At 58.1% G+C, this 57,671-nt stretch carries 53 protein-coding genes (1 of these 53 running past the window's edge); all 53 read left to right on the plus strand.

Annotated elements, in window-relative coordinates; genetic code table 11:
• The first annotated feature begins 61 nt into the window (after positions 1 to 61).
• A complete protein-coding gene (locus VL688_10260; protein HTL48426.1) occupies positions 62 to 1,327 on the plus strand; it encodes a glycosyltransferase family 9 protein in 1,266 nt (421 codons plus the stop codon).
• Positions 1,311 to 2,471, plus strand: coding sequence for a glycoside hydrolase family 99-like domain-containing protein (locus VL688_10265; protein ID HTL48427.1), 1,161 nt, complete (start codon positions 1,311 to 1,313; stop codon positions 2,469 to 2,471). Before VL688_10260 ends, VL688_10265 begins: the two co-directional genes overlap by 17 nt.
• Entirely contained in the window at positions 2,455 to 3,492 is a 1,038-nt protein-coding gene (locus VL688_10270; protein HTL48428.1) for a hypothetical protein, read from the plus strand. The genes VL688_10265 and VL688_10270 overlap by 17 nt, the downstream gene beginning before the upstream one ends.
• Entirely contained in the window at positions 3,485 to 4,450 is a 966-nt protein-coding gene (locus VL688_10275; GenBank protein ID HTL48429.1) for a glycosyltransferase family A protein, read from the plus strand. The genes VL688_10270 and VL688_10275 overlap by 8 nt, the downstream gene beginning before the upstream one ends.
• Before the next feature lie 95 nt (positions 4,451 to 4,545).
• Complete coding sequence (locus VL688_10280; GenBank protein HTL48430.1) at positions 4,546 to 4,701, plus strand: hypothetical protein; 156 nt, start codon at positions 4,546 to 4,548, stop codon at positions 4,699 to 4,701.
• A 12-nt stretch (positions 4,702 to 4,713) separates the two neighbouring features.
• On the plus strand, positions 4,714 to 5,694 hold the full coding sequence (locus VL688_10285) for a glycosyltransferase (GenBank protein HTL48431.1): 981 nt from the start codon (positions 4,714 to 4,716) through the stop codon (positions 5,692 to 5,694).
• A 42-nt stretch (positions 5,695 to 5,736) separates the two neighbouring features.
• Positions 5,737 to 6,750 (plus strand): glycosyltransferase, encoded by a 1,014-nt coding sequence (locus VL688_10290; protein ID HTL48432.1) that lies wholly within the window; start codon positions 5,737 to 5,739, stop codon positions 6,748 to 6,750.
• A gap of 7 nt (positions 6,751 to 6,757) precedes the next feature.
• Complete coding sequence (locus tag VL688_10295) at positions 6,758 to 7,702, plus strand: glycosyltransferase (protein ID HTL48433.1); 945 nt, start codon at positions 6,758 to 6,760, stop codon at positions 7,700 to 7,702.
• Positions 7,703 to 7,771: 69 nt separating this feature from the next.
• Positions 7,772 to 8,782 carry a glycosyltransferase gene (locus tag VL688_10300; GenBank protein ID HTL48434.1) on the plus strand — a complete coding sequence of 337 codons (1,011 nt, stop codon included), beginning with the start codon at positions 7,772 to 7,774 and terminating at the stop codon, positions 8,780 to 8,782.
• Entirely contained in the window at positions 8,779 to 11,136 is a 2,358-nt protein-coding gene (locus VL688_10305; GenBank protein HTL48435.1) for a glycosyltransferase family 4 protein, read from the plus strand. The genes VL688_10300 and VL688_10305 overlap by 4 nt, the downstream gene beginning before the upstream one ends.
• Complete coding sequence (locus VL688_10310; GenBank protein HTL48436.1) at positions 11,136 to 12,710, plus strand: O-antigen ligase family protein; 1,575 nt, start codon at positions 11,136 to 11,138, stop codon at positions 12,708 to 12,710. Before VL688_10305 ends, VL688_10310 begins: the two co-directional genes overlap by 1 nt.
• Positions 12,707 to 13,840: a glycosyltransferase gene (locus VL688_10315; GenBank protein ID HTL48437.1), complete on the plus strand. Its 1,134-nt coding sequence runs from the start codon at positions 12,707 to 12,709 to the stop codon at positions 13,838 to 13,840. Before VL688_10310 ends, VL688_10315 begins: the two co-directional genes overlap by 4 nt.
• Complete coding sequence (locus VL688_10320) at positions 13,837 to 15,039, plus strand: glycosyltransferase family 4 protein (GenBank protein ID HTL48438.1); 1,203 nt, start codon at positions 13,837 to 13,839, stop codon at positions 15,037 to 15,039. The genes VL688_10315 and VL688_10320 overlap by 4 nt, the downstream gene beginning before the upstream one ends.
• Positions 15,036 to 15,803 (plus strand): polysaccharide deacetylase family protein, encoded by a 768-nt coding sequence (locus tag VL688_10325; protein HTL48439.1) that lies wholly within the window; start codon positions 15,036 to 15,038, stop codon positions 15,801 to 15,803. Before VL688_10320 ends, VL688_10325 begins: the two co-directional genes overlap by 4 nt.
• A gap of 17 nt (positions 15,804 to 15,820) precedes the next feature.
• Positions 15,821 to 17,254: a hypothetical protein gene (locus tag VL688_10330; protein HTL48440.1), complete on the plus strand. Its 1,434-nt coding sequence runs from the start codon at positions 15,821 to 15,823 to the stop codon at positions 17,252 to 17,254.
• Positions 17,251 to 18,417, plus strand: coding sequence for a glycosyltransferase (locus VL688_10335; protein ID HTL48441.1), 1,167 nt, complete (start codon positions 17,251 to 17,253; stop codon positions 18,415 to 18,417). Before VL688_10330 ends, VL688_10335 begins: the two co-directional genes overlap by 4 nt.
• Positions 18,402 to 18,938: a serine O-acetyltransferase gene (locus VL688_10340; GenBank protein ID HTL48442.1), complete on the plus strand. Its 537-nt coding sequence runs from the start codon at positions 18,402 to 18,404 to the stop codon at positions 18,936 to 18,938. The genes VL688_10335 and VL688_10340 overlap by 16 nt, the downstream gene beginning before the upstream one ends.
• A gap of 2 nt (positions 18,939 to 18,940) precedes the next feature.
• Positions 18,941 to 20,419 (plus strand): O-antigen ligase family protein, encoded by a 1,479-nt coding sequence (locus VL688_10345; protein ID HTL48443.1) that lies wholly within the window; start codon positions 18,941 to 18,943, stop codon positions 20,417 to 20,419.
• 1 nt (position 20,420) lies between these two features.
• A complete protein-coding gene (locus VL688_10350) occupies positions 20,421 to 21,161 on the plus strand; it encodes a hypothetical protein (GenBank protein HTL48444.1) in 741 nt (246 codons plus the stop codon).
• A gap of 1 nt (position 21,162) precedes the next feature.
• Positions 21,163 to 24,612: a hypothetical protein gene (locus VL688_10355; protein HTL48445.1), complete on the plus strand. Its 3,450-nt coding sequence runs from the start codon at positions 21,163 to 21,165 to the stop codon at positions 24,610 to 24,612.
• Positions 24,609 to 25,520 carry a metallophosphoesterase gene (locus tag VL688_10360; protein ID HTL48446.1) on the plus strand — a complete coding sequence of 304 codons (912 nt, stop codon included), beginning with the start codon at positions 24,609 to 24,611 and terminating at the stop codon, positions 25,518 to 25,520. Before VL688_10355 ends, VL688_10360 begins: the two co-directional genes overlap by 4 nt.
• A gap of 2 nt (positions 25,521 to 25,522) precedes the next feature.
• Positions 25,523 to 26,314 carry a polysaccharide deacetylase family protein gene (locus VL688_10365; GenBank protein HTL48447.1) on the plus strand — a complete coding sequence of 264 codons (792 nt, stop codon included), beginning with the start codon at positions 25,523 to 25,525 and terminating at the stop codon, positions 26,312 to 26,314.
• Positions 26,311 to 27,447 carry a glycosyltransferase family 2 protein gene (locus tag VL688_10370; protein HTL48448.1) on the plus strand — a complete coding sequence of 379 codons (1,137 nt, stop codon included), beginning with the start codon at positions 26,311 to 26,313 and terminating at the stop codon, positions 27,445 to 27,447. The genes VL688_10365 and VL688_10370 overlap by 4 nt, the downstream gene beginning before the upstream one ends.
• A gap of 142 nt (positions 27,448 to 27,589) precedes the next feature.
• The gene (locus VL688_10375; GenBank protein ID HTL48449.1) at positions 27,590 to 28,435 is read left to right on the plus strand and encodes an exosortase/archaeosortase family protein; all 846 of its coding nucleotides are present in this window, start codon (positions 27,590 to 27,592) and stop codon (positions 28,433 to 28,435) included.
• On the plus strand, positions 28,428 to 29,057 hold the full coding sequence (locus tag VL688_10380; protein ID HTL48450.1) for an EpsI family protein: 630 nt from the start codon (positions 28,428 to 28,430) through the stop codon (positions 29,055 to 29,057). Before VL688_10375 ends, VL688_10380 begins: the two co-directional genes overlap by 8 nt.
• 403 nt (positions 29,058 to 29,460) lie before the next feature.
• Entirely contained in the window at positions 29,461 to 30,192 is a 732-nt protein-coding gene (locus VL688_10385) for a sugar transferase (GenBank protein HTL48451.1), read from the plus strand.
• Between the two features lie 62 nt (positions 30,193 to 30,254).
• Positions 30,255 to 30,959, plus strand: a complete 705-nt coding sequence (locus tag VL688_10390; protein ID HTL48452.1) for a PEP-CTERM sorting domain-containing protein — start codon at positions 30,255 to 30,257, stop codon at positions 30,957 to 30,959.
• Between the two features lie 203 nt (positions 30,960 to 31,162).
• Positions 31,163 to 31,906 carry a hypothetical protein gene (locus VL688_10395; GenBank protein ID HTL48453.1) on the plus strand — a complete coding sequence of 248 codons (744 nt, stop codon included), beginning with the start codon at positions 31,163 to 31,165 and terminating at the stop codon, positions 31,904 to 31,906.
• Entirely contained in the window at positions 31,903 to 32,619 is a 717-nt protein-coding gene (locus VL688_10400; protein HTL48454.1) for a PEP-CTERM sorting domain-containing protein, read from the plus strand. The genes VL688_10395 and VL688_10400 overlap by 4 nt, the downstream gene beginning before the upstream one ends.
• A gap of 12 nt (positions 32,620 to 32,631) precedes the next feature.
• Entirely contained in the window at positions 32,632 to 34,041 is a 1,410-nt protein-coding gene (locus VL688_10405) for a tetratricopeptide repeat protein (protein ID HTL48455.1), read from the plus strand.
• A 288-nt stretch (positions 34,042 to 34,329) separates the two neighbouring features.
• Complete coding sequence (locus VL688_10410) at positions 34,330 to 35,589, plus strand: ATP-binding protein (protein ID HTL48456.1); 1,260 nt, start codon at positions 34,330 to 34,332, stop codon at positions 35,587 to 35,589.
• 6 nt (positions 35,590 to 35,595) lie between these two features.
• Complete coding sequence (locus VL688_10415) at positions 35,596 to 36,960, plus strand: sigma-54 dependent transcriptional regulator (GenBank protein HTL48457.1); 1,365 nt, start codon at positions 35,596 to 35,598, stop codon at positions 36,958 to 36,960.
• Between the two features lie 124 nt (positions 36,961 to 37,084).
• The gene (locus VL688_10420) at positions 37,085 to 38,287 is read left to right on the plus strand and encodes a phosphoglycerate kinase (protein ID HTL48458.1); all 1,203 of its coding nucleotides are present in this window, start codon (positions 37,085 to 37,087) and stop codon (positions 38,285 to 38,287) included.
• 10 nt (positions 38,288 to 38,297) lie between these two features.
• On the plus strand, positions 38,298 to 39,080 hold the full coding sequence (gene tpiA / locus VL688_10425; GenBank protein ID HTL48459.1) for a triose-phosphate isomerase: 783 nt from the start codon (positions 38,298 to 38,300) through the stop codon (positions 39,078 to 39,080).
• Positions 39,077 to 39,547 carry a preprotein translocase subunit SecG gene (secG, locus tag VL688_10430; GenBank protein HTL48460.1) on the plus strand — a complete coding sequence of 157 codons (471 nt, stop codon included), beginning with the start codon at positions 39,077 to 39,079 and terminating at the stop codon, positions 39,545 to 39,547. Before tpiA ends, secG begins: the two co-directional genes overlap by 4 nt.
• A 39-nt stretch (positions 39,548 to 39,586) precedes the next feature.
• The gene (gene recG, locus VL688_10435; protein ID HTL48461.1) at positions 39,587 to 41,644 is read left to right on the plus strand and encodes an ATP-dependent DNA helicase RecG; all 2,058 of its coding nucleotides are present in this window, start codon (positions 39,587 to 39,589) and stop codon (positions 41,642 to 41,644) included.
• A 68-nt stretch (positions 41,645 to 41,712) separates the two neighbouring features.
• Positions 41,713 to 42,309 (plus strand): 16S rRNA (guanine(966)-N(2))-methyltransferase RsmD, encoded by a 597-nt coding sequence (gene rsmD / locus VL688_10440; protein HTL48462.1) that lies wholly within the window; start codon positions 41,713 to 41,715, stop codon positions 42,307 to 42,309.
• Positions 42,272 to 42,760, plus strand: coding sequence for a pantetheine-phosphate adenylyltransferase (gene coaD / locus VL688_10445; protein ID HTL48463.1), 489 nt, complete (start codon positions 42,272 to 42,274; stop codon positions 42,758 to 42,760). The genes rsmD and coaD overlap by 38 nt, the downstream gene beginning before the upstream one ends.
• Before the next feature lie 27 nt (positions 42,761 to 42,787).
• Positions 42,788 to 43,261, plus strand: coding sequence for a hypothetical protein (locus VL688_10450; GenBank protein ID HTL48464.1), 474 nt, complete (start codon positions 42,788 to 42,790; stop codon positions 43,259 to 43,261).
• A gap of 4 nt (positions 43,262 to 43,265) precedes the next feature.
• Positions 43,266 to 43,469 carry a 50S ribosomal protein L32 gene (gene rpmF, locus VL688_10455; protein HTL48465.1) on the plus strand — a complete coding sequence of 68 codons (204 nt, stop codon included), beginning with the start codon at positions 43,266 to 43,268 and terminating at the stop codon, positions 43,467 to 43,469.
• 39 nt (positions 43,470 to 43,508) lie between these two features.
• Positions 43,509 to 44,561: a phosphate acyltransferase PlsX gene (gene plsX, locus VL688_10460; protein ID HTL48466.1), complete on the plus strand. Its 1,053-nt coding sequence runs from the start codon at positions 43,509 to 43,511 to the stop codon at positions 44,559 to 44,561.
• Positions 44,561 to 45,550 (plus strand): beta-ketoacyl-ACP synthase III, encoded by a 990-nt coding sequence (locus VL688_10465; protein ID HTL48467.1) that lies wholly within the window; start codon positions 44,561 to 44,563, stop codon positions 45,548 to 45,550. The genes plsX and VL688_10465 overlap by 1 nt, the downstream gene beginning before the upstream one ends.
• A gap of 8 nt (positions 45,551 to 45,558) precedes the next feature.
• A complete protein-coding gene (gene fabD, locus VL688_10470; protein ID HTL48468.1) occupies positions 45,559 to 46,515 on the plus strand; it encodes an ACP S-malonyltransferase in 957 nt (318 codons plus the stop codon).
• 17 nt (positions 46,516 to 46,532) lie between these two features.
• Positions 46,533 to 47,282, plus strand: coding sequence for a 3-oxoacyl-[acyl-carrier-protein] reductase (gene fabG, locus VL688_10475; protein HTL48469.1), 750 nt, complete (start codon positions 46,533 to 46,535; stop codon positions 47,280 to 47,282).
• Positions 47,283 to 47,317: 35 nt separating this feature from the next.
• Positions 47,318 to 47,557 (plus strand): acyl carrier protein, encoded by a 240-nt coding sequence (locus VL688_10480; GenBank protein HTL48470.1) that lies wholly within the window; start codon positions 47,318 to 47,320, stop codon positions 47,555 to 47,557.
• Positions 47,558 to 47,604: 47 nt separating this feature from the next.
• Positions 47,605 to 48,852, plus strand: a complete 1,248-nt coding sequence (gene fabF, locus VL688_10485; protein HTL48471.1) for a beta-ketoacyl-ACP synthase II — start codon at positions 47,605 to 47,607, stop codon at positions 48,850 to 48,852.
• Positions 48,853 to 48,913: 61 nt separating this feature from the next.
• The gene (gene smc, locus VL688_10490) at positions 48,914 to 52,552 is read left to right on the plus strand and encodes a chromosome segregation protein SMC (protein HTL48472.1); all 3,639 of its coding nucleotides are present in this window, start codon (positions 48,914 to 48,916) and stop codon (positions 52,550 to 52,552) included.
• Positions 52,549 to 53,097 (plus strand): CDP-alcohol phosphatidyltransferase family protein, encoded by a 549-nt coding sequence (locus tag VL688_10495; protein ID HTL48473.1) that lies wholly within the window; start codon positions 52,549 to 52,551, stop codon positions 53,095 to 53,097. The genes smc and VL688_10495 overlap by 4 nt, the downstream gene beginning before the upstream one ends.
• 1 nt (position 53,098) lies before the next feature.
• Positions 53,099 to 53,710, plus strand: a complete 612-nt coding sequence (gene plsY, locus VL688_10500; GenBank protein HTL48474.1) for a glycerol-3-phosphate 1-O-acyltransferase PlsY — start codon at positions 53,099 to 53,101, stop codon at positions 53,708 to 53,710.
• Between the two features lie 131 nt (positions 53,711 to 53,841).
• Positions 53,842 to 54,126 (plus strand): transcriptional coactivator p15/PC4 family protein, encoded by a 285-nt coding sequence (locus VL688_10505; protein ID HTL48475.1) that lies wholly within the window; start codon positions 53,842 to 53,844, stop codon positions 54,124 to 54,126.
• 175 nt (positions 54,127 to 54,301) lie between these two features.
• Entirely contained in the window at positions 54,302 to 55,327 is a 1,026-nt protein-coding gene (gene recA / locus VL688_10510; GenBank protein ID HTL48476.1) for a recombinase RecA, read from the plus strand.
• A gap of 51 nt (positions 55,328 to 55,378) precedes the next feature.
• Entirely contained in the window at positions 55,379 to 55,873 is a 495-nt protein-coding gene (locus tag VL688_10515; protein ID HTL48477.1) for a regulatory protein RecX, read from the plus strand.
• Positions 55,863 to 57,671, plus strand: the 5' portion of a protein-coding gene (gene alaS, locus VL688_10520; protein HTL48478.1) for an alanine--tRNA ligase. The gene runs 804 nt beyond the window's last position; the window shows 1,809 of its 2,613 coding nt (coding positions 1-1,809); it begins with the start codon at positions 55,863 to 55,865; its stop codon lies beyond the right edge, outside the window. Before VL688_10515 ends, alaS begins: the two co-directional genes overlap by 11 nt.

The raw sequence follows: 57,671 nt of genomic DNA on the forward strand, positions 1-57,671 counted from the left end.
TTTGCTGCGAAAGCCCAAAATCTTATCCATAAGAGCATAAAGAAATAGGCGGAAAGACATCATGATCCTGTCCCTGTTCGGAAAAAAAATCGATATTCGGAAAAAAGACGTGCTGGCCGCTGCTCTGGCCGCCGCACATGCCCTTTTGTTTCCTTTATTCTGCCTGGCGCTCCTGGCGGCGGCGCTTTTGCGCAAAAGGCCGGCGGCAAATCCTGTCCGCCGGGCAATCGTTTTCAATCTCGGCGGGATCGGAGACCATGTTTTTTCGCTGCCGCTGCTTGCCGAAGTCAAACGCGAATATCCGAAGGCCAGGATCGACCTCCTCACGACGACGCGCGGCGTCGCCGAATGGAATAAATCCATATCCCGGACTTACTATTTGAAAAACGGCTTTAATGTCGTCCGCCTGCTGCGCTACGGGCATCTGCCTTTGTTCTCAGTGTTTGTCATGGACCCCTGGCTTTGTTTCCGCCTCCTCAGCCGCCATTATGACTTGGCGTTGATTCTGGGGCCCGGGAAATTGAATGCCGACTATGCGGCCAAGCTCTTTTACCTCGCGGGCGCGCGCAAACGTTACGGCTCCTTTTTTTGCGACAAGGCCGTGTGGCGTTATCTTTCATGCCCGTCCGCGCCCGAAGCTCCGTTGAATTTGCGGATTCTTTACGTGCGCGTGCTGCCGCACAAACAAACCACGGCTATCATCGACGAGCGGTGGAAGGCCTTGGCGCTGGTCGAGCCCGCGCCCAGCGTCGACATGCAATCGGTCAGAGGCTTGAAAGTCGTCATCCATCCCGGCGGCAAGGCCGGCGTAAACTTGAGGCAATGGGACCCGCTCAAATACGCTGAAGTGGCCGGGCGGCTTGTGTTCGAGAAGAGCGCCGCGGTTTTTTTGACCGGCGGCCCGGATGAAGCGGCGCTTTGCGAGCAGATCCGCGCGGCGGCGCCTGAGTCGATCACGAATCTCGCGGGCAAGCTGACGCTGCCCCAGTTGATGGGCGTGCTTTCCCAGGCGGACCTCGTCATTGCGAACGATACGGGGCCGCTCCATTTGGCCGGGCTGGCGAAAGCTAACCGGATTGTCGCGGTATACGGCCCCACGAATCCGGATCTCCTGGCTCCGCTCTGGAACTGCCACATCGTGCGCCCTTCGGTGGAGTGCGCGCCTTGCCTCGGCGCCATCGGGGGGGACCCGAAAGATTTTTGCAAACACAGCGTGCTGTTCGAATGCATTCTTTCCATTCAGGTCGATCAGGTTTGGGCGGCCGTCGAACATGCGCTGGAAGAATTAAGCGACAAGACGAGGAAAATGTATGTCGGAAAAGATTAAACTCAGGCCCGTGGCTTTTTATCTGCCGCAATTCCATCCCATTCCGGAAAACGACGAATGGTGGGGGAAAGGCTTTACGGAATGGACAAACGTGACCAAGGCGAAGCCTTTGTTTCCGGGCCATTACCAGCCGCATCTTCCCGCGGACCTCGGTTTTTACGACCTGAGGCTGGCCGACGCGCGCGAGGCGCAGGCGCGGCTGGCGTCGTCGTACGGCATCCAGGGCTTCTGTTATTACCATTACTGGTTCAACGGCCGCCGCGTCCTCGAACGGCCTTTTGACGAAGTCCTGTCCATGGGCAAGCCGGATTTTCCTTTCATGCTGTGCTGGGCCAATGAGAACTGGACGCGTAACTGGGACGGCGACAACAAGAAAATCCTGCTCCAGCAGGTTTATTCCGAAGAAGACGACCGCCGCCACATGCAGTGGCTGGCCTACGCATTCCGCGACAAGCGCTACATCCGCGTGGATGGCAAGCCTGTCTTCCTGATCTACCGCGCGGCCAACATGCCCAATCCCGCGAAAACCGCCGAGGTGTGGCGCGACGAGGCGCGGCGCCAGGGCATCGGCGAAATTTATCTCTGCCGCGTGGAAAGCTTCGCGGACGAACGGAAGAGTCCGGCCGAGATCGGCTTTGACGCGGGCGTCGAATTCCAGCCCGCCTACGGCGAATTGGGTTTGCCGCTGCAGCGCAGCAAGCGCTGGAAATTTCTGCGCAAGCTCCGCCTCGCGGACCGCGTCTACGACGAGCAGATCATCTTCGATTACCAGGCCGTGGCCGAGAAGATGCTTGCCCGGCCTTTGCCGGCGTACAAGCGCTTTCCCGGCGTCACGCCGTCGTGGGACAACTCCGCGCGCCGCAAAAAACACGCGGTCATCCTGAAAGACGCTTCGCCCGCGCTTTACGAAAAATGGCTGAAAGGCGCGGCCGAGCGCTTTACGCCGCCGAGCGCGGAAGAAAATTTTATTTTCATCAATGCCTGGAACGAATGGGCCGAGGGCAATCACCTCGAGCCCTGCCGCAAATGGGGCCATGCGTATCTGGAAGCCACGCGCCGCGCGCTTTCAGAAAAGAGCCAAACTCAGCCGCTTGCCTCAAATCCTCCGGCCGAAGGGAAGATCGCACTTGAAACCCGATCCTAAAATACCGGTTATTTTCTGCCTCGACGGAGAGCCTGATCCGCGCAAAACGACTCCGGGAAATCCCATTCCCTGGGTGGGTTTCGAACGGGCCGTGCCTTTCTTCGAAGACCTGCGTTCGCGGCTGACCGCGCTATCCGGAAGGCCGGCGCGTTATTCGTGGTTCTTTCGCCTCGATCCGCAGATCAAGGACACTTATGGAACCGCGCAATGGCCGCTCGAGCAGTATGCCGCCGCGATCGAAGAATTTCTGGCGGCCGGCGACGAGATCGGCGTGCACCCGCATGCTTTCAAATGGAATGAGGCGGACAAGGCCTGGACCGGGCATTACGGGGACCAGGAATGGGTGGATTATTGCGTCCGCATGTGCTTCGAAGCCTATGAGGACTTTTTCGGAAAGACCTGCCGGCTCATCCGCTTTGGCGACCGCTGGCTTAACAATGAGTCGCTGCGTTTCGCGGAAAAAATGGGCGCGCAGTACGATTTGACCCCGGAGCCGGGGTACCCGCGCCAGCCCGCGTCGCTCATGATGAAAATCGTGGGGGAAAAATTCACCGATGATCTCCCGGATTTCAGGACCGTCCCGCACGAACCGTACCGTCCTTCGGCCGCGGATTTCAGCGTCGCGGATCCGGTCAAGACCGACGGCCTTTGGATTATTCCTCTCACCACGGGCATGATTTCGCCCAAGGGGGGAAGGCTCGAGCGCCTTTATGCCCGGATGTTCCGGCCCGCGCATCTGCGGCCGTGGAACGCGACGCTCAACCTGAACCAGAGGCCGGATCATTTCCGGATCATGCTTTATCAATGGCTCGAGACCGCGCGTTACCTAGCTCCGGTCATGCGATCTGATATTTTCACGGTACGCGCCCATGCCGAAAATCTGAAAGCGAACCTCGAGACACTGCTTTCGCATCCGAAGGCCGCGGATTTCGTTTTTACTACGCCGCAGGAGGCGATGTGCGCCCTCGGATACAAGAACCGGCGCAAGGTCCCGCGCGGCGGAGAAAGGGCCTATGCCTAAGGTCAGCGTCATCATTCCCGCTTACAGCAGGCCCGAATCCCTGCGCCGTGCCGCGCTCAGCGTCCTGGCGCAGACCTTTTCAGACCTGGAACTTCTCATCGTCCACAACGGCCCTCATGAGGGCCCGCGCGACGTTGCCAAAGAACTGGAAACCGAGGACAAGCGCGTCCGGTATCATTTCGTAAAAAAAGCCGATGCCGTCACGGCGCGCAACATGGGCGTCGATCTGGCCGCCGGCGATTACATCGCCTTCCTGGACGACGACGACGAATGGCTTCCGGAAAAATTGGAAAAGCAGCTCGCGGTCTTCGAAGAACTTCCGTCCGTGGGCATGGTGTACGTCCGGGCCATCCGGGTTTTTACCGACGGCCGCCGCGAGATCGACCGGGAGCCGGAACAGCCTTTCGTGAGTTACAAGCAGCTGGTGCTGGAAGGATGCATCCTGCGCACGCTTTCGGGAGTTTTGCTGCGCAAAAATGATTTCCACGACATCGGTCCGTTCGACAAGCGGTTCCTCATCACGAACGATTACGACTTTTACCTGCGTTTTGTCAAAAAATTTCCCATCTACTATTTGAAGGACGCGCTCGTGCTTTATGCGTGCCATCCCGGCAACTTGTCAGGCATCCCGCACCTGCGTTTTCGCGAGTCGGTGCGAACGCTTCGCGCGGACAAGCGCAATGTCAATCGTCACGGGCGCCGGCTGCTCGACCGCGGCATTGCCAGCTATGGGAGGCGCTTTTACGCGGAAGCCGTGAACGCGTCCGATGAAGGCGATCACCGGATGGCGGCCTATTATTATTGGAAGTCGATTCGCTACATGCCTTGGGTGGGCCTCAGCATCACCTGGGCGCGTTATTCCAATCCCGTCTATAAATTCCTGCAGCCGTACGCGGCGGTCGGCCTTTCGGTTTTCAAAGCCATGATCCGCAAACGTCCCGAGAAAGTGGAGCTCTAACATGGACAAGTTGAAGGCTTGGGTTGGCGCCGGACTTGTCGTTAATTATGGGAAGCCGCGGGTTTATCCCCGAAGCAAAACAGCGGGGGTAGGCCGTGGGCGCTGAAGAGAAGCGGCCCCGCAAGCGTTTTGAGCCGGGCCGCCATTTGGACGATCCCGCGCTCGCCGGAAAATTGGCGGTGTTCATCGCGGTGTTCGTGATCGTGGGCCTTGTTCTTCTTTATTTCCGCCTGCATGGGGATAATTTTTAGTCAGGAGCGGCGTTGAAGTCTTTAAGCCTTATTCTTTGTACATACAATCGCGCGGAAAGTCTGCGCGAGACCCTGGAAACCCTCAGGGCCCAGGAAATTCCCGGGACTGTTGCGGTTGAAGTCGTGATCGTCAATAATAACTCCAAGGACAATACCGCGGAGGTCGCGCAAAAGTTCACGGCGAGTCCCGGGCTTTTCAAGGCAAAGTACGTGTTCGAGGCCAAACAGGGCCTTTCGCACGCGCGCAACAGCGGCATCGAAGCCTCGACGGGCGAGGTGCTTGCCTTTCTGGACGACGACGTGCTCGTGGACCCGCTTTGGGTCAAAGGCATTTGCTCGTGCTTCCAGGAAACCGACTGCGACGCCATGGGCGGCAGGATCGAGATGAAGTGGATGTGCGCCAGGCCGGACTGGCTGACCGACGACCTCAAGGCGCCGCTTATCAGCCAGGACCTGGGACCCGTGCGCAAGGCGTGGAAGGCGGGGGACCGGACGTACCTGGGCGCGAACATGGCCTTCCGGCGCCGTGTTTTCGAGAAGTGCGGGAATTTCCGCGTGGATCTCGGCCGCAAGGGGAACAGCCTGATCGGCGGCGAAGACCGGGAATTTTTCGAGCGGATCGCGGCGGCGGGGTTTAAAATCCTGTACGATCCCGCGGCCGTCGTGCATCACCGCGTCGAGCCCGAGCGGCTCACGCGCGATTTTTTCAGGAAATGGTACCGGGACATCGGCCGCACGTTCGGCCATACCGCGGCGTGGCGCTGGCATCATGCTTTCACGATCGCGCCGGCCTGGATCTGGAAAGAAGTGCTGGGAGCGCTGGCGCGTTTTACGAAGGTGCGCCTGACGCCGGGCAGCTCGGACATCGACCGTTTCCGGTCCGAGATCTGGCTGCTGCATCACGGCGGCGCGTTCAAAGAGCGCTTCGTGCACTGGCTCCCGTTCGGGACCGGAAAAAAGCTTTGCCCTTTTTACGACGCGGGCAAGAATTAACAGTCTTTAAAAATTTTATCGATTAAAACGGAGGAAGCAAAAATGAACTCGAATCAGAACCCTCTCGTCACGGTGGTCGTGGTGCCGCGCGAGAGTTTTAACATGGCCCACGACTGCGTGCAAAGGATCCTGGACGTCACGACCGTGCCGTTCAAGATGCTGGTGATGGAAGGGCATGCGCCGGAATTCCGCCGCAAGCAGCTCGAGGCCATCGCCGCCAAGCACCCGAACATCAAGATCGTGCCTTCGAACCGCTGGAAATTCCCGCATGAGATGGTCAACGAGTCCATGGCGATGATCGACACCAAGTACGTCCTCTACATCGACAACGACGTCGAGGTCTTCGAAGGCTGCGTGGAAAATCTGGTCAAGACCGCGGAGGAATGCCAGGTCGACTGCGTGCACCCGATTTACCTGACGACAAAGCTCAACGACCCGCGCGGCAACATCATTCACGTGGCCGAGGGCACCATCGTGCGCAAGCAGCAGCCCGACGGCAAGATGTTCCTGGACAGTCTGATGACGTTCTCGGGCACGAAGCTCGAGGAGTATCCTTATAAGGAAGCGCGCCCCAGCGAATATTTCGAATGGCATGCCGTGCTGTTTTCCAAGAAGCTGCTGGACAAGGTCGGCCCTCTGGATGATCTCATGATCTCCGAGCACCTCGACTATACGTTCCGGCTGCAGGAGGCGGGCTTCCGCATCCTCCTGGAACCCAAGTCGGTCGGCGCTTATCAGTATGACCGCATCTGGGATCTACGCGGCGCGGACCGTGACTACATGATCTTCCGCTGGAACCCGAAGGAAGCCGAACGCTCACTGAAGCTCTTCGCGAAAAAATGGAACCTGGAAGAAGGCTCCATTTCCCGGCGCCTTTACTGGTGCAAAGAGCACGTGGGCAAAGTGAAAAGCACCCGTCTGCACGTCCGCATGCTGAACAAGGTGCGGCGCCTGGCGGGCAAACAAAATCTGCCGTGGGTCGAGGGCGAGCGTTTCAAAGGCGAGCTCAAGCCCGACCTTCCGGCCGACCTGAAATATGGCCTCACCTCTTATTAGCGTCGTTGTGCCCTCCTACAACAGGGCACACCTCATCTCGGAAGCGCTGGACAGCGTGTTCGCGCAGACTTTTTCCGACTACGAAGTCATCCTCGTGGACGACGGCTCTACGGACGGCACCGAAGACCTCGTGAAGAAGCGCTACGGCGGCCGGCTGACGTACGTGAAGCAGGAGAACCGGGGCATTTCCGGAGCGCGCAACCGCGGCATCGAATCAAGCCGCGGCAAATACATCGCGTTTCTGGATTCGGACGACAAATGGCTGCCGGAGAAACTTGCCCGGCAGGCCGCTTACATGGAGGCGCATCCGGGCGTCGGCCTTCTCGCCACAAAACTCGTCCGTTACGAAATCGGCGGCCGGCAGGAAGAAACGCGCCAAATCTGTCCGCCGGATTTCCCGCGCGGTTTCCTCGACCTGCTTACCGGAAAAAATTTCGTCCCGACAACGACCACCATGGTGCGCCGCGAATGCCTGGACACGGTCGGTGTCTTTGACCCCGAACTGAAAGTCGCCGAAGACTGGGACCTCTGGCTCAGGATCGCGCGCCGCTACGAGATCTTCTGCCTCGACGAAGTGCTGGCCGAACACCGCGACCACCCGCAGAAAACCACGCAGAACCTTTTCAAGGTCTACGACGGCTACTGGCGCTTTTACGAAAAAATGCTGCGGCTTTATGGAAAAGAAATTCCGGATCTGAAAGGCTACCGCCGCCGCGGCGTTTCCTTCGAATATCTTCTGGGCTGCGAATACCTGCGGCACAGCAAGATGCGCCCCGCGTTCCGTCACATCAAAGGCGCGGTGATGAAAGACTTCGCGGTCGGCATGTATTTCCAAAAGGGGAAGGGCGCGGGCCGGAAGGTCATGGGCTTTTTCAAGCCTTACTTCGCGCTGGTCGTGAGCGTCGTCGGGATCGTGGTCTCGCTCCTTCGCCTGCCGCAAAACCGGCGCTGAGATTCCAAACCGGACAGCAAAGGGAACCAGCATGAAAAAGAAAAAAGTCGCCGTAACCCCGGGAAGGGAATGATCGTGTCCAAACAGCTGGGCGACCTGGAGCCGGAAAAAAAAGACTTCCAGGTTTCCGTCATCATCGCGACGTACAACCGCGCGGATTATCTCGTGGAAACGCTGCTCGACCTCGCGCGGCAGAAGACGCCTCTGGGCCTGAACTTCGAAGTGGTGGTCGCGGACAACGCCTCCAAAGACAGGACGGCGGATGTCGTGCGCGAGCTGGCCAAGGATTTTCCGGTCCCGCTTCATTACCTTCATGAGCCGAAGCAGGGCAAGTCTCACGCTCTTAACGCGGCGCTGCGCGTGGCGCGCGGCGAGTTTTTCCTTTTTACCGACGACGATACCAAACTGCCGCAGGACTGGGTCGCGCAGGTTTACCGTACGTTCGTCGAGTACCATGCCGACGGCGTCGCCGGCCCCGTGCGGCCGCTCTGGACAAAAGAACGGCCGCGCTGGTTGAGCGACAGGATGGCCAAGCAGATGGGCATGGTGGATCATGGCCCTGAGCCGTTTGTCATCAAAGACGAAGCGCTTTCCTTCATCGGCCCCAACAGCGCCTACCGACGCAGCCTTTATCTCGAGATGGGCGGCTACCTGCCCGGAGAAACGGCGGAAGACGTGGAATTTTTCCTTCGCGCCTTCCGTTCGGGCCGCAAGCTCGTGTACCAGCCCGCGGCGGGCGTTCAGCACAAAGTCCAGGAATCCCAGATGACGCGGCGCTACCTGTCGCGCCGCATGTTCCGCCAGGGCCGCGGCAACGCGAGCGGCCTCCAGGAAATGGACAAGAACAGAACGATCTTCCGCATTCCGCTCTGGGTGCCGCGTTATTTCCTGTGGCTGCATGTCGAGGCGCTCGGAAGCCTCCTGAAAGGCGACCGGGAAGAAGCGGAATGGCATTGGCTGCGCCGCCATCTCTACCGCGGCATCATTTATTACTGTTTCCAGGACTGGCTTCACCGCAGGCCTCTGCGCCGCGACCGGCCTCCGGTCGTGCGGGACGCCGCGCCCGGAGCCGCTTCGTGAAGATCGCCATTCTCGCCCCGGAATTTTTTCCCGTGCCGCCGGTCCGCGGCGGAGCCACGGAAACTGTCATCGAAGAAGTCTCGCGCCAGATTCCCGGCGCGCAGGTGTTTGTTCTCGGCATCGCGGACCCGGCCCTTCCGCTCACCGAAACCCGCGGCCTTCGCACCTATCACCGCTACCGGCCCGGCGCTTTCGGCCGGCTGCTGCTTTCGAGCTGGCGCCTGCCGTTCAAACAGAGCAAGTCTTCCCTTTATTACTGGCCCTACGTGCGCTGGGCCGCGCGAAAAATGCGGAGTATCCAGCCCGACGTGATCTGGGTGCATTCGCGCATGCACTTCGTGCCCTGGCTGCGCCGCGCGTTTCCTAAAACCCGCATCGTGCTTTCGCTCCATAACGAAAGCAATTTAAAAGACTATCAGGTCTGGAATTCGAACGCGATCAACGCCTGCGACCGTATCACGGCCTGCAGCGCCTCGCTCGCGGAAACAGCCAAAGCCTCTTACCCGGATCTCGACGGCAAGCTGGCGGTTCTCCATAACGGCGTGGACGTGGAAGCGTTCGCGCCCGGCCCGGATGCCAGGGAAAAGACCGAGGCCCTTCGCCGGAAGCTGAAGATCGGAGACGACCGCGTGATTTTGTTCGCGGGCCGGCTCGTGGAAGAAAAAGGCGTGCATCTTCTCATCGAGGCGTTCCGCGGCCTTTGCGCGCGGCATAAGAACCTGCGCCTGGTCATCGTCGGCAGCAAGACGTTTTCCGATCCGGGGTCCAGCCCGTACATCGAGCGGCTGAAAGAACTGGCCAAGGGCTGCGAGGACAAAATCGTTTTCACCGGCCATGCGGCGCGGGAAGAGATGCCGCATTATTTTCAAATGGCGTCCGCGCTCGCGTTTCCTTCGCTGTGGAAAGAGCCGTTCGGCATGGTCGTGATCGAGGCCATGGCCGCGGGCGCGCCTGTCGTGGCGTTCAACCACGGCGGTCCGGCCGAAATCCTTTCGTCCGATCAGGACGGGATTCTGGTTCCGGTCAAGGAAGGGGAAACGGGTTTGGAAAAGGCCCTGGAGCGTATCCTCGCGAATCCCTCCCTCGGACGTGATCTCGGGAACCGCGCGCGGGAAACCGCGGCCGTTCGTTTTCCGTGGAAAAAGATCGCCCGCGATTTTCTGGATCTGGCGCTGCCGGAGGCGCGGGAAGGTTCCAAGTCCGCCGTGCTCATTGCCGAGTCCGGAAGCGGCTTCGGCGGCACGGCTAAATACCTGGCGCAGCTCGTGCCCCTGATTCCGAAGAAATACTGGGACGTGCATCTGAGCGCCTATGCGCAGGGGCCTTTTCTCGATGCGCTGGAAAAACAAGGATGGAAAATTGAGTACCGGAAATCCTGGCGTTTTCCCGTGCCCATTTCGCAGGACCACGCGTCCGGAGGCGGCGGCCCGTTACTGATGGTGGCCGGGCTTTTGCGCCTGCCTTTTCTCGTGCCTCAAATCTATTGCGATCTGAAGAAAAAGAAGATCCGCGTCATCCATCTCAACAACGAAGTGCTTTCGCATCTGCCTCTTGTCGCCGCGGGCCGGCTCGCGGGCTGTAAAATTCTCTGCCACCTGCACGGATGGCGGCCTTTCACGCGCCTGGAAAAACTCGCGCTGCATGCGATTGACCGTCTGGTCTGCATCTCGAACCCGGGGGCGGCGTTTTTCAGCCGCGAATTAAACGGCCGCGAGGTGGTTCCTGTGCTGAACGGTATGGACGCGGGCGCGGTGCCCGCGGACCTGGAAGTCCGCCGCGCGGCGCAGCGTAAAAAATGGGGGCTCGAGCCTGATCAGACCGCGGCGATTTTGCCCGGCCGCCTTGTCCCGTGGAAAGGGCAGGAAATTCTTCTCGACGCGCTTTCGCAGACCACGCGCATCGTCGGCGTTCTCGCCGGCCACGATCCTTCTCCGGACGGCTATTACCTCAAACACCTGAAAGAACTCGTCCGGCAAAAGGGGCTGGAAAAACGCGTGATCTTCTTGGACTGGCAGGAAGACGTGTGGGCGCTTTACGCGGGCGCGGACATCGTGGTGCATGCGTCCACGCGTCCGGAACCGTTCGGGCTCGTGGTGCTGGAGGCCATGCTGGCCTCGAAGCCCGTTGTCGCAACCCGGGCGGGCGGGGTCCTGGACATGGTGGAAGAGAATGAAACCGGGCTTCTCGTCACGCCCGGAGATGCCGCTGGGCTGGCGGCGGCTCTTTGCCGATATATAACGGATGCCGGCGAGGCCAAAACCATGGCCGTTAAAGGCCGGAAGCGGGCGGAAGCACTCTTCACGATGGAGCGCAACGCCCGGCAGATCTGCGAACTCTATCAGGGACTTTTGTAATGGATCAGGACATAGAAAGCATCCAGTTCAAGCGGAAGAACCGCAACGCGCTCGTGCTGATGGGCATCCTGTCGTTCTGCTTCGGCATGCTGATCACCAAAGAGCTGGCGCTTCCTCCGATCCTGCTTTACGGCGTGGCCGCCATCCTGGGAACCTACCTGCTGGTCCAGGGCATGAATCATCCGGAGTTCATCACATACTTTCTGGTCGTGTACCTTCCTTACAGCAAGGTGCTGGTCGGCGATTTCGGCGGCATCGTGCAGGCCTTCAACCTCACGAACATCCTCATGCTGTTCATCATCATCGTCTGGTTTTCCGGCCGCTACTCGGAGGACGAACCGATCTGGCTGAAGACGCCGCTCAACCTGCCCATCGGCCTTTTCGTCTTTCTGGGCTTCATCGCAGTCGTGCGCGGCACGTCTTACGGCGGCGGCTACCTGCATTACGCCATCATCGAGTTCAAGCGCTGGATCACGCCTATCATGATGTATTACCTCGTGCTCAATACGGTCAAAAAACGGTTCATGATCAAGAACATCGTCATCATCATGATCATGACGACGACCATCGTGGGCCTCATGGCGATTTACGATTACATCAACCTGGGCGACGTGGGCAGCATGGAAAAGGCGCGCATCGGCGGCATCTCCGACCAGTCCAACACGCTGGCCGCGTTCTTCGTTTATTACATGTTCCTGCCGTTAGGATTTTTCCTCATGAACATGCAGAAGAAAAAAGCCTGGTGGCTGCTTCTTCCGTTCCTCATCATGTTCCGCGGCATCATGGTGACGTTTTCCCGCGGCGGCTACGTCGCGTGCGCCGTCGGCCTGTACGCGATCACCTTCGTCCGCAGCCGCGGGCTTTTCGCGCTGCTCATCGTGGCCAGCATCTTTGCCGTCTTCAATCCCTGGATTTTGCCGGGAGGTATTCGAGACCGCATGGCCCAGACCCTGGAACATAAGAGCAGCAGCGCCTCCTCCGGGTCGCTCATGGGCGAGGAAGGGGAGCCCCATCTCGAGGCCAGCGCGCAAAGCCGCCTCGACATCTGGAAGGCCGCGCTGCAGCTCATCAAGGAGAACCCGATTTTTGGCGTGGGGTACGGCCTTTTCCCCATCCGCATCCGGGAGATCTGGAAAGGAGGCATCGAGATTGACGCGCACAACACCTACGTCATTCTCGCCACCGAGCAGGGCATCCCATGCGTGATCATTTTTCTGATCATCGTGTTCATGTCCATCGGGTATTCCTGGCACCTTTTCCTGGCCACACAGGAGCCCTTCACCAAAGCCTTTTCGCTGGGCGTGATCGGCGGGCTTTTCGGCCTGCTTGCCGCCAACATGTTCGGGTCGCGCCTCAACCACGAGGAGGTGGCCAGCTATTTCTGGATCATCCTGGCCCTTGTCATGCGCCTGACCATTCTCGAGAAAAAAGAACCGTATCAGCCGGGTGGAATCACGGAAGAAAAGCCGCGGCGCATCCGCGGCGCGAAGCTCGACTCGGTCTGGTTCGACGACGAGCCTGAGGCCCAGACAGGGGAAGAAGCCCCGCCCACGGAAGGTCCGGAACCGGTATGAGTGAACAGCGGCCGCCCGTCCGGGTGCTTCACGTCATCTGGGCGCTCGACCTCGGAGGCGCCGAGCAAGTGGTGCTGAATCTGGTGCGGCATTTGCACCGCGACCGTTTCGAGCCCGTCGTCTGCTGCCTGAACGGCCGCGGCCGGTTTGCCGGAGGCCTGGAAGAAGAAGGAATCAAAGTGATTGCCCTGCATAAGGCGCCCAGGATCGATTGGGGGCTGGTGCCGAAATTGACGCGCCTCATCCGCGACGAAAAGATCGATCTCGTGCACACGCATCTGTTCACGGCGCACCTGTGGGGAAGAATGGCCGCGCATCGCGCGCATGTGCCTGTCCTCTCGACCGAGCACGGCATGGACGTGTGGCGAAGCGGATGGCATCACCTCCTGGACTCGTTTCTCGTGCGCACGAACAGCCGGATGATTTACGTCTCGGACAAAGTCCGCGACTTCTACGTGCGCCGGGTGAACGGAGCCGCGGCGAAAGCGGTCGTCCTGCACAACGGCATCGACGTGCCTCGGTTTGCCGCCGCGGGGAACCGGGAAACCATGCGCCGCTCTTTGGGGGTCGCGCCTGAGACTCAGGTGCTCGGCATCGTAGGCCGCCTGTCGCCGGAAAAAGCGCATGAGGATTTTCTCAAGCTGGTTCAGACTTTGCTGGGGCAGGGGAAAAACGTCACGGGCCTGATCGTGGGAGACGGAGCACTGAAAGCGCAGCTCATGGAAAAGTCGCGGCTCATGGGGTTGGATAAAAATATTATTTTTACGGGGCTGCGCAAAGACATCCCGGAGCTTTATGCCGCGATGGACGTTTTTGTCCTCTGCTCGCATCGGGAAGGTTTTCCGATGACCGTGCTCGAAGCCATGGCCGCCGGCGTGCCGGTCGTCTGTACGGACGTGGGCGGGATCAAGGAATGCCTCGAGGACGGGAAAGACGGCTTTCTCGTTCCGCCCGGAGACCTGGGCGCGCTGGCCGCGAAGATCGCGCTTTTGATCGACGACAAAGCGCTGCGGGAAAAGATCGTGGCGCGTGCCCGGGAAAAGGTCGCGGCGAATTTCAGCGTGGAAAAAATGGTGGCGGACCACGAGGCGCTCTATGCCGCCGTCTTGAAGGAACGGAACGGCCGATGAAGGGAAAAATCGCTTTTATCGTTTCGCGCTTTCCAAGCTACGACGAGGCTTTCATCCTGCGCGAGATCCACGCGCTTTCGCAGCGCCTGGACACGGTTATTTTTTCTCTGCGCCGCGCCGACCCCAAGCAGGTCGTGCACGACCAGGCCGCGGAGCTGCTGGACCGCACCCTGTATCTGCCTTATTTTTTTTCAGCCGGGCTCTTGGGCGCGAACCTGAAGATGCTCGTGACGCGCCCCGTGAAATATTTCAGGGCGCTGGGCAGTTTGATCGGCCAGAACCTGAAATGCCCGGAGTTTCTGGTCAAAGGGCTGATCTTTTTTCCCAAAGCCGTGATGTTCGCGGATTGGGCGGAAAAGAACGGCGTCACGCACGTGCACGCGTATTGGGCTACGTATCCGGCGTCCGTTGCCCAGGTCGTGAAAGACCTGACGGGCCTCCGGTTCAGCTTCATGGGGCATGCGCATGACATCTACCTGAAGACCACGGGCCTGCCGGAAAAAATCGCGCGCTCGGAATTCGTCAGCACGTGCACGGCGCAGAACAAAGATTACCTTTGCAAGCTGTCGCCGGACGCGTCGCCGGAAAAAGTGCGGATCATCTATCACGGATTGCCGCTCGACCAGTTCGATGCGCCGTGGGAAAAGAAGAATCCGGTTTTCGAGATTTTGTCGGTGGGCACGCTTCATTATTATAAGGGGTTCAATTATTTCCTGGACGCGCTCGCGCTCCTGAAGAAAAAAGGCAGGGCGTTCCATGCCACGATCGTGGGCGGCGGGCCGGAGGAAGAAAGCCTCAAAAAGCAGCTCGTGTCGCTGGGGCTTCAAGAGGAAGTCACGATGACGGGCCCGCTGAAGCAGCGGGATGTGATCCCGTATTATCAGAAATCCGATGTCTCGGTTCTTATGGCGCAGTCGGAATGGCATTGGGGCATCCCGAACGTCTTGATCGAATCGCTGGCTGCCAAGACCGCCGTGATCACGACGCGGTTCGGATCAGTCGAGGAGCTCGTGCGGGACGGCGAAACCGGACAAATTGTCGAAGCCAAGAACGCGGCGGCTTTAGTCGAGGCTTTGGAAAAATACGCGCGGGACCCTGCGCTGCGCCTTGCCCACGTCAGGGCCGGACATGAACGGGTCATGCGGCATTTTGACCTGCGCCGCAACATCGAAGAATATTGCGAAAGGTTTACACGATGAAACGGACGCTCTCGCGCCTGGTGGCGCGCGGCCTTTATCCGTCGCTGAAGCGGCGCGCGGTCCAAAGCCCGGAAGTGCGTATCCTGTGCTATCACGCGATTACCGCGGAGAAGGCGGACTACATGAACGTGTCGCCTGAGAATTTCCGGGATCAAATGAAGGCGCTCGCGGAAGAAGGGTACCGCACCGTGCCGCTGGATTATTTTTTCGGGAGCGGCGGTAAAGTGGAGCGGCCGATCGTCATTACTTTCGATGACGGTTACCGCGACAACTGCACGGACGCCTGGCCCATCATGAAAGAGTTCGGCATGACCGGAACGATTTTCTGCGTGTCGGGAAAGATCGGCGGGGATAAATATCTGGACCGGCAGCAAATCCGCGAAATGGCGGCCGCGGGTTTCCAGTTCGGCTCGCATACCGTGACGCATCCGCGGCTGCATCAGACTCCGAAAGAGCAAAAGAAGGAAGAGCTTTCCGCCTCGAAGGAGGCGCTGCAGGCGATTTTAGGGAAGAAAGTGGACTATTTTTGTTATCCTTATGGGCAGTACGACCAGGATTGCCTGGAGCTGCTCAAGGAATGCGGGTACCGGGGAGCGTGCTCGAATGCCCCCGGCGCCAACGAGCCCGGACGCATCGCGAATCCGTACCTGCTCAAGCGCACGGAAATCGGCGGCTTTGACACGCTCGAAGATTTCAAAATGAAAGTGGCCGGCGCGTTCGACGCGCTCCACGTCCTGCTCCACCGGATGCGGGGCAGGCCCTGAACGAAAAGGAGTTTCAAGTGACGACGCCCAAAAACACGGCTTCCAAAACCAGCAGGCTGCCCCTTTTTTTCATTTTTCTTCCGGTCCTCATCGTGGCCGTGGGCGTGGCCGGCGTTCTGCTCTGGCCGAAAGTGGACGCGAAGTACCCGTGGCTGGGCATGTACGTGCGGGATTCGCTGCATTCGAATCCCGTGGACGCGGTGCAGGGCCCCATCCACGTCATGTTCGCGTTCACGGATCATTTCGAGCCGGACGATCAGCCCACCATGGACCGCTGGACCAAGGCTTACCGCGAGATGGCGGCAGCGTACAAGGACGCGGACGGCCGTCATCCGCAGCACAGCTGGTTCTGGTTTTTCGCGGACGCCAAGCCGGAAGAGCGGCCGAAATTCCTGAACCAGCTTTCCGGGATGGCCTACGAAGGCCTGGGCGAAATCGAGATTCACATGCACCACGACCACAATACGTCCGAACAATTCGTGGAGATGATGAACAAGGCGCTCGAAATGACGCGCGAGCAGGGAAGTCTGATCACGGCCGAGCCGCAGCCGCGCAAGACGTTCGCTTTCATTCACGGCCTGTGGTCCCTGGACAATTCCCGCGGCAAAGGCGCATGCGGCGTGAACAACGAGCTGATTCTTTTGCGCCAGCTGGGCTGCTACGCGGATTTTACCAATCCGTCCTGGGGCCAGATGCACCCGCACATGGTCAACCGCCTGTATTACGCGACCGACGATCCGGCCAAGCCCAAGTCCTACGATTGGGGCCAGGAAGCCGAAGTCGGCAAGCCCGGCGTCGGAGATTTGTTCGAATTCACGGGGCAGAGCGTGGTCCATTGGAAAGGGATCCGGCCCGTCTACGATCACGGCGAGATCGAGGCGTCCGAGCTGCCCACGGAAGAGCGCATCGACTCCTGGATCAAAAAAGGCGTGCACGTGAAGGGGAAGCCCGACTGGATTTTCGTGAAGGTGTTCGCGCACAGCAACCGGGCGCCGGATCATGAAGCCGTGCTCGGAGAGTGGGGACGTCGCATGAACAAATATTTGTCGACCCATTACAACGACGGACAAAAATACGTACTGCATTACGTGACCGCGCGCGAGGCCTACAATATCGCCAAGGCCGCGGAGGCGGGCAAGTCCGGCAATCCGAACGACTACCGCGATTTTCTCATCAAGCCTTATGTGAACCGCTATTTTTATTCGAGCGTGCCTTACGAGGCCATCAGCGTGGACGAAAGCAAGGCCGTGCTCCGGTTCCTTGCTCCCGAAGGCGCGGCCGTGAAGCTGCGCGTGCACGGGCACGGCGTCGCGGTGACAGGCGATGCAGAAGTGACGGGGACGGAATTGAAAACGGATGAAACCGTGGTCAGTCTCACGGTCCGCGGCAGCGGGCTGGTAGGCATCACGTATTCCGGACTCAATACGACGCTGGTGCGCGAGACCGCATGAAACCCGTGATACTCCCGCGCGTGGTCTTCGTGATCGACGATCTCGGCCTGGGCGGCGCGCAGCGCCAGCTCGTCGAGATTTTGAAGCGGTTTCCGCGCGGCAAGTTCGAGGTCAGCGTGATCAGCTTATCGGCGGGGAAAGCGGATTATCACGCCGAACTGGAAAAGGCCGGCATTCCCGTGAGGACCGTGGACCACGCGGGCAAATGGTCTTTCCGGACGCTTTCGTCCGTGCGCGGGGCCTTGCGGTCCCTGGGGCCGGACCTGGTTTACACCTGGCTTTTCACCGCGGAGATGTATGGCCGGGTCGCCGCGGTCCTGGAAAACGTGCCGTGCATCGTCAGCGCCATGCGTAACCCGATCGATGACATGCCGTGGCATTACCGCCTGGTCAGCCAGGTGCTGGCGCTGAAAACGGATAAGATCACCGTGAACGTCAAGGCCATCGAGCCCGGGCTCGTGAACGTGTGGAAAATCCCGGCGGCCAAGATCACCGTGATTTACAACGGCATCGACTTGCGGGAATTTCCGCTGCTCGCCGACAGCCGCGCGGTCCGCGAAGGCATGGGGATTCCCGCGAAAGGCATTGCCGTGGGCATGGTGGCCCGCATGGCGCGTCAAAAAGATCACGCGACGCTTGTGAGCGCGGCCGCGCAGGTCGTGCGCGAGGAGCCGCATGCGATATTCGTGATGGCCGGCGAAGGCCCGCTGCGCCCCTCGATTGAAGCGGAAGTGAAGCGCCGGAACCTTGCCGCGAATTTTCGTTTCCTGGGCGCGCGGCGCGATGCCTGGCAGATCATGAACGGTTTCGACGTCTGCGTTTTGTCCACGCATTTCGAAGGCTGCTCGAATGTGGTCATGGAAGGCATGGCCGCGGCGAAGGCCGTCGTGGCGACGGATGTCGGCGGCAACGCGGAGCTCATCCGCAACGGGGAGACAGGCTACGTGGTGCGGCACGCGGACGCGGATGATTTGGCGGCGCGGCTTTTGGAATTGATCCGGAATCCGGAAAAGGCCGCGGCCATGGGCCGGGCGGCGCGGCGCCGCATTGAAGAAGAATTTACGATCGAGAAAACCGTGGACCAGACCACGCGGCTTTTTGACGGGCTGCTGGCCAAGGCCGGCATCAAACGGGAAACGGGGGCGTCATGTTCGAGTATTTAAGGCAGGATTATCAAAGGGCTTACAACCAGTGCGGCTATGGCGGGAAGGCCCGCAGGACTCTGCATACGTGCACGTCCGCCGGGTTCCAGGCTGTGGCGGCTTATCGCGCGTCGCGCTGGCTCATGCAGAAAAAAATTCCGCTGCTCGGCATGGTGATCCAGCGCGTGGCCGAAGTCTGGACCGGCATTTCGATTCCGCCCGAAGCCTCGATCGGCCCCGGGCTTTTGATCCTGCACTTCGGCGCCATCGTGATCCACGGCGGCGCGGTGATCGGATCGGATTTCACGCTGCATCATGAAGTGACGATCGGCAACCGCGTGAGCGGAGGCCGCGCGCCGCGGATCGGCGACCGCGTGATGGTGGGCGTGGGCGCCAAGGTGCTGGGCGACATCACGATCGGCCACGACGTCCAGATCGGCGCGAACGCCGTGGTGCTCGACGATGTGCCCGACCACGCCGTGGCCGTCGGGATTCCCGCGCGAGTCGTGCGGAGCAAAACCCCGAACAAGGAAAACAGCTGACCATGCCGTTAAAAAAAACGCTCCCGATTTTCGAAGCGGACCTCGGCGCCCTGATCTCGGCAGGCGCTTTGCTGCTTCTGATCTGTTTTCTCCGGGTCAAAGACCTGGTACTTCCCGGCGCCCTGTCCCTGGTGCTCGGTTTTGGCGGAGCGGGTTTTTGCCTTTATAAAAGAAGGCCGGACATTTTTTTGTCCTGCGTGATCGCCTACGTCCCGTTCAGTAAAATCCTCCGCGGCGAGGAAGAGCTGTCGCAATTTACGATCCTTTTCAACGCGGCGCTTGTCGCGGCCGCGGGGCTGCTTTACGTGCTGACGCGTTCCTCCGGGGAAGAACCCGGAGAGCCGGAATCCTTTTCCTTGAAGCCGCAGGCCCGGACCCTCGTGATGGCCCTGCTCGTTTTCCTGGCGTTTCAGCTCGTGTCCATCCTCCATCATCTGCCGTACGGCCCGGATTACCTGCGCCAGGCTTTCGTGCACTGGGTCGGCGGATGGGGAACCCCGGCGCTTCTTTTTCTCATCCTTTGCTTCGCCGTGCGGGACACGCGCGATTTCAAGACCCTGGCCATGGCGGCGGCCGCCGGAGCTTTTGCCGCCGCGCTGCTCGGCCTCCACGAATATTTCGACATCGGGAACGTGGGGGACTTCGACCGCGGGCGCGTGCTCAGCATTGCCCAGGAACCGAACATGAGCGCGTCGTTTTTCTGCTTCGCGGTTTTCCTGTTCGCCGCGTTCATCCTGCAGCATTGGCGCAAGCCCGCCTACTGGGCCTGGCTGATTCCGATCGGAATCGCGCTGCGCGTCATCACCGTCACCTATTCGCGCGGCGCCTATCTCGCACTCGCGGCCGGATGCGCGGCTGTGGCATTTTTCCGCAGCCGCATCCTTTTCCTCGTGATGGCCGGCGCGGCGATTTTCGTGCTTTTGAATCCCTCGCTTTTGCCCGAGACCGTGCGCAGCCGTTTCCAGATGACGTTCGAACATCACGGCGCGGCGGACGTGACGCTCGACCGCAGTTCCGAAGACCGCATCCATGTCTGGCGCGGCGCCCTGCGCGTGATCCAGGCCTATCCCTGGGAAGGCGCGGGCTATGATCTTTTCGAAACGCGCGTGATCCCGTTCTGGGCGGGCACGGTCCGCTTCAACGGGCACAATCTCTTTCTCATGGTGACCGCGGAGCTGGGCGTTCCCGCGCTGCTCGTCTTTCTCTTTTTGCTCAGCCGGTTTTTGGGGGCGGGCATGCGGGCGCTTTCCTCGCCCGATCCCTTTGCAAGGACCGTGGCCCTGGGGTTCGTGTCAGGCGCCGTCGCCTTTGTCGCGGCCAACATGTTCAGCGCGAGCTTTGCCTGGCAGGAAGTCAGCGTTTATTTCTGGCTTGGGGCCGGTCTGGTCACCCGGCTGCAGGGGGATTCTGCGCCCGCGGCGATCCCTCAAAAAAACACCGGGCCGAAGAGCGCATCAGAATTCCTGAAAGAGGAACGCTGACATGGAAAGTTTTCATCACTATTACGTTTCGGTGGTCGAGCGCATCCCGGTTTTGAGGCGCCTGCGCCGGAAATATTCCAATTATAAGATGATCCTCGTCCTGGGCCTTGCGTGTCTGCTTGCCGGCTCCTGGCTCGGCGTCTGGGTGGGCGGCAATGCCGCGTCGCAGGCCGCGGGTCCCGCGCCTTCGGGCTCTCTGTCCGATCGCACGCGCATGTGGATGCGGCGCTCTTTCGCGCCCACGATTCCCGTGGCCGGGCACCAGAAGGACGGAACTTTCGTGCTGGCGAATTTCGAGACCGTGAACGATTTCAAATTGTGGACCGTGGGCGGCGCCATGATTGAAACGTCTACGGACCATCCGTCGGAAGGCGATTACGGCGCGCGCGTCACGTTCTACGGCAAAGAAAAACTTTCCGGCGTTTCCATCGAGGAATATTTTACGAGCCGTTTCGGCTTGAGCGATTGGACGCCTTACGCCGCTTTCCGGTTCTACGCATACAATCCCAACTCCGACACGCTGCGCATGATCGTGCAGGTCAAGGACCGCTGGGGCACTCCTTACAAACAGGAAGTCACGCTGGGTCCGGGCGAAGGGCGTTACATCGAAATGCCGACGCTGCAGATGGCGGCGGTGATCAAACTGCAAAACATCGAACAGCTGACCTTTTTCGTCTGGGAAGCCGCCGGTGAAAGAAAAGTCTACCTCGATCACCTCTACCTTGTTCCGAAGGAAGCCTGACATGGGCGACATGGATGAACTGAAAGGCAAAATCAGGGAAATCTTCCAGATCCTCGGGCGCATGGTGCGCGGCAAGGACGCGGGGAAGCAAGCTGTGCCTTCCGGGACGCCGGAGCATGAAGAAGCGCCGGAATTGGAATCGGATACAGAAGTGGAAGCGGAGACCGGGGAACCCGGGGAGCAGGAGGCGCAAGAGAGTGCCTCCGGGCACCGGATGCGGAAGCGGAGACGGCGGCGCCACACCAAACGCCGCCGCGCGCCGGCCGACCTGATCCTCCAGACGGTTTTGGGCTGCTTTATTTTAGGATTTGCCGCCGGATTCGGGCTGATGCGCGTTACGAGCTGGAGCGGGCAGGAAGCCCAGGGCCTGCAAGGCGGCACGTTTTCGCTCGGGCGCCTTTTACTCGGCAAGACATTTTCTTTTCCGGGACGCCAGGCGGACGGCACCTTCCTCTTTTCGAATTTCGAAAAAAATTCCGATTTCGAGGCGTGGAAAAAAGTCAACGCGGTCATGCTCTCGAGCGGCGACAATCCCGCCGAAGGCGCGCGTGCCGCGCAGATCACGGTGCGCGGCGCGGCCGAAGAATTCGGGGGCGTTTTGCTGGACGACCTGGTCCGCAGCCGGCGAGGCGGTTTTGACTGGTCCCGCTACGGGACCTTTCAGGCCGCGGTTTTTAATCCGGGCGTGGAAGCGATTTCGCTGACCGTCCTCGTTGTGGACAGTACGGGCCGCAGCTTCAAAGAGGACGTGCCCGTCCCCGGCAAAAGCGGCAGGCGCTTTGCGATCCCGATTGCCAAAATCGCGGCGGAATTGAATGCCGCGAAGGTCAATCAGGTTTCGTTTTACGGGCGTCCCAAACACGACATGATTTTTTATCTCGATGACATCCGGCTGGCCGGCGCGGGCATGGCTGCGCCGCCAGTAGGTACGGCGCTGCCTTTGCCCTCGGTGCCGCAGGTTGTGGTGCCCGCCGGCATCAACCCGGTCGATTACGGATTCCAGCTGCGCAAGCCCGCCTGGCTTTTGCCCAACCCGGAGTCGCGCGTGCCCATCGTGCGCATTCCTTTCGCAGTCCGCAATGAAACGCCCGCGCTTTGCTGGCTCTGCCCCGTGGAAGGCTCGGTGCCGCTGCCTATGAGCGAGGTCAAATCCCTGAACAACCTGCGGCTGCGTTCCGCGGGCGAGGAAGACATGCCGTTCCAGCCGCGCGTGCTCGCGCGCTGGCCGGACGGGTCGATCAAATGGGTCGGCCTGTATTTCGAGGCCACGCTGCCGCCGGGGCAGGGCACAGGATTTTTTCTGGATTACAGCTCGGAAATGCAAACCATGGAATTTGGAGGCAATCTCGAGCTCACGGAAGAATCCGGCATGATCTGGGTGAAGACCGGCCCGCTCAAAGTGGGGCTCAGCAAAAAAGAATTCACGCTGTTCGACACGGTTTATTTCGATGCCAATCAGGACCTGGAGTTTTCTCCGGACGAACGCATGGTCCACCGCGCGGTCCTGGAATTGAAAGGGAAGGGCTCTGTGTACCGCGCCGACCGCGACACCCAGGGCTACACCCTCGCAGTCGAGGAGCGCGGCACCAAAAAGGCCGTGATCCGCGGCGAAAGCTGGCTGGTCGACGAAAAAGGCGAACGCTACTGCAAGGTGATCGTCCATTACACGTTTTATCAGGGGAAAAATTTCGTGAAGGTGGAGCATACGCTGATTTATACCGGCTATCCCGCCAACAAATATTATGAAGAATACAAAGATATTGTCCTGCCGCCGAACGAAACGATCGATGCGTTCGGCGTGCGTCTTCCCTACAATTTCATTCCTTCGGGCGAAGAACGTCAGGTGATCGGCCAGTTTCCGGAGGCGCCTCTGGTGCTGAACGGAGCGTCCGCTCTCAACGTGTTCCAAAAGAGCTGGAAAGAAACGCAGGTTACAAGCGCGGGCGCCGCCGCGAATCCGCAGGCCGCGTCCGCGGGCTGGTTCGACGTTTCGAACATGAAGGAAGGCCTTGCCGTGACCGTGCGCGATTTCCGGGAAAATTTTCCCAAGGGTTTTTCCGTGGATCCCGCGGCAAAAACCATCGAGCTGTGGTTGTGGCCGGAAGCCGCGGGACCGCTCGACCTGCAGACCACGGAAAAGGCGCTCGGCCCGGACGATGCCGCGCGCGGCAGCGCCTTCGGCCTGGCCAAGACACACGAAATCCTTTTCCATTTTCACGGCGGCAGCCCCGCGGAAGTGCAGGACAGGGCCGTAAGCTTCGGCAAAAGGCTGATCGCCCGGCCCAATCCGTATTGGCTTGACGCCACGGGCGCGCTGGGGCGGCTTTTTCCCGTGGAGCGGCAGTACGCGAAGCCCGAGCAAATGCTCGAAGGCCTTTTCCATTGGGCGGCTTACTGGCCGCTGGCGGAAGAATGGTACGGCATGCTCAATTTCGGGGACACGCTGACATGGTTCCGCGCGGAAGACGACAGCGGCGTTTATCCACAGCCGGGCTGGCATCCCGTGGGCCGCTGGGGCTGGTACAACTGCGAAGGACCCGGCACGCATTACGGAGCTCTGCTTCAATTCGCCCGCAGTGGGCAGTGGAAATATTTCGAATTCGGCGAGAACCTCGCGCGACACATCATGGACGTGGACACGATCCATTACAACACGATCGCCAGCGACCCGCGCCTGAAGTCGCTGAGCGACGACATGTCCCAGCCCGGATCCATGCACCGCCATAGCGGCGACCATTGGAGCGGCCGGAGCGACGAGGCCAGCCACACGAACGTGGCCGGACTTCTCCTGTATTACTATCTTTCCGGCGATGAGCGCGTGCTGGAAGTCTCCAAAGAGGTCGGCGAGTTTTTCCTGAAAGAAAAATTCACATATACCGGCCATCCCGACATGGCCCCGCAGCGCGCCATGGCCAACGCGCTTTGGGGGAGCGTGATGCTTTATGACGCGACAGGCGACGATCGTTACAAAAAACTGGCGGACAAACTGATCGGGATCTTTTTGAAAGGCCAGCAGCCGGACGGCAGTTTTCTCGAAAATTATAATCCAAAAGACGGAACGTGGAGCGGAGAGAAGCACGAAATGTACATGTCGTGGTATGATGTGTCCGCTTTTATCGCCTACCACCAGCTGACGCAGGACAAGCCGGTGGCGGATATGTTGATCAAGCTCATGAATTACCTGACCCCCAAGGAGTACTCCGGCTCGGCCATCCTGCATGGCATTGCCTACGTTTATTTTCTGACCCACGACCCCAAGTGGGCTGAAGCGGCCGACCACTACGTGGAATTTCTGATGAAAAACCAGCGGCGTTCGACGGACCCGCATCTGGACGGGCTTGTTTTTGAGAAGCCGATTTACCACCGGCCCAATATTTTTCTGTCCACGGTGCCGTACGTGTTCGAAGCGTTCGAAGAAGACATGCAGATGAGGCGGAGCCGGAGGCCATGACCGCGTATGGGCTTGTGAAGGCCGCCTTTATTATTTTTACGGCGGGCGGGCTGGGCTTTGCCGCGCTCACACGCGCGGTCACGGGAAAGATCACCGGACTGGCGAAGCTCGTCCTGGCCGCGGTGCTGGCCGGCATCGTCGTCTTCGTGGATTCCCACCTCATCGAGCCCAACTGGATCAAAGTTGAAAAAGTGGTGATCAAGGACCCCGGCCTTGCGGATGTTGCCGGCGATTTGACGATCGTGCAGATTACCGACATCCATTTGAACCAGGGCGGGCTCAAGTTTCTGCACCGGCAGCTGATTCGCAAAGTCAACCGTCTCAAACCCGACATTTTATTTTTCACGGGCGACGTTATCGATGACCTGACGGAAATCAAGCCCGCGATCGAACTGTTCCGCAGCTTTAAGGTTCGCCTGGGCATTTTTGCGATTCCCGGCGACACGGACCACATTGTCCTGGATTCCGCGGGGATGGTCAGGGAACTGGGGCCTGCGGGCATCCGCTGGCTGATCAATGAAACCCTCCGGCTCGATTTACCCGGCGGTAAATCGCTTTGGCTGACGGGCGTGGATGATGCTTTTTATTTCAAGGACCCTTTCGGTAATGCCGTGCGCGGGCTGCCGCCGGGCGTTCCGAGCATTATCCTTGCGCCCAGCCCGGACATGTTCGACCGCGTGGCGGCTGCGAAAATTCCGCTTTTTCTGACCGGTGACACGCACGGCGGCCAGGTGGGAATCGATTTTCTGATCCGCATGTCGGAATATGCGAATCGGACGCCGTACATGCGCGGCCTGTTTCAGAAAGGCAATACGCGGATGTATGTGAACCGGGGCATCGGGATCAAGGCGCTGCCGATCCGTTTTTTGTGCCGCCCGGAAATTGCTGTAATCCAGCTCCGGAAGTGACGATGAAACCTTTTTTGACCGTCCTCAATTACCATGGCCTGGAATCCCGCGAAGGGGAATACTCATTTCATCATGACGAACGCGCTTACGTCCTTCCGGCGGAAGTTTTTGAACGCCATCTCGACCTGATCCGTTCCGAAGGAGGCCGAGTCCTCTCAAGCCATGAAGCGTTTTCGCCGTCTTTGGCGGAAAAAGCCATACTCCTGACCTTTGATGATGGTCTTTCAAGCCACGCCGCGTACGCGGCCCCGGCGATGAAAGTGCGCGGCATGACCGGAATCTTTTTTGTCTCCGCGGGAAAAGTCGGCCTCTCCGGGTACATGGATTGGCATGAACTGCGGGCTTTGGCCGCGGATGGATTCGAGATCGGAGCGCACGGCTACGATCACGTGCCGCTTCCGCCGCTGGCCGATGGCGCACTCCTTCGCGAAACCGCGGAAGCCAAAAAGAAATTGGAAGACGGGCTGGGCAGTCCGGTGCGGAGTTTTTCCGTGCCGCGCGGCTTTTACAGCGGCCGCGTGGGCCGCTTCGTCCGGCAAGCAGGATATCAAAACATGTTTACCTCGCATTTTGGAGTCAATCCAGTTCCGGTTCAGCCCTTCTACGTCAAGCGGCTGGCGCCGACACGCTTCGATGCGCCGGAAACGCTCGGGCAATGGCTGCGCGCGGATTTCGGATCGCGCCATTTCCGTGAAGAAATCAAAGAAAGGCTGCGCCGCCTGCTGGGCCCCGGCATTTATGATCACGCGGCGCGTCTGAAAGCCGCGGCCCGCGGTCCGGGGGGAGCGGCATGAAGATTTTCTTCTGGCTTTGCTGCGGGCTGGTGGTCTACGCCTATGCCGGTTATCCGCTTCTTTTATGGATCGTCAGCCGCCTCGCCGGCCGCGACGTAAAAAAGGGGAAGCACGACGCGTTCGTCAGCGTCATTCTTTCCGCCTTCAATGAAGAGCGCTGGATCGAGGACAAAATCCGCAATCTGCTGGAAATGGATTATCCGGCCGAAAAAATCGAGATCCTGATCGGCTCCGACGGCGGTTCGGACAAAACCGACGAAATCATTTCCAAATTCTCCGACGCGCGCGTGAAATTTTTCCGCTTTGTCTCCAATTTCGGCAAGCCGCATGTGCTGAACGGACTCATCAACGAAGCGCGCGGCTCCATCCTGGTCTTCACGGACGCGCGGCAGCGTTTCGACAAGCAGGCGATCCGCGAACTCGTGGATAATTTCAACGATCCGGAAGTCGGCGCGGTTTCGGGCGAGCTTTATTTCGAACAGGTCAAAGGCGCGGGCGTCAGCAAGGGCATGGACGCTTACTGGAAGTATGAAAAATTTTTGCGCAAGATGGAGAGCCGCATCGGTTCCACGCTCGGCGCGACCGGCGCCATTTATGCGGTAAGGCGACGGCTGTTTACGCCGCTTCCCATGGACATTCTCGTCGATGATATGTACACGCCGCTGTCGATCGTGGTCAAAGGCTATCGCGTGATTTTCGAATCCAGAGCCAAGGCCTTCGATCTGGTTTCGAGCAAAGGCAAGGAAGAGTTCAAGCGCAAGGTGAGGACGCTGGCCGGAAACTATCAGATCTTTGGGCATTTCTCGGAGCTCTTCGATCCGCGCAAGAGCAGGGTGGCGTGGCAGCTTTTCTCGCACAAATTTTTGAGATTGATGGTGCCGTTCTTCATGATCGGCGCCTTTGCCGGTAATCTGCCCCTGATGGGCGACCCGCTGTACCGCATGCTGTTCGCGGCGCAGGCCCTTTTTTACGGGCTTGCGCTGACGGAGTGGCTTTGGGAGCGTCTCACGTCCCGGAAAGGGATCGGCTACATTCCGTACACGTTCTGCCTGCTGAATTATTCGGCCCTGGCCGCGTCTTTCCGCTTTTTGAAGAAAGACACGAAGGGGATCTGGGAAAAGGCCTATCAATAAGCCCTGTAAGGAGTTACCTTCTAGCACTGTCCAGTGTTTTGCGTCAACGGCGATCATTTTTTTCAGGGCTTTGCAAAATGAGAGTCCCTTGAGTAAGATTTAAAAATTGTTTGCCGGCCTGGACAGTGCACGGCCTGAAACCATGACAACCACGAGCAAAACCTCTTTCAATCTGAACTGGCTTTTCCTGGCGGCCGCGGCAGCGCTGCTTGTCTGGACCTTTACGCCTTCGTTTCTTTGGATGGTGGACCGCTGGAAAGCGCCCGATTCCTATTTCGCGCACGGCTTTCTCATCCCGCTGGTCACCGCGTACTGGATTTGGGAAAAACGCGCCACGCTTGCGGCCACGGAACTGAAGTCCAGCGCCTGGGGTCTTCCGTTTCTCATTGTTGCCGCGCTCATGCAGATTTTCGCCGCGATCATGCGCGTTTATTTTCTGTCGTGCTTTTCGTTCGTGATCTGCCTGTTCGGCATTTCGCTTGCCGCCGCGGGCACGAAATTCACGCGGCAAATCGCGTTTCCTCTTTTCTTTCTTTTCCTCATGGTGCCGCTGCCGCTGCTCGTCGTTTCGGAAACGACGCTCAGGATGAAATTCTTCGTGACAGAACTCGCGACCACGTGCCTGAACGCGATCGGATTCAAGGCGTACCGCAACGGAAGTTATCTGGTCATGCCGAACTCTTTTCTTTTGGTAGGCGATCCGTGCAGCGGACTGCGTTCTTTCCTCGCGTTTCTTTGCCTCGGGTTTGTTTTTGCGTACGGCGGTAAAACGAAGTGGTGGGGGAAAGCGATCCTGATTTTCGCGGGACTGCCGCTGGCGATTTTCTCCAACTTATTGAGGGTTTTTGGGTTGGCGCTGATCGCAGAGATCTACGGCCAGGAAGCCGTGCACGGAAAAATTCACGACGCTTCAGGCTTTGTCGTGTTCGTCATCGCGTTCGCGCTGTTCATGCTGATCCGCCGTCAACTGGAGGCCGCGCGTGCTTAAAAACGGAAAAGCCTTTCTCCTGGTTTTGATTTATCTCGGAGCCTTATCCGCGTTCCGCCTCACGCCGCCCGCGGCATTCAGCATTTCAGCCTCGATGAGCCCGTTCTTCCAGACTTTTCCGAAAGAGATCGGCGCGTGGAAAGGCGAGGACACGCCGCCGGATCAGAGGACGCTCGAAATTCTCGAAACGCGCAACGTGCTGTCGCGGAATTATCAGAACGCGGAAGGCAAGAAGCTTCATCTTTTGCTCGTCAGTTCCGAAAAAGACCGCCGCGTCGCGCATCCTCCGGAAGTCTGCTACCTCGGAGCGAATTTCAACATCGTCGACGACGTGGAATCCAAATTTTCTACTCCTGAAACGGGGACGATCGGCATCCGGCAGTTCCGGGCCGTGAACGAGCGTCATCCCGACGACCAGCAGCAAGTTCTTTATCTTTATAAAATCGGGAATCGTTTCACCACGAATTATTACGCCCAGCAGCTCCAGTTTGCCCTGGACCGGATCTCCCGCAAGGAAACGGAAGTCATGCTTATCCGCCTCGCGGGGGCTGATGCCCAGGACCTCAAGGCCTTTCTCCAGGATCTCCTGCCCTATCTGACCGGGGCTCGCCAGCCCGCCTGACGTTCAAAATAACCGTCGGTTGAATTTTTTTATTTCCCCTACGGATTTCCCCTGACAATTGCTGTAAGATATTTCATTACATTGGGTTATAAATAGTAACATTGGGTGAAAAAGAAGCACACGGAAATATTATCACAACTCTTTTAAATGATTAGAGTTACGATTGAAGGCGGGGAATGTGTTGTTTATTTTGAACAAACGATTCGCAAAAGTAACATAAGCATCTTTTAAAGGGCTTTCGGGCTTTTCTTAAACCCTTTTAAAATATAGGGTTATAACCACTACATCCGGGCCCTCTTTTTTCTTACTTGGCACAGATCGTGCTTAAGACACCATGAAACGTGGACTACGTCCTCATGGCATTCAAATTTATACCAATTCTTGCAAAGGCGGAATTTAAACAATGAACGTCACTTTCCAGGAAATTAAAAACAACCTGATGCGCGACTATATGCTGCGCCGTTACCACAAAATCTCGAAAGGGGAGGTCCCCATCGAGGAAAAGGCCCTGGAAGTTCTGACCCGGTCGTACGTGGAGTTGACCACGTCCTGGCGCATTTTTGTCAAGAGAGCCCTGGATTTGACGGTTTCGATCGTCGGTCTTGCGGTGTGCTCGCCGATCATGCTGTTGATCGCGATCTGGATTAAGCTCGATTCCCGGGGCCCGATTTTTTACAGCCAGGAACGCGTCGGCCAGAAGGGCAAGACCTTCCGCATTTACAAGTTCCGCAGCATGCGTCAGGACGCGGAAATCAAAAGTGGTCCGGTCTGGGCCGTCGAAAACGACCCGCGCGTTACCAAGCTCGGCCACTTTCTCCGCACCACGCACCTGGATGAAATCCCTCAGTTTTTCAACGTCCTCAAAGGCGAGATGAGCCTTGTCGGCCCGCGCCCCGAACGCCCGCATTTCGTCAAGGAACTGCGCGCGCAGATCCCGCATTATGACAAGCGTCATTTTGCGAAGCCTGGCGTGACCGGCCTTGCGCAGATTCGCCAACGTTATGACAGCAGCATTGAGGACGTGAAGAAAAAAGTTCGATATGACGTGTTGTATATCAAAAAGATGTGCCCGCTTCTCGACATCAAAGTGATCGCCCTTACGGCGCTCACCGTGATCTTGAGGACTGGCAGATAACAAACGAAACAATCCTCGCGGGTTTTTCGTTAACTACTAAAGAAAGGAGCAAGAAATAGCATATGAAAAAGACTGCTGGATTACTAGCGATGATCGCCGGCGTGCTCATGATGGGCATGTCGAGCGCTTACGCGGTTCCGGTCATCAATGGCGCCATCGCGCCGGCTACCGAATGGAATAACACGGGATATAACTACTATCTCAATGTTAGCGACGTTAACGAAGCGTTGATTCCCGATCAGTACGACATTAAGAATGTCACGCTGCTTCAGGAAATCGAAGGCTTTGGATTCGGTGATAGCAATGCGGCCAACGATGGTATCTATTTGCTGGTCGAAACTTATGCAGCCCCGTCTTTTGTTGACGAAACTCTGGGGGGACCGAAAGTCACGGTTTTCCTGGATGCCGATTTCAACAATGACGGCATCATCGATTTCTCGATGGAACACACGGCGAATGCTAACGGTACTGGTCAAAAGGTCACCGTTACCTTCAACGTGTTTGGTCCTACGGGAGATCTAGTGACGAATGGGGGTTCGTTTTCGACCGGGAGCGTGATTGAATATTACATTCCTCACGGCCCGTTCAATACCCCGAATGCCCCGTTCCCGATTTCGTTCGTGGGTTATATCACGTACGATAACGGCGGATTGTCTCCGGATGATAACGTCACCGGCGGCCCGCTGGTGTTCGTTCCTGAACCTAGCACGATGCTGCTTTTTGGTGGTGCTCTGCTCGGAATGATCGGGCTGCGTTTTAAAAAGTAATTCTTGAATAGTTTGCTGTAAGTCATATTATAGCTAGCTATTTCGAGGCTCCTAACCCTGGCCCCTTGCAAGAGGGGCCAGGGTTTATTGCGCGAAATCTAGCGGAAAGAGAGTGTGGACTAAGTTTTATTCAAGCCAACGCTATGCTGAAAAAAATCTCCCAACTGCACAGAGAAGCATTGTCCGTCATCGCGAAGAATCCGATGATCATGCTTCTTTTTTTGTTTTTGGCGGTTGCGGAAGCCTTGGCGTTGACGACTTTGTTCCTTGCTCACTCCGCGCCGTTCTCGAAGATTTTTGCGCCCATCATCCGGCGCTTCTGGGGAGACCGGTTTCTTCATTACCCGGATAACTTTCTTCTTCTGCCTAAGCTTTACGGTTATGCCAATGCTGCCATTCTTACCGTCGTCGGCCTCTTAGTCAGCGGTATTACTATTAAATTAATAGAAGCTGCGGTGCTTCATACCGGCGTTTCGACGCTTACCGCGGCGCAATCGTCCTTTCAGAAGTATTTCGGGCTTTTGGCGGTTTGGATCCCGGCTTTTCTCATCATGCGGTACGGCACGAGTTTCCTGATGCCGCATATCCCGCATTCGCTGCCCGCGGAATTTATGGTCATCTTACTCATGTTTGTGGTCATCCAGGCGATCACGGCTTTTTTGTTTACGGCAGTCATGACTTCGAAAAACGGATTTTTCAAGGCACTCGTGGAAGGCTTTGGGACTTTGAAGGAACAGGGAGGCGTTTTGATCGGGGCGATTTTTATCCCGTGCGTCATCGGCGTCGCGCTTTCTTTTCTTAAATCGACGGCGCCGTCTTTTGTAAGGTTTTATCCGGAAAGCGTTCTTTTGATTTTGTATTCCGGCATTTTTATCACGATGGTCATCGACCTCTATGTTACATCGGTCTCGACCATACTCTATCTAAAGGCGAGGAATAAAGTATGAAAAGCATAAAAACCTTTTTGGTTTTATCGTTGTGCTTGACCCTTCCCGCGTGGGGCGTTCATGCCGCGGTGCCCGAGATCCAGGGCGTTATGGCCAATTTCACTCCGGCCAATGTGGCTCCTGAAAATCCCAGCGTCGACTGGCACGATTTCCAGATGACCGTGGATCCGCCGGTTTTGGTGGATTCTAAGCTCATGGAAGCGCTTTTTCCGTCCACGCAGGACTTGGACCTTGAGCACGCGTCCATCGAAGATCTTACGGAAGACGAGATGGAAACGTCGCTTCAGGACCAGCTCATCCTTGGCGAGACCCATGGCTTCTGGTCTCGGACCAAGACGTGGCTTGTCGGTGGCTTGCTTCTGACGGCGCTCATCACGGGGCTTCTGGTCCTGTTTTCGTCCGGCTCCGGCAGCGGTTCCGGCAGTGGTTCCGGTTCCGGCGGCGGCGACAGCAATAACAGCGGCGGACCCGGCGGTGCTGGGGGCGGCGGTGGTGTTGGTGGAGCAGGTGCCGGGGGTGCTGGCGGTTCCGGCGGCACGGGCGGTACGGGGGGTACTGGCGGCGCCGGTGGCGGCGGTGGTGGTGGAAACGGCGGCGGTGTGGGTGCTACGGATTTCAACGGTAATTATCCGAGCAATCCCGAGCCTTCCACGATGTTGCTCCTCGGATTGGGACTGATGCTTTTTACCTTCAAGCGGAAAGCCCAGGCCTAAAAGGATTTTACGATGCGCGTGAGAAATGCCCTTTATTTTCTGGCGTTGAGCGTGGCGCTCAGCGGGTGCAGCAGGAGTTATCTGGCCGAGAAAGAATTTTTCAAGGCCAAGAAAACCCTGGAGAGCATCAAGCTGTCCGCGCCCGTAGAAGCCCTGGAAGAGCCGATTGCCGCGTTTCAACACGTGGTTGATCGTTTTCCCGGCACGCCCAAAGCCATGGAGAGCCTGATTGCCATCTCCAACCTCCGGCTCAAGCAGAAGAAGTACTCGGAGGCGCGGGATGCCATGAAGACCATCGTGGAAGATTACAGCGCCGATAAGGACCGGGTCGCCGAAGCCCGCGACCGTATCGGGCAGATCTACCAGGCTGAAGGGAATTGGGACGCCGCGCAGAAAGCCTACTGGGAAGCCGCGGAGTACAATCCGCTGCACGTGCGCGGGCTATACGCGCCCATCAAGATCCTGCTTCATTACAAGCAGGCGAAAGATGACAAAGGTTTCGAACAGCAGTTTGTCCGCGTGCTCGATCATTACCAGGGCCTGATCAAGCAGCTCGGCCCCATCGATACAGCCGCTCCCGTCAAAAATTATTTGGCCATGGCATACATGGTGAAAGGCGACACGCAGCCTGCCGTGGACACCTGGGAAGCCCTTTACCGCGAGCATCACGAAAACGGCTATGCGCCTATGGCCCTTTTGGCTGCCGCGGAATTGCGCTGGCGTGAAGACAATCTCGCCGAAGCGGAACGTTTGTGGGGGCTGTACTTCAAGGATTACCCGAACCACGGGCTTGCCGGAAAAACCTCGGTGACGATCGGCATGCTCTACCAGGGCAAAAAAGATTTTACAAAAAGCCGCGGCTGGTACAACAAGGCCCTCGAGCAGTATTTCAAAGGCAAGTCGCTCGAGCGGAGCGAAGTTGAGCTGCTCATGGCTAAGTCCTATCAGGACGAGGGGAATTGGGAGCAGGCAGACACGCTCTACAAGCAGCTTGAGCAGGACTATCCGAACACTTCGCCGTCCCTCCAGGTCCCGCTTTTGCGCGCAGAGCACTTCCGTGAAGCCGGGGATACGGAACAATCGAACAAGATCCTGGGTGAAGCGATTCTGGTTTACCAGGGCCTTGAAACCGAGAATCCGGACGAAAACGTCCGTAAAATTGCGACCCGCTTTAAGACGGCTGCATATGCCCAACTCGGAGCCTGGCAGGACATGATCAAAGAAATCGAAGGTCAGATGGCGCAGGAGACTCAGCCGGAAAAAAAGGGGCGCTGGCTTTTCCTCAAGGCGCTGCTTACCGAGAATCGCCTTAAAGACCATGGCGCCGCGATTCAGCTTTACGAAAATTTCCTCAAAGATTATCCCGAACATCCGCTTTCTTCCCGCGCTAAGGCCCAGCTCGACGCCTTGAAGCAAGCCTAAAACCCACGATTCTTTCCTTTCGTTTTCCCGCAAGGCCATCAAATTGTAAAAACGCCTTGCGCGTCCTGCTTTTTCAACAATTTTCCTCTGGGAGGTATGGCTCACCCGTGATCAATTTGGAGCAACAAAGGGCAATAAGGATATTATTATATCGTGTTGAATTAAAATGACTTAGAGAAAATTTTTTTAAACACTTTCTATTGACCCGCCGGGACCTTGTGATATACTTCCGTCATCTTTGGGGCGGCATTTCGACAGCTGTCCAAATTTAAAGACATCCCGGATCTCATGAAATCAAGCTTGTCCCAAAACCCCAGTGCCGGCGCTTCTTCCACCGGCGTTCTCCCGCTCAATCCTGAGCCTCACTTCTTTGCAAGCCCGGACAACTTCATCGAATTCGCGCTGGATTCGGTCCTGGCCCTCGTTCAGGCGCATGCAGGATCGCTCATGCTATGGGACGAAGAAAAGAAGGCCTTGGTTCTGAAGTCCGCCCGCGGGCCTTATTGCGACAGGGTCCGTGACGCGCATATCCGGCTCCGCGAAGGCGTGGCGGGGTGGGTGGGTGACAAGGGCCGCAGCGTCCTGGTTAAAGACATTCACGACGACAGCCAATTCAGCCATTACCGCCGGGCCGGCAATTATGAAACGCATTCCTTCATGTCCATTCCGCTGATCTCTTCGAACAAGCTCGTCGGCGTTATCAACATCACGGAGCGGGCCAATTTTGATGCCTTTACTGAAGATGACATGGTGCGCGCGCGGCTTTTCGCACAGCACATCGCGATTGCTTACGACAACATGCGGCTTGCCAGCCGGTTCCGCGTGGAAAATCAGCGTTTGAGCGAAAAAGTCGTCATCCTCGAGCAGACCCTCGAACGACAGGAGCCGCTGGTCTCGATCGGAAAACTTGCATCGAATCTCGCCCATGAGCTCAACAATCCCTTGGACTCCATACGCCGTTACGTGAATCTGGCGCTCGAGCAGGTGATGGAAGATTCGCTGGCGCGGCAGTACATCATGAAATCCAAGGAAGGCATCCGCCGCGCCATCCAGGTCATCCGCGGGCTTCTTCAGTATTCCCGGCACGCCGCGAAAATGGAATTGCGCGAGTCCGAACTCCATCAGGTGCTGCGCAAAAGCCTCGAAGGCGTTTCCCACGACGATAATTTCGAAGGCGTCCACGTGCGGCTGGAGCTGGCGCCGGAAGAGTGCGTCGTGCCGGACTGCGGCCTCGCTGTTGTTTTTCGGAATCTTTTCAAGAACGCGTACCAGGCCATGAAAGGCCGCGGCACGCTGAAAATCTCGACTTCCATTTTTGATACCACGATTACCGTCAAGATCCAGGATTCGGGCTGCGGCGTTCCGGACGCGGTTAAAACGCGCCTGTTCGAGCCGTTCTTTTCCACCAAGCAGGGAGAAGGAACCGGTATCGGCCTGGCCATTTCCCGCGAGATCGTCGAAAAGTGCGGCGGCAGCATCCAATTCGAAAGCATGCCCGAAATCGGCACGACGTTTATCATTCACTTACCCCTCTTAAGGAGAGCCTAAAATCCCATGCTTAAAAACATCCTGATCATCGAAGACGACGCCCTTGTGCGGGAATCGCTTGCCGAGGTGCTGCGCCGCGAAGGTTACAACGTCGAGGAGGCGGGCGACGGACCCGAGGCTCTGAAGAAAATCGCGCAGAAGAAATTTGCCCTGGCCATGCTGGATCTCCGGCTGCCGTCCACCAACGGCATCAATGTGCTCCAGGCGGCCAGACAAGAAGACCCCGAGCTCGAAGTCATCATGATGACCAGTTTTGGAACCGTCGAAACGGCTGTTGAAGCCATGAAGCTGGGCGCCGTCGATTATCTGACCAAGCCGATCAACGACGACGAATTGAAGCTGGTCGTGTCCCGCGTCATGGACGGTCTGCTCCTCAAGGAAGAAAACACGAGCCTGAAACAGGAGCTCGAAGAAAAGCGTTCTCATTTTCACAACCTGATCGGCGAAGATCCAAAAATGCAGAAGATTTACCAGATTATCCGCGCCATCAGCAATACGGATACGACGGTGCTTCTGCGCGGGGAGAGCGGAACGGGTAAAGGCATGACCGCCATGGCCATCCATTACAGCGATCCCGCGCGTAAGGACAAGCCGTTCGTGGAAGTCAGCTGCGGCGCGATCCCTCGCGAGCTGCTGGAAAGCGAGATCTTCGGGCACATCAAGGGCGCGTTCACCAGCGCCATCCGCGACCGCATCGGCCGTTTCGAAATGGCCAACGGCGGGACGATTTTCCTCGACGAAATCGACGCCTTGCCGCCTTACCTCCAGGTCAAGCTGCTCCGCGTCCTTCAGCAGAAAGTCTTCGAGCGCGTCGGCGACACGAAAACCATCCAGGTCGACGTCCGCATCATCGCGGCCACCAACCGCGATCTCACGGAAGAAATCAAGAAAGGTAATTTTCGTGAAGACCTTTATTACCGCCTGAACGTCATTACGATCGACATTCCGCCCCTGCGTGAACGCCGCGGCGACATTGCGGCGCTGGTGAAGCATTTCATCCAGTTTTATTCGGAAAAGACCAAGCGCAATGTCAGGACCATCAGCAGCGCGGCCATGAAGCTGATCCTCGACTACCCGTGGCCGGGCAACATCCGCGAGCTGGAAAACGTTTTCGAACGCGCGGTCGTCCTGTCCTCCGGGGAAATTTTGGACGTGGACGTGCTTCCGGACTGCCTGACGAGCAAGAGCGAGTCTTTCACGCTGACGAATCAAGAAGTGCTTTCACTCAAAGAAGTTCTCAAAGAGCCCGAAAAGCAGATTATCAAGAAGGCCCTCGAGCAGAGCGGATGGAACCGCAAAAAGGCGGCCAGCCTTTTAAACATCAATCGCACCACGCTCTACAACAAGATGAAGGAATACCAACTCCTTTAGTCTTGAACGGATTCCGGGCCGCGGCTGAAAATACTCATTGGAAAAAAAGCCGTATCCGCTATAATATCCCGTCTTTACGCATCCTCATCCCTGATCACGACTCATAAGCACCAAAGGCCTATTTATGGATAAAATCAAGAGCATTCAAGAGATGGACATTAAGAACAAGCGCGTCCTCATACGCGTCGACTACAACGTCCCCATGGACGAGCAGGGCAAGATCACCGACGACATTCGCGTCTCCAAATCCCTGGATACGATCCATTATTGCACCAAGCAGAATGCCAGGGTCATCCTTATGTCGCATCTGGGCCGGCCCAAAGGCGCTCCGGATGCCAAGTTCAGCCTGAAGCCGGTGGCGCAGCACCTTTCCGGCCTCCTGGGCAAACAAGTCCTCATGCTTCCCGATTGCGTCGGCCCTGAAGTCGAAAGTAAAGTGGCCGCCATGAAGCCGGGCGACGTGGCGATGCTCGAAAACCTGCGCTTCCATAAAGAAGAAGAGAAAAACGATCCTGAATTTTCGCGCAAGCTGGCCGCGCTCGGCGACGTGTACGTGGACGATGCGTTCGGCGCCGCGCACCGGGCCCATGCCTCGGTCGTGGGTGTGACGGAGTTCCTGCCGTCGGCCGCCGGATTCCTGCTGGCGAAGGAAGTGGAATACCTGGGCAAGGCGATCTCCAATCCCGACCGTCCGTTCGTCACGATCCTGGGCGGAGCGAAGGTCTCGGACAAAGTGAAACTCATCTCCAACCTCATCGACAAGGCCGACACGCTGCTGATCGGCGGCGCCATGGCGTACACGTTTTACAAGCTCATGGGCATCAAAATCGGCAATTCGAAGTTCGAGCCGGACGGCGTGCCGTTCGCCGAAGAAGCGCTGAAGAAGGCCAAGCAGAAAAATTTTCCCATGCACTTTCCGAGCGATCGCGTGATTGCTCCTGGCATCGACCGGGCTTCCGAAGCCAAGGTCACCGAGTCTGACATTCCCGACGGCTGGTCGGGTTTTGACATCGGCCCCAAAACGGTCGAGAGCTACAAGCAGATTCTTTCCAAGGCCAAGACCATCGTGTGGAACGGTCCCGTGGGCCTGTTCGAAGTAAAGCCTTTTGACAAGGGCACGCTTGAGCTTGCCAAATTTATCGCGGGCCTGAAAGCCACGAAGATCATCGGCGGCGGAGATACGGCCGCGGCTGTGCGCCAATTCGGCCTGGACGACAAAATGTCCCACGTGTCCACCGGCGGCGGGGCTTCCCTGGAATTTCTCGAAGGCACCGTGCTTCCCGGCATTGCCGTCCTTCAGGAAAAGAAACTGGCCGGAAAACGCTAAAGGAGACGGAATGAAGACGCCTTTCATCGCGGGAAATTGGAAAATGTTCAAGACGGCCAGCGAGGCCTCGACGCTCGTGCAAACCATCAAGGCGGGCGTCTCCAAAGTGGCGGATTGCGATGTCGTGATCTGCCCTCCGTTTACCGCGCTCGGCGCGGTGTCGCCGCTCCTGCGCGACAGCAACATCGAGCTCGGCGGACAGAACATGCACAACGAAGCCGAAGGCGCCTTCACCGGAGAGATTTCTCCGATGATGCTCAAAGACCTCAATTGCCGCTACGTGATTCTCGGCCATTCGGAACGCCGGCAGTTCTTCAAGGAAACCGACGAGCTGATCCGGGAGAAGGTCAAGACGGCGATCAAATACAGCCTGATTCCCATTTTGTGCATCGGCGAAACGCTGGAAGAGCGGGAAGCCCGGCAGTATTTCGAAGTGGTCAAGCGCCAGTTCGAAGAAGCGCTGAAGGGCCTGACCGGCGACGAAGTGTCGCGCATCGTCCTTGCCTACGAGCCTGTATGGGCCATCGGCACCGGCCACACGGCCACGCCCGAACAGGCGGAACAGATGCATTCCTACATCCGCCGCCTTCTCAACGAAAAAGTGGGGCAGGAGATCGGCGCGAAAGTGCCGATACTCTACGGCGGCAGCGTGAAGCCCGACAACATTGGCAAGCTGATGTCCAAGCCCAACGTGGACGGCGCCCTTGTCGGAGGCGCTTCGCTCAAGGCGGAAAGCTTTACTCAAATCATCCAAAATGCGGTGGAAGCCTGCAAGGCAGAGGTAAACCAATGATCGCTGTTCTCGTTACGATTCTTCACGTCATTGTTTGCGCGGTTCTCGTTTTCGTGATCTTGATCCAGGGCGGGCGCGGCCAGGGCCTTGCGAGCGCTTCGTTCGGAAGCGGCAACGTCCAGACGCTTTTCGGCACCAAGGCCGCGGATTTCATGACCAAGGCCACGAGCGTTTCCGCCATCTGCTTCATGATCACCTGCATTTCGCTCGACGTTATCGAAGCGAACAAAAGCCGCAGCCTTCTTGAGACCCGCACGTCGGCGCCGATCGATGTCGACCAGATCAAGCGCGCGCTCGAAAAAGTGAAGGCCGAGGCCAAAAAGAGCGAGGCGAATGCTTTGCCCGCGGTTCCTTCCAGCGCCGCTGTTCCTGCAGCTCCTGCCGTACCGGCAGCTCCCGCAGCGCAGACGGCGCCTGCCGCCAATGCCGCTCCCGCGGAAGCCGCAGCGCCGGCGAGCGCGCAGTAGTTTTGTTGTCCCGCGGGCATCCGCCCGCGAAAAGGCACCATGCAAGAGGCCCCGACGCAAGCCCCGAATCTCCGTTACCTCAAAGGGATCGGTCCCAAAAGGGCCCTGATCCTGGAAAAGCTCGGCGTCTGCACGCTCCGCGACCTCTTCTATTATTTCCCGCGCCGCTACGAAGACCGCAGCCATCTCAGGCCCATCGAAGAAGTCCGGGCGGGCGAGCCCGTGACGCTGAAAGGCACGGTACTTTCCACGCGCCTGAAGCGTTTCCGCGGCATCTCGATCCTGGAAGTCCACCTGGGCGACAAGACAGGCATGATCCCGGCGGTCTGGTTTAATCAGCCGTATCTCCAGGCGCAGTTCGAGGAAGGCCGCGAAGTGATTTTTTTCGGCAAGCCCGACCTGCGTAACGACCGCCTTCAGATGAATTCCCCGGAATTCGAGATCCTGGATCCGGAGGAAGAGGCCGTGCATACCGGCCGCATCACGCCGATCTACCCCTTGACCGAGGGTCTGTACCAGAAAACCCTGCGCGGCGTTTTTCACGAGGCCGTGCAGCAGCACTTGGACGGCCTGATCGCCGAGTACCTGCCGGAAGATTTTCGCGAAACCCGCGGCCTTCTTCCGCTTCCGCAGGCCGTGCGTGAAATGCATTTCCCGTCGTCGCAGGAACTCCTCGACAAGGCGCGGCACAGGATTGTGTTCGACGAATTTTTTGTTTTCCAAGTCCTGCTGTTCCAGAAGCTGGAGCTCATGAAAGCGCGCCATAAAGCGCAGCCGCTTCGTGCCGAACCCGCGCATCTGGAGGAATTCCGTTCCGCGCTTCCTTTCCAGCTGACCTCCGGGCAGGAAGAAGCTCTGAGCGAAATCGCGGCGGAACTCGCTCTCGAAATTCCGATGAACCGCCTGCTGATGGGCGATGTGGGCAGCGGCAAGACCGTGCTCGGCGCCTTTGTAATGTTCCTTGCCGCAAAGCTGGGACGCCAGGCCGTGATGCTGGTGCCGACCGAAATCCTCGCCAATCAGCACCTGCAAACGCTGAAGAAGCTGCTGCAGCCCGCGGGCATCACGGTGAAGATGCTTTCGTCGGCGACCGCGCCCGCGGTGCGCGAAAAGATGCTGGCGGAGTTGAAGCAGGGGAAGCTCTCCTGCGCCATAGGCACGCATGCGCTCCTGCAGGAAGACGTGCGCTTCGCCTCGCTTGCCGCGGTCGTCATCGACGAGCAGCACAAGTTCGGCGTGTACCAGCGCTGCCAGCTCCTCAACCGGGAGCTGCGCCCGCACCAGCTCGTCATGACCGCGACGCCGATCCCGCGCACGCTCGCGCTGACCGTTTACGGCGACCTGTCGGTTTCGGCCGTGAAGACGCTTCCCGCGGGCCGCCAGCCGATCAAGACTTACTGGATCACGCGGCAAAAACAGCCGGAAGTTTTGCGGCACATGCTCGAAAAAATAAAAAAAGGCGAGCAGGCCTACTTCATTTATCCGCTCATCGACGAAACCGAAAAGTCAGACATGCGGGCCGCGACCGCGGGCTACGACGCGCTTCGCAAAGGCCCGTTCAAGGACGCGAAAGTCGGGCTGGTCCATGGCCGCATGCCGGGCGAAGAGCGCGATGCGATCATGCGCGATTTCAAAGACGGCAAAATCCAGGCGCTGGTGGCCACGTCCGTCGTGGAAGTGGGCGTCGATAACCCCAACGCTACGATGATGGTGATCGAAAACGCCGAACGTTTCGGCCTGTCCCAGCTGCATCAGATGAGAGGGCGTGTCGGACGGGGGCAGAAGCCGTCCGAATGTTTTCTATTCGGAGAACCCACGACCGATGAAGGCAAGAAGCGGCTGAGGATCATGACCAAGACGCAGGACGGCTTTGTGATCGCCGAAGAAGACCTGAAGCTGCGCGGTCCCGGGGATTTTCTGGGGACACGCCAAAGCGGGGAGCCGCTTTTCCGCGTCGCGCATCCGGTGCTGGACCAGGAAATCCTGCTGGAAGCGCGCGCGGCCGCCACGGAAGTCGTCAAGGGGCCGGATTGGGAGCAAAACCCGCGCTGGGCCGCGCTTAAAAAATTTCTCGATCATTTTCCCATTCGCTATTAAACTAGTGCGTTCTAACTGCCCATAGTACCGTAAAGCGGCAATGACCGCAGACTGCCGGGGAGGCAAGTATGAGAATTATTGGTGGTGAGCTCAAATCGCGGAAGATCCAGTTTCCGAAATCGCGCCTGACGCGTCCCATGACCGATCGCAGCAAGGAAACGGTCTTCAACATCATGGGCAGTCTGGTCGACGGCAAGCATATCCTGGATCTTTATTCTGGGAGCGGGTCGCTCGGACTCGAGGCCTTGAGCCGCGGCGCGCTGGACGTCGTCTTCGTGGACCGCGCGGATTGGGCCACCCGGGTCATCGAAAAGAACCTGGAAGACCTGGGGCTGGAAGCCAAGGCACGGGTGCTGCAAATCGACGTTTTGAGGGCCATCCAGAAGCTCGAAAAAGAGAAGCGGTTTTTTTCACTGGTTTTTGTCGATCCTCCGTTCAATCAAGGACTTGTGAAAAAGACGTTGAACCGCCTGGATCAATCTGCTATATTGACGCCCTTCGCTCAGGTCGTCGTGGGCCACTCGAGGCAGGAACAGTTGCCTGAGTCTCTTCAATCATTGAAGCTCGCGCGAACCAAGAAGATAGGTCAAAACTGCCTGTCTTTTTATTTCCGGTTGGAGTCACAGGATGGAGAAACGAAGAGCTATTTATCCGGGGAGTTTTGACCCTGTGACCTATGGTCACATCGACCTGGTTAAAAGGGCGTTAAAGCTGTTCGATGAATTGATTGTGGTCGTGGCCGTAAACGCGGGGAAAAATGCCCTGTTTACGATCGAAGAGCGCGTGGACTTCGTGAAGCGCGCGCTCAAGGGGATGCGCGGCGTCAAGATCGACAGCCTCGAAGGTTTGACTGTCGAATACGCGAAACGGAAAAAGGCGAGAACGATCATCCGCGGGCTTCGCGCCACGTCGGATTTCGATTATGAATTCCAGATGGCGCTGACCAACCGGCGCTTGTCCAAAGAAGTGGACACGGTGTTCTTGATGCCTTCGGAGAACCATTTTTATCTGTCCTCGCGTTTGACGAAAGAAATCGCCCTCCTTAAGGGAGATGTCTCCAAATTTGTTCCGGATTTTATTGCCGCGAAAGTACGCGAGCGCCTTCTGAATTATTAAGGGCGCGCCTTTCGCAGGGGGTCGCCTATGAAAGTTGTGCTGAGTGTTTTGCAGGAAGGGGTTCCCAAGGAAGTCACCGCGGCGTATGACCCCAAGAAATTGGAAGTGGAACTGGTCGACTTGAAGTTTCTCGAACCGCTGGTGCTTGAGGGCGTGCTTGTCAAACAGAACGAGACGCTGAGTTTCAAAGGCAACTTGCGCAGCAACGTGCGGCGCATCTGTGGCAAGACCCTGAAGGAAGTCGACGAGCCCCTGGACGTTGCGTTCGACCTGTATTACATGATCCAGGATAAGGAAGAGATCGATACGACCGACGATTTGCGTGAAGCGGTCCTGTTGGAGCAGCCCATGGTTTATTACGCGCCGGGCTGTGAAAACATCGATGTGAATTATCAGGACAAAGATCCTGAAAAAGAAAAGCCGGTCAAAGACGGCGAAGCGCTCAAAAACAGCCCTTTTGAGAAGCTGAAAAAAATTCGTGATCGATTGAAGGAGGAATAAGACAATGGCAAATCCGAAAAGACGGCATTCCAACACGCGCACCCGCACCCGCAGGGCGCATGATGCCCTTGACGTGATCAGCGCGACGCGCTGCCCGCAATGCGGCGCCGGCATCCGGCCGCACCGTGTTTGCGAGTCCTGCGGCTATTACCGCGGCCGTCAGGTCATGACCATCAAAGTCAGAGAAAAGACCCCCAAGGAAAAGTAACCTCAGGACCCTCGCGTCACTCAGGAGATCGTCATGTCGATGATTCGCGTTGCAGTGGACGGAATGGGCGGTGACTACGCGCCGGGCGTCGTGGTCGAAGGCGCTGTCTACGCCGCCAATGATTTTTCCAACTTGGAAATCGTGCTGGTGGGGCAGACGACCGCCCTCAAGCGCGAGCTGAACAAGCACAAGGTGCTCGGCGGCAAACTGGTTCTCCAGGAAGCCTCGGAAGTGGTCGGGATGGGCGAGGCGCCGGTCCAGGCCATCCGCAAGAAAAAAGATTCGTCGCTCGCCGTCTGCGTCGATCTCCTGAAGAAAAAAGAAGTCGACGCGGTCATGAGCGCCGGCAACACGGGCGCCGCGGTCGCGGCTTCGACCTTGAACCTGGGCCTGCTTCCGGGCATCAAGCGCCCGGGCATCGCCATCAGCACGCCGACGCTTCACGGCATCTCGCTGTGCATGGACGTGGGCGCCAATCTCAATCCTTCCGCCGAAGAACTTTACCAGTACGCTCAGATGTCCGACGTCTATGCCCGCTACATCCACGGCAAAAAGCGTCCGGCCATCGGCCTCCTCAACATCGGCGAAGAAGAATCCAAGGGCACCGATACATTAAAGGAAGCTTACAAGCTCCTCCGCGATTCCGGCCTTAATTTCGTCGGCAACATCGAAGGCCGCGATTTCTTCACCGGCCGCGTGGACTGCATCATCTGCGACGGGTTCGTCGGCAACGTGGTGCTCAAGATGTGCGAAAGCATTCTCGAGACTTCCGTCGCCATGATTGCGCGCGAGCTCAAGAAAAATCCCGTGTCGCTTCTCGGCGCCTGGCTGTGCAAGCCGGCTCTCAGCGCCATCCGCCGCGAAACCAACTATGAAGAAGCCGGCGGCGCGCCTCTTCTCGGCGTCAACGGACCCGTCATCATCAGCCACGGCATTTCTTCGGCGAAAGCCATCCGCAACGCCATCCGAGTGGCGGGCGAGATGGTTTCAAACCAGCTCAATGACAGGATCGTCGAGCAGGTGTCAGGCCAGGGGCCGAGCGGCGCTTCCGCCAACCGCAGCGCCCATCCCGCGAGCGAAGGACTGCATTGATGTCTTCATCCTATCGGGCATGCATCCGCGGCCTGGGATTTTACGTTCCGGAAAAAGTTCTGACGAATTACGACCTCGAAAAAATGGTCGATACCACCGACGAGTGGATCCAGACTCGCACGGGGATTAAAGAGCGGCGCATTGCCGCCAAGAACACGCCCGCGAGCGAGCTCGGCGCCCACGCGGCGCAGGCCGCGCTGAAAGACGCGGGGATGTCCGCCGCGGACATCGATCTTATCCTCGTCGCCACGATCACGCCCGACATGTTTTTCCCTTCCACGGCCTGCTCCGTCCAGAACCGCATCGGCGCCAAATGCGGCGCGTTTGACCTTGCGGCCGCGTGCTCCGGATTTCCTTACGCGCTTTCCGTGGCCGAGGCCTACATCAAGGCCGGCCTTTACAAAAATGTGCTCGTGATCGGTTCCGAAGTGCTTTCCGGCTTCATCGACTGGAAAGACCGCTCGACGTGCGTCCTTTTCGGCGATGGCGCCGGCGCCGCGGTCGTGTGCCGCTCGGAACAGGAGGGGCACGGCATTCTCGCTTCGTATCTCGGCGCGGACGGTTCCCAGGGCGGCATCCTCCAGATTCCCGGCGGAGGTTCCGTGCATCCGCCTTGTCCGGAATCCCTCGAAGCCGGCCTTCATTTTCTGAAGATGGAAGGCTCGGAAGTTTTCAAAGTCGCGGTGCGCACCATGGAAGTCGCGGTGCGCGAGGTGCTCAAGCCGGAAGGGCTGAGCCTGGATGACGTGGATTGGCTCGTGCCGCATCAGGCCAACAGCCGCATTCTCCAGGCGGTTGCGGAACGGCTGAAATTTCCCGAAGAAAAAGTGGTGACGAATGTGGCGCGTTACGGCAATATGTCCAGCGCTTCCACGGTCGTGGCTTTGACGGAAGCCGTGCACGACGGAAAAATCAAAAAAGGCGATTACGTTGTGCTGGTCGCTTTCGGGGGCGGGCTCACGTGGGCTTCGACCCTGATTAAATGGTAGGCGAGGACATGACGTTCAGCGAAAAGATCGGATTTTTATTTCCCGGCCAGGGCGCCCAGTCCGTCGGCATGGGCAAAGACCTCCACGATGGTTTTCCCCAGGCTCGAAAAGTTTTCGAGCAGGCCGATGCGGTTCTCGGCTATTCGCTCCGCAAAATCTGTTTTGAAGGGCCGGAAGAGGAACTCACGCGCACCTTGTACGCACAGCCCGCGATTTACACGCACAGTTATGCCGCGCTGCTCGTGCTGCGCGAGAAGTATCCGGACCTCACGCCTTCTTTTGCCGCGGGGCTGAGCCTGGGTGAATTCAGCGCCCTGACCGCCGCGGGATCAATCGCCTTCGAAGACGGCTTGAAGCTGGTCCAGATCCGCGCCGAAGCCATGGAAGAAGCCGCGAAAAATCATCCTGGAACCATGGCCTCGATCCTGGGGCTTTCGCCCGCGGACTGCGAAGGCGTGGCGCGCGATGCCGGATGCGAAGTGGCCAACCTCAATTCGCCGGAACAGATCGTGCTGTCGGGCACCGCTGAAACCATTGAAAAGGCCTGCGCACTCGCGGAACAGCGGGGCGCCAAGCGCGCGCTTCGGCTGAAAGTCGGCGGCGCGTTTCATTCGTCGCTCATGGCCGACGCGCGGGAACGCCTCACGGTCGCTCTCAGAAGCACACCGATCCGTCCGCCGCACTGCGCCTTTATTCCGAATGCCAAGGCCGCCAAGGTTTCCGATCCCGAAGAAATCCGCGAGCTGCTTTCCCGCCAGCTGACCAGCCCGGTCCGCTGGGTGGAAACCATGCTTCGCGCCAAGGAAAGCGGGCTTACTCATTTTCTGGAAATCGGCCCCGGAAAAGTCCTCAAAGGCCTGGTTAAAAAATCTCATCCTGAATTTCAAATCTTTCCCTGCGGCACGGCCGCCGACCTCGAAAAACTGGAATCCGCGGGCAGCGCCGTGGAAACCAAGGATTCCTGACCCTGACGGAGAACCTCATGACCGAAGTTTTGAAAGACAAAGTCGCGATTGTCACCGGAGCCAGCCGCGGAATCGGCCAGGCCATTGCCGTGGCCATGGCCCAGCAAGGGGCGAAAGTGGTTTTGTCCGCATCTTCCGTGGACAATTTGACGGAGACGGAACAGCTGATCAAAGCGGCCGGACATGGCGCATGCATTTTGACGCAAGCTAATGTCAGCATTGGAGATGAAGTCAATGAGGTCGTAAAAATAGCGCTTGACACCTATGGAAAGATAGATATACTCGTCAACAACGCGGGGGCCACCAAGGATAATTTGCTCGCGTTAATGCCCGAGACTGATTGGGATTACGTTCTTTCTACGAATCTAAAAAGCGTTTTTTTATTTTGTAAAGCCTGCAGCCGTCCTATGGTCAAGCAGCGCTCCGGTTCGATCATCAACATTTCCTCGGTGGTTGGGATTACCGGAAACGCGGGACAGGCCAATTATGCAGCGTCTAAGGCAGCCATCATCGGTTTCACGAAGTCCGTCGCCAAAGAATTGGCGAAAAGAAACATTCGGGCGAATGCGATCGCTCCGGGGTTTATCAGGACTCGAATGACGGACCAGTTGCCAGCGAATGTGCAAGACAAAGTCAAAGAACAGATCGCGCTGGGACGTTTCGGAGAAGTTCAAGATATCGCCCAAGTAGCCGTATTTTTAGCGTCGGACGCCGCCAGTTACATGACAGGGCAAACCCTGGTTGTGGATGGCGGATTAGTGATCTAACACAGCAGCTTACCATCATCACCAAGGAGGAATAAATGGCTGTTCAGGACAAAATCACCGAAATCATCGTCGAGCAATTAGGCGTAAAGCCCGAAGAAGTTATCCCCGAAGCTTCCTTTGTTGATGATTTAGGCGCCGATTCCCTTGATACGGTGGAGCTGGTTATGGCTCTCGAAGAGGAATTTGGTATCGAGATCCCCGACGAAGATGCCGAGAAGATCCAGACTGTCGGCGATGCCATTCGTTACATCGAAGAGAAGTCTGCTCAGAAGTAAGATCATCCAATCTTAAGCCTGATCAACAACATTCCCACACTTTTCCCGTGAGCAAACGACGCGTGGTCGTTACCGGCTTAGGGATGATTACTCCCTTAGCCGTCAACGCCGAAAAAACCTGGCAGTCTTTTCTTAAAGGTGAGAGCGGCACAGGGCTGCTGACGCAGATCGACGCGTCAAAGTTCAACTCCAAAGTCGGAGCCGAGGTCAAAGGCTTCGATCCCGCGCTTTACTTCAAGCCGAAAGACATCCGCAAAACCGACCGGTTCGTCCAGTTTGCCGTGGCCAGCGCCAAGATGGCCATGGAAGACGCGGCGATTAAGGTGGAAGCGCTTGATCCGTACCGCATCGGCGTGCTCGTCGGTTCCGGCATCGGCGGACTTCGCGTCATCGAAGAACAGCACAAGGTGCTCCTCGAAAAAGGCGCGGACCGTGTTTCGCCCTTCCTTATTCCCATGCTCATCGTGAACATGGCTCCCGGGCAGATCTCGATTTCCCTCGGCCTCAAAGGCCCCAACAACTGCGTGGCCACCGCCTGCGCCACGGGTTCCAATGCCATCGGTGATGCGTTCAAGATCGTCCAGCGCGAGGAAGCGGACATCATGTTCGCCGGGGGCAGCGAATCCTGCATCACGCTGCTGGGTTTCGGCGGCTTTGATGCCATGAAGGCGCTCAGCACCCACAACGATGAACCGTCCATGGCTTCGCGGCCTTTCGACGCGACGCGAGATGGGTTCGTGATGGGTGAGGGGTGCGGCGTTCTGGTCCTGGAAGCGCTCGATCATGCCAAGAAGCGCGGAGCCAAAATCTATGCGGAAATCGTCGGTTACGGCATGACCTCCGACGCCAGCCACATTACGGCTCCCGATCCGACGGGCGAGGGCGCGGCGCGCTGCATGATCAACGCCATGAAAGACGCGGGGCTGAAACCTGCGGATGTCAGCTACATCAATGCGCACGGTACGTCCACACCGCTGAACGATAAAGTCGAAACGCTCGCAATCAAGAAAGCATTCGGCGAAGACGTGGCGCGCAAGGTCAAGATCAGCTCCACGAAGTCCATGACCGGGCATCTGCTCGGCGCGGCCGGCGGTGTCGAGGCCGCGGTTTGCTGTCTCGCGATCCGCGACCAGATCATTCCGCCGACGATTAACTACAGAAATCCGGACCCTGACTGCGATCTTGATTACGTTCCCAACCAAGCGCAGAAACACCCGGTGAAAGTTGCGATTTCAAACTCGCTTGGCTTCGGCGGACACAACGCTTGTGTTGCATTCAAAGCATTTGAAGAGTAGAATACCCGCGTTTCAAGTTCCATCCTCATCATTCCCAGTTTCTTTTTTTTCGGAGGCCTGAGTGCGTCTTAAGAAGCTCGAGCTTTTCGGTTTCAAGTCGTTCGCAGACCGCACCGAAGTCCACTTCCACAAAGGCGTCACCTGTGTCGTCGGCCCTAACGGCTGCGGCAAGAGCAACATCTCCGACTCCATCCGCTGGGTGCTCGGCGAACGCAGCGCGAAAATGCTGCGCGGCGCCAAAATGGAAGACGTCATTTTCGCAGGCACGGAATTCCGCAAGCCCGTCGCCTACGCCGAAGTCTCCCTGACAATCGACAACCAGGACCGCGGCCTTCCCATCGATTACAACGAAGTCACCATCACGCGCCGCCTCCACCGCTCCGGGGAGAGCGAGTACCTTATTAATAAGACCAACTGCCGCCTGAAAGACGTCCAGGACCTCATCCTCGATACGGGCATCGGCTCCAATTCCTACTCGATGATCGAGCAGGGCAGGATCGACTACATCCTCAACGCCGACGCCGACGAGCGCCGCTTCCTCATCGAAGAAGCCGCGGGCATTTCCAAATACAAGCTCAAAAAAGAAGAAGCCATCCGCAAGCTGGAGCGCACGGAACAGAACCTGCTGCGCATCCGCGACATCGTGGCCGAAGTGCAGCGCAACATTCAGTACGCCGAGCGCCAGGCCAAGCGCGCGCAGCGCTACCAGGAACAATTCGAAAAACTAAGGAACCTCGAAATCCGCCGCGCTTTTTTCGAGTTGGATCAGATCCGCGCGGAGCTCGCCGGACTCGGGGAGATGCGCCGCCAGCAGGAAGAGGAAATCCGCCTCATGGATGAAAAAATCACGGCTTGCCGGCGCGTGCAGGAAGAAATCACGTCGGCGCTGCGCGGCATCCTCGATCGCTTTTCCGCGGAGGAAGCGCGCCGTTACGGGCTCAAGGCCAAGATGGAGCAGAACGAGCAGCAGCTGCGCTTCCACCAGGAAAAGCGCGTGGAACTGGCGCTTCGCCGCGGAGAAATCCAGCAGGAGAAGTCCCAGATCCAGGAGCGGCTCCACAAAACCGCCGCGGAAATCACTGTGAAGCAGGGCGAAGCCGACGGCCTCGAAGCCGAACATCGCAGCGCGGAAGAAGGATTTTCCGTAGCGCGCCAGACCTTAAACGAAATCGAAGACCATCTCGAAGCGGCCAAGTCGCTTTTCGACGACATCAAAGCCCAGGCGCTCGAAGCGGCTTCCTCCGCCGTGAAGGTCCGCAACGAATACCACAAAGTTACGGCCTTCCTCGAGACCAGCGTCGAACAGAAAAAACGCCAGGAAGCGGGCGCGAACCGCTACCGCCTGGAAATGAACCAGTGGCAGGCGCGCAAGGACGACTGCGAACAATCTCTCCGCCACTTCGAGGGTTTGCTGGAACAGCTCTCGGAGCAAAAAGGGCGTTCGGAGCAGGAAGCGCAGTCGCTCCGGGACAAAATCCGGCAGACTTCGGAAGTGATCGAATCCATGGAGCGCTCGCTGCACGAGAAAGAAACGCGGCGTAATCTCTTGAAGGAAATCGACGCGGCCTCAGGGCTCAGCCGGGAAGCGATCCTGCAGGAGCTGAACGAAGAGGAGCGCGGTTATGTCCGGCATCTCCGCGATGTGCTTCACGTCGAATCCGGCTATGAGGTGGCGGTCGAAGCCGTTCTCGGCGAATTCGCTCACGCGCTCGTCACCGGCCGCCAGGATACGGCGGCACGTCTTCTCGGCCTGATGGCCGGCAAGAAAAGCGCTCCGGCGGGCCTGCTCGTGGCCGAAGAAAATACGGAACCTCCTTCCGCGCGGCTGGATTTTTTCACGGATCTTCCCGAAGCCGGAGGCGCGCTGCTTGACGTCGTGCGCATCGAAGAGGCCTGGAAGCCCCTGATCGAACCCTTTTTCTCCCGCGTCTACATCCTGAACTCTTTTGACCCGGCCCGTTTCCCGGAATTATTCGCACGCGCGCGCCAGGTTCAATTCGTGACCCGCGAAGGCCTGATCATCGGCCCGAACGGCCGCGTCTTTTTCCGGCAGGAACAGGCGACCGCGGAGCACAGCTTTTTCAAGCGCGGCAATGAGATCGAAGTGCTGGAAAGCGAAGTCAAATCCACGCAGGCTTCGCTCGAACAGTCGCAGGCCATCCTGGCGGAAGCCGCGGCCCAGTTTGCGAATGCCGAGGCCGAGCTCGAGAAGATCGAGAAGGAATTCGTCGACGCCAAGATCCAGAAGGAATCTTTCGAATCGCTCCGCAAGGGCATGCAGGAAAGGCTCGGCTCCTTTCAGCGCGAGCTGGACCTTTTCTCCTATGAGCAAAACGAGATTTTGACCCGCGAGGAAGAGGCTATTTCCCAGCGCACCCTGCTGGAAATCGAGATCATGCGCTGCGAAGAGCGGCAAAGGCAGGTCCGGTCCGAACAGGAAACCGTGCTGCGCGACATGGAGCGGATGGAAAAGTCCAAAAGCGCGGCGTTTGCTTCATTTTCCGACCACAAGGCCAAGCTCGACCATCTCGTGGAACGCCGCCGCTTCCTCGAAGAGGCCCTGGCCCTGCACCGCGAGCAGGAAAAGCGCGACCGCCAACGCGCGGAGTTTCTCGACGCGGAATCCGCGAGGATCCAGGAGCGGGAAGGCAAGCTGGACGAGGAAGACACGAAACTTCGCGAATCCCAGGCCGTGCTGCAGGACGAGTCCCGCGACTGCGATGTGAAGCTCGAGCTGATCCGCCAGGAAAAGGTTGCGGCCGAGGAAAAGATGAAGGCCGAGGAAGAGACGCTGCTGACGTTCCAGGACCGCAAACACGAGGCGGAGACCCGACTGCACAACGAAGAAATGAAAGTCATGGACCTGGGCTACCAGGAAAAGAATCTCCATGAAAAGATGCAGCAGAGCTACAAGATCGACTTGGCGACGCTCCAGGCCGCCGAGTATCCCATGACCGAGGCCGAGCGCCCGGAAATCGAAGGCACGATCGCGCAGCTGCGGGAAAAGATCGAGTCGATCGGCACGGTGAACCTTTTGGCGATCGAGGAATACGATGAGCTGAAGCAGCGCTTCGACTTCCTCATGGGCCAGCAAAAGGACTTGGAAGACGCGCGCGACGCGCTCATGGAAGCGATCCGCAAGATCAACCGCACGACCAAGGGGCTTTTTGAGACGACATTCCAGGAAGTCCAGAAAATGTTCGGCGAATACTACAAGACGCTTTTCCGCGGGGGCGAAGCCCAGCTCATTCTGGTCGACGAGGCCAATCCGCTGGAGTCCGGCGTGGACATCGTGGTCCGTCCTCCGGGCAAAAAGCTCCAGCACATCAGCCTTCTTTCCGGCGGTGAAAAGGCCATGACCGCGCTCGCGCTCATGTACGCGCTGTTCAAGATCAAGCCTTCGCCGTTTTGCGTGATGGACGAAGTCGACGCGCCTCTCGACGAAGCCAACATCGACCGCTTCCTTGCGGTCTTGAAGACCTTCATCACGACGTCCCAGTTCATCATCGTGACGCATAACCGCAAAACCATCGCGATGGGGGACACGCTTTACGGCGTGACCATGCAGGAAGCCGGCGTCTCCAGGATCGTCTCGGTGAAGGTCAATACGGACGCGGCGGACGAAGCTTTCGAAGAACCGGCTCAGGCTGCGGACGACAGGGGCGCGGCCCCCGTTGCCGAAGAGCCTCTCCCGTCTTGAACCTTCCCAACTACCTGACGCTTTTAAGAATCCTGCTTTGCCCCTTCTTTTTCACGTTCCTGGTTTCTTACGAGACGGGCAAAGAGCATTACCGCTGGCTCGCTCTGGGAGTTTTTGTTTTCGCAGCTTTTACGGACGCGCTGGACGGCTTCCTGGCGCGGTTTCGCCACGAGCAGACCGAGCTCGGACGCTTTTTGGATCCGCTCGCGGACAAGCTGCTGCTGCTCAGCGGATTTCTCGGGCTGCTGTTCGTGGGCGCGCTCCGGTATCAGCCGCCGCTTTGGGTGACGGTCGCGATCGTGTTCCGCGATATCGTCCTGATCGGCGGCTTTGTCGTGGTTTTTTTCGTGACCGGCACGTTCCGCGTGCAGCCCAACGTGCTGGGCAAAGTCACGACCGGTTGTCAGACGGCCACGCTCGTCGGCCTGCTTTTAGAATGGAAAGGGGCACTGCTCATCTGTTACGCAACGGCGGTGCTCAGTATTTTGTCGTGCCTGGCCTATCTTGGCCGGGACGTGAATCTCCTGCAGATCAAGAAGGATTGACATGACCTCTTTACAGACCGTTCTTTTCTTAGCCGCCGCGTATTTTCTCGGAAGCCTGCCCTTCGGGCTTTGGGTGGCGCGCCAGGTCCAGGGCATTGACATCCGCGAGCACGGCAGCAAAAACACAGGCGCGACGAACGTCTTCCGCGTCGTCGGCAAAAAGTGGGGATTCTTCGTGCTCTTTCTCGATGCGGCCAAAGGATTTGTCGCGGTGAACCTGCCGCGCTGGACCCTGGGCGCGGAGCTGTCCTACTCCTGGCTGGTGATGCTCGGCGTGGCCGCGATCCTCGGCCACAGCTTTTCCCTGTGGCTCGGTTTCAAAGGCGGAAAGGGCGTCGCCACTTCCCTCGGCGTTTTTATCGGCGTTTGTCCGGTGCCCGCGCTTCTGGCGTTCAGCCTTTGGATCCTGATTTTTTCGATCAGCCGCATCATCTCGGTCGCATCGCTTGCCGCCGCCGTCGTTTTTCCCATTGCCGTCGCACTCACGTGCCGGGGCAAACCGGGATTTCCGGCCTTGCAGAGCGTGAGCCTGCTGCTCACGGTCTTCATCTTTTACACGCACCGGGCCAACATCGGACGCCTCAAGCGCGGCGAGGAAAAGCGCCTGATCTGATCGAGCTCGTCCGGCCCGGAAGCCGGGCAAGAACGCAATGAACCCTCCAAAAAATCGAAGATTTTCCGCAATCTCGGGTAGAATCACGCGCCTGTCTTTCAAAAGCCGACTCTGACCCAAGGAGAAGGCCAATGTCATCCGTCAATCCTCCCGTTTTTACGCTCGTCAAAAACCACTGGGAAAAAATCGGCTTTGCCGTTCACGACTATGGCGGCCACCGCATCGTCGACATGCGCGTCTGGACCCGCCGGAAAGGCGGAAGCGGTTTTCTTCCCACCCGAAAGGGGATTTGCATTCCCCTAAACCAACTGAAGGCTTTCCGTGAAGGATTGGAACTGCTTGCCAAGACAGTAGAAACGGCTTTGCCCGGGGAGAGTAATACATACCGGCGCGACGCCGGAAATGCCGTCCATTAAGTGCTTTACAGGTTATATCTAACCCGCTAAAATACCACGAGTTGCGTCGGTTTTTATTCCTATCTGCCTCGCACCTCCAAATCTGAGTCAAGGAGAACTGAAAATGGCCAAAAAATCCGAAGCTGAAACCAAGGGCAAGTCGGAGCTCGATCGGACCCAAGAAAATCTGAAGAAGATCACGCAGGAAAAGCAGAAAGCGCTCGACCTCACGCTTTTGCAGATCGAAAAGCAGTTCGGCAAGGGTTCCATCATGAAGATGGGCGTGAACACAAAGGCCAATGTGGAAAGCCTCCCGACGGGCGCCTTGACGCTCGATCTTGCCACCGGCATCGGCGGCGTTCCGCGCGGCCGCGTGGTGGAGATTTACGGCCCGGAATCCAGCGGTAAGACGACGCTCACGCTCAGCATCATCTCGCGCGTGCAGGCGACAGGCGGCGTCGCGGCTTTTATCGACGCCGAACATGCGCTTGACCCGACGTATGCCCAGAAGATCGGCGTGAAACTGGACGACCTCCTTATTTCGCAGCCGGATTCCGGCGAACAGGCGCTGCAGATCGCCGAGATGCTCGTGCGTTCGAACGCGGTGGACCTCATCGTCATCGACTCCGTGGCCGCCCTTGTTCCGCGGGCGGAAATCGAAGGCGAGATGGGCGATTCTCACATGGGATTGCAAGCGCGCCTCATGTCGCAGGCGCTTCGCAAACTTACCGGCATTATCAGCCGCTCGAAAACCTCGATGATTTTCATCAACCAGGTCCGCGATAAAATCGGCGTGATGTTCGGCAATCCGGAAACCACGCCTGGCGGCAAGGCGCTGAAGTTCTATGCCTCCATGCGCCTGGACATCCGCAGGATCGCGACCCTGAAAAAAGGAGAAGACGCGATCGGTAACCGGGTGAAGGTGAAGGTCGTGAAGAACAAAGTCGCGGCGCCGTTCAAGACCGCGGAATTCGACATCCTGTTTGATGAAGGCATTTCGCGGTCGTCGAGCATCCTGGATCTCGCGGTGAACCAGCAAGTCATCGAGAAGTCCGGGGCCTGGATGCTGTACAACCAGGAAAAACTCGGCAACGGACGCGACGCGGCGCGCCTTTTCTTGAAAGAAAATCCGACCCTGCTCGAGGAAATCGAAAACAAGGTCCGGGAAAAAATGCTGAGCGGAAACGCGGTCCTGGCCGCGGCGCCCGCCTCGGACGAATAGCAGTAGGACGACGGTCCCGGGTCATTTCCGGTCCTTCACCATTCCTGCAGCATGCAGACAAATTCACGAGAAAACGAGGCGTTCGTTTATTCCCTGAAGCTGCTGGGAATCAGCGCCCGGAGCCGCAAGGTCCTGGGTGAAAAGCTCGAGGCGAAGGGATTTCCGTCCGCAGTGGTGGAGTCGACGCTCGCGAGGCTGGAAAAAACCGGCTTCCTGGACGACAAGACTCTGGCGGCGGGCCTCGTAAACCGGTACAGCGTTTCGACGCCTTCCGGACGCCGGCGCATTGATTTCGAGATGAAGCGCCGCGGCGTGCCGGCGGAAATCCGGCGGGAAGCCCTGGAAAGCCTCACGGCGGAACAGGAGCGGGAATCTGCTCTTGAGCTGGCGAGGCTCAAATGGCAGCGCCTCGGGCGCGTGGAGCCGCAGGCGCGCAGGAAAAGAGTTTACGATTTTTTGCTCCGCCGCGGTTTCGATCATGGGACCGCGCGCCACGCGTTGGCGGAATTGAAGGCGGGCGATCAAGAGGAATTCAATGAAGACTGACGAGATCCGGACATCTTATCTGGAGTTTTTCCAAAAGAAGGCGCACCGCTACGTCTCGAGCGATTCTCTCGTGCCGCAGAACGATCCTACGCTGCTGTTCACGGGCGCGGGCATGAATCAGTTCAAGGACTACTTCCTGGGCCTGAAGAAAGACATGACCCGCGCCACAAGCTCTCAGAAATGCCTGCGCACCGGCGACCTCGAAGAAGTCGGCAAGACCGCGTACCATCATTCTTTTTTCGAGATGCTTGGGAATTTCTCGTTCGGGGATTACTTCAAGGCCGAGGCCATTGCCTGGGCCTGGGAATATCTCACGCAGGTGCTCAAAATTCCGGTATCACGGCTCCGCATTACCGTGCATGAGACGGACGACGAAGCCTACAACATCTGGAAGAACACGATCAAAATCCGTCCCGACTGGCTTTATAAGATGGGGGACAAATCCAATTTTTGGCCTGCGAACGCGCCAAAGGATGGGCCGAACGGCCCCTGCGGCCCGTGCTCAGAAATTTATTTCGATCAGGACCCTTCGCAGGGCGAAGGCGGCCACATCGAAGACAAGCGCTTCGCCGAAATCTGGAACCTGGTTTTCACCCAGTACGACCGCCAGGACGGCGGCAAGCTCGTGCCGCTCGCGCAAAAGAACATCGACACGGGCATGGGCCTCGAGCGCCTGGCCTGCGTGCTGCAGGGCAAGAGCACGAACTACGAGACGGACAATTTTCAGAAAATCAACGCGGCTGTCGCCCGCGAATTGAAAATCAAGCAGACCCCGGAAAATGCCACGCGTATCTACGCGGTCAGCGATCATGCGCGCGCGGTGGTTTTTTCCATCGGCGACGGCGTCATTCCCTCGAACGACGGCCGCGGCTACGTGATCCGCAAGCTCATCCGGCGAGCGCTGTGGCACGGTTATGAAGCCACGCAGGGCGGCCTCGAGAAACCTTTCCTGTATGCGGTCGTGGACGACATTTGCGCGGTGATGGGCAAGGTCTACCCGGAAATCGTGGAAAACAAACAAAGCATCGTGACTTCGCTGAAGGGCGAAGAAGAGCGTTTCCTCGTCACGCTGGAGCGCGGTTTGGACAAGCTGCACGACTATATCAGCAATCCTCCGAAAGGCGTCCACGGAAAACTGGACGCTGCTTTTGCATTCGAGCTTTACGACACTTACGGCTTTCCCTATGAGTTGACGCGCAAAATCGCCTCGGAAAAAGGCTGGGACGTGGACGAGAAGGGATTCGAGCGCTTGATGGAGGAGCAGCGCAAGCGCGCCAAAGATGCGACGAAAATCTCCGGCGCGATTTTTACGGTCTCGGATCTCGAAAAAAAAATCTCCGGCCTTGCGGCCACGCGTTTTCTCGGTTACGAGTCGCTCGAAAGCAAGGCCCGTGTGCTGTTCGCTGAAGTCCGCGGCGGCGAAGGCGTGGCCGTCTTGGACCAGACGCCTTTTTATGCGGAGAGCGGCGGCCAGGTCGGGGACTGGGGCGTGCTCGAAGGCCGTGGATTCCGCGGCGAAGTGACGGACACCGTCAAAAAAGACCAGCTGTTCATCCACCACTTCAAGGTCCTGTCCGGGACGCTCAAAATCGGCGACGAGGTCACGGCCAAGATCGATGCCAAGCGCCGTGATTCCATCATGCGCAATCACACGGCCACGCACCTGCTGCATGCGGCCCTGCGGAAGCTTCTCGGCACGCAGGTTCGCCAGCTCGGCTCCCTGGTGGCGCCGGACAGGCTGCGTTTCGATTATTCGTATTCCCAGGCGCTCAGCGACGAGCAAGTCCGCGCCATCGAA

The organism is Verrucomicrobiia bacterium (assembly GCA_035495615.1).
In the GTDB taxonomy this organism is placed as follows: Bacteria; Omnitrophota; Omnitrophia; order Omnitrophales; family Aquincolibacteriaceae; genus DATJFP01.

Bases quoted from the DNA above. Each gene is read 5' to 3' on its own strand.
- VL688_10325 (HTL48439.1), top strand. From the start codon at position 15,036: ATGAAACGGACGCTCTCGCGCCTGGTGGCGCGCGGCCTTTATCCGTCG.
- VL688_10360 (HTL48446.1), top strand. From the start codon at position 24,609: ATGACCGCGTATGGGCTTGTGAAGGCCGCCTTTATTATTTTTACGGCG.
- VL688_10335 (HTL48441.1), top strand. From the start codon at position 17,251: ATGAAACCCGTGATACTCCCGCGCGTGGTCTTCGTGATCGACGATCTC.
- VL688_10505 (HTL48475.1), top strand. From the start codon at position 53,842: ATGTCATCCGTCAATCCTCCCGTTTTTACGCTCGTCAAAAACCACTGG.
- VL688_10420 (HTL48458.1), top strand. From the start codon at position 37,085: ATGGATAAAATCAAGAGCATTCAAGAGATGGACATTAAGAACAAGCGC.
- VL688_10405 (HTL48455.1), top strand. From the start codon at position 32,632: ATGCGCGTGAGAAATGCCCTTTATTTTCTGGCGTTGAGCGTGGCGCTC.
- fabD (HTL48468.1), top strand. From the start codon at position 45,559: ATGACGTTCAGCGAAAAGATCGGATTTTTATTTCCCGGCCAGGGCGCC.
- VL688_10340 (HTL48442.1), top strand. From the start codon at position 18,402: ATGTTCGAGTATTTAAGGCAGGATTATCAAAGGGCTTACAACCAGTGC.
- recG (HTL48461.1), top strand. From the start codon at position 39,587: ATGCAAGAGGCCCCGACGCAAGCCCCGAATCTCCGTTACCTCAAAGGG.
- VL688_10385 (HTL48451.1), top strand. From the start codon at position 29,461: ATGAACGTCACTTTCCAGGAAATTAAAAACAACCTGATGCGCGACTAT.
- coaD (HTL48463.1), top strand. From the start codon at position 42,272: ATGGAGAAACGAAGAGCTATTTATCCGGGGAGTTTTGACCCTGTGACC.
- tpiA (HTL48459.1), top strand. From the start codon at position 38,298: ATGAAGACGCCTTTCATCGCGGGAAATTGGAAAATGTTCAAGACGGCC.
- VL688_10415 (HTL48457.1), top strand. From the start codon at position 35,596: ATGCTTAAAAACATCCTGATCATCGAAGACGACGCCCTTGTGCGGGAA.
- VL688_10450 (HTL48464.1), top strand. From the start codon at position 42,788: ATGAAAGTTGTGCTGAGTGTTTTGCAGGAAGGGGTTCCCAAGGAAGTC.
- VL688_10320 (HTL48438.1), top strand. From the start codon at position 13,837: ATGAAGGGAAAAATCGCTTTTATCGTTTCGCGCTTTCCAAGCTACGAC.
- VL688_10355 (HTL48445.1), top strand. From the start codon at position 21,163: ATGGGCGACATGGATGAACTGAAAGGCAAAATCAGGGAAATCTTCCAG.
- rsmD (HTL48462.1), top strand. From the start codon at position 41,713: ATGAGAATTATTGGTGGTGAGCTCAAATCGCGGAAGATCCAGTTTCCG.
- VL688_10300 (HTL48434.1), top strand. From the start codon at position 7,772: ATGATCGTGTCCAAACAGCTGGGCGACCTGGAGCCGGAAAAAAAAGAC.
- VL688_10480 (HTL48470.1), top strand. From the start codon at position 47,318: ATGGCTGTTCAGGACAAAATCACCGAAATCATCGTCGAGCAATTAGGC.
- VL688_10400 (HTL48454.1), top strand. From the start codon at position 31,903: ATGAAAAGCATAAAAACCTTTTTGGTTTTATCGTTGTGCTTGACCCTT.
- VL688_10365 (HTL48447.1), top strand. From the start codon at position 25,523: ATGAAACCTTTTTTGACCGTCCTCAATTACCATGGCCTGGAATCCCGC.
- fabG (HTL48469.1), top strand. From the start codon at position 46,533: ATGACCGAAGTTTTGAAAGACAAAGTCGCGATTGTCACCGGAGCCAGC.
- VL688_10350 (HTL48444.1), top strand. From the start codon at position 20,421: ATGGAAAGTTTTCATCACTATTACGTTTCGGTGGTCGAGCGCATCCCG.
- VL688_10370 (HTL48448.1), top strand. From the start codon at position 26,311: ATGAAGATTTTCTTCTGGCTTTGCTGCGGGCTGGTGGTCTACGCCTAT.
- VL688_10375 (HTL48449.1), top strand. From the start codon at position 27,590: ATGACAACCACGAGCAAAACCTCTTTCAATCTGAACTGGCTTTTCCTG.
- VL688_10410 (HTL48456.1), top strand. From the start codon at position 34,330: ATGAAATCAAGCTTGTCCCAAAACCCCAGTGCCGGCGCTTCTTCCACC.
- VL688_10515 (HTL48477.1), top strand. From the start codon at position 55,379: ATGCAGACAAATTCACGAGAAAACGAGGCGTTCGTTTATTCCCTGAAG.
- VL688_10275 (HTL48429.1), top strand. From the start codon at position 3,485: ATGCCTAAGGTCAGCGTCATCATTCCCGCTTACAGCAGGCCCGAATCC.
- secG (HTL48460.1), top strand. From the start codon at position 39,077: ATGATCGCTGTTCTCGTTACGATTCTTCACGTCATTGTTTGCGCGGTT.
- plsY (HTL48474.1), top strand. From the start codon at position 53,099: ATGACCTCTTTACAGACCGTTCTTTTCTTAGCCGCCGCGTATTTTCTC.
- VL688_10465 (HTL48467.1), top strand. From the start codon at position 44,561: ATGTCTTCATCCTATCGGGCATGCATCCGCGGCCTGGGATTTTACGTT.
- VL688_10260 (HTL48426.1), top strand. From the start codon at position 62: ATGATCCTGTCCCTGTTCGGAAAAAAAATCGATATTCGGAAAAAAGAC.
- VL688_10345 (HTL48443.1), top strand. From the start codon at position 18,941: ATGCCGTTAAAAAAAACGCTCCCGATTTTCGAAGCGGACCTCGGCGCC.
- plsX (HTL48466.1), top strand. From the start codon at position 43,509: ATGATTCGCGTTGCAGTGGACGGAATGGGCGGTGACTACGCGCCGGGC.
- rpmF (HTL48465.1), top strand. From the start codon at position 43,266: ATGGCAAATCCGAAAAGACGGCATTCCAACACGCGCACCCGCACCCGC.
- VL688_10265 (HTL48427.1), top strand. From the start codon at position 1,311: ATGTCGGAAAAGATTAAACTCAGGCCCGTGGCTTTTTATCTGCCGCAA.
- VL688_10310 (HTL48436.1), top strand. From the start codon at position 11,136: ATGGATCAGGACATAGAAAGCATCCAGTTCAAGCGGAAGAACCGCAAC.
- VL688_10315 (HTL48437.1), top strand. From the start codon at position 12,707: ATGAGTGAACAGCGGCCGCCCGTCCGGGTGCTTCACGTCATCTGGGCG.
- VL688_10290 (HTL48432.1), top strand. From the start codon at position 5,737: ATGAACTCGAATCAGAACCCTCTCGTCACGGTGGTCGTGGTGCCGCGC.
- VL688_10395 (HTL48453.1), top strand. From the start codon at position 31,163: ATGATCATGCTTCTTTTTTTGTTTTTGGCGGTTGCGGAAGCCTTGGCG.
- VL688_10390 (HTL48452.1), top strand. From the start codon at position 30,255: ATGAAAAAGACTGCTGGATTACTAGCGATGATCGCCGGCGTGCTCATG.